The sequence below is a fragment of the Ruegeria sp. YTSC003 genome (genome assembly GCF_059609785.1).
In genome coordinates this window covers 1-42,567 of record NZ_JBXWMK010000019.1, presented here as the reverse complement: position 1 = coordinate 42,567, position 42,567 = coordinate 1, and the positions used below count along the sequence as shown (strand labels likewise).

41 protein-coding genes are annotated in these 42,567 nt (G+C 53.1%); 22 read left to right on the top strand and 19 right to left on the bottom strand.

Annotation, left to right across the window (positions count from 1 at the left end; all coding sequences use genetic code 11):
* Window positions 1-186 precede the first annotated feature (186 nt).
* The 6 genes from AC2FFH_RS21975 to AC2FFH_RS21950 all read right to left on the bottom strand — a co-directional run bounded on the left by AC2FFH_RS21975 (window position 187) and on the right by AC2FFH_RS21950 (window position 6,546).
* Window positions 187-582: a rhodanese-like domain-containing protein gene (locus tag AC2FFH_RS21975; RefSeq protein WP_496770968.1), complete on the bottom strand. Its 396-nt coding sequence runs from the start codon at window positions 580-582 to the stop codon at window positions 187-189.
* 186 nt (window positions 583-768) lie between these two features.
* Window positions 769-2,415: a hypothetical protein gene (locus tag AC2FFH_RS21970; RefSeq protein WP_496770966.1), complete on the bottom strand. Its 1,647-nt coding sequence runs from the start codon at window positions 2,413-2,415 to the stop codon at window positions 769-771.
* Between the two features lie 560 nt (window positions 2,416-2,975).
* Window positions 2,976-3,497, bottom strand: coding sequence for a hypothetical protein (locus tag AC2FFH_RS21965; protein WP_496845323.1), 522 nt, complete (start codon window positions 3,495-3,497; stop codon window positions 2,976-2,978).
* Between the two features lie 10 nt (window positions 3,498-3,507).
* Complete coding sequence (locus AC2FFH_RS21960; protein ID WP_496845322.1) at window positions 3,508-4,947, bottom strand: alpha/beta fold hydrolase; 1,440 nt, start codon at window positions 4,945-4,947, stop codon at window positions 3,508-3,510.
* A gap of 403 nt (window positions 4,948-5,350) precedes the next feature.
* Window positions 5,351-5,890, bottom strand: coding sequence for a luciferase domain-containing protein (locus tag AC2FFH_RS21955; RefSeq protein WP_029622210.1), 540 nt, complete (start codon window positions 5,888-5,890; stop codon window positions 5,351-5,353).
* Window positions 5,891-5,955: 65 nt separating this feature from the next.
* Window positions 5,956-6,546, bottom strand: coding sequence for a YceI family protein (locus AC2FFH_RS21950; protein WP_496726648.1), 591 nt, complete (start codon window positions 6,544-6,546; stop codon window positions 5,956-5,958).
* 124 nt (window positions 6,547-6,670) lie between these two features.
* On the opposite strand from AC2FFH_RS21950, the gene AC2FFH_RS21945 reads away from it, so the two are divergent.
* Complete coding sequence (locus AC2FFH_RS21945) at window positions 6,671-7,252, top strand: TetR/AcrR family transcriptional regulator (protein ID WP_496726649.1); 582 nt, start codon at window positions 6,671-6,673, stop codon at window positions 7,250-7,252.
* A gap of 521 nt (window positions 7,253-7,773) precedes the next feature.
* On the opposite strand, the gene AC2FFH_RS21940 is transcribed toward AC2FFH_RS21945, so the two are convergent.
* Window positions 7,774-8,646 (bottom strand): bile acid:sodium symporter family protein, encoded by an 873-nt coding sequence (locus AC2FFH_RS21940; RefSeq protein ID WP_496845321.1) that lies wholly within the window; start codon window positions 8,644-8,646, stop codon window positions 7,774-7,776.
* A 194-nt stretch (window positions 8,647-8,840) separates the two neighbouring features.
* On the opposite strand from AC2FFH_RS21940, the gene AC2FFH_RS21935 reads away from it, so the two are divergent.
* The 4 genes from AC2FFH_RS21935 (at window position 8,841) to AC2FFH_RS21920 (ending at window position 12,120) form a co-directional block, all read left to right on the top strand.
* Entirely contained in the window at window positions 8,841-9,851 is a 1,011-nt protein-coding gene (locus tag AC2FFH_RS21935) for an AraC family transcriptional regulator (RefSeq protein ID WP_170686482.1), read from the top strand.
* 161 nt (window positions 9,852-10,012) lie between these two features.
* On the top strand, window positions 10,013-10,879 hold the full coding sequence (locus AC2FFH_RS21930; protein ID WP_496845320.1) for a cysteine hydrolase family protein: 867 nt from the start codon (window positions 10,013-10,015) through the stop codon (window positions 10,877-10,879).
* Between the two features lie 48 nt (window positions 10,880-10,927).
* The gene (locus AC2FFH_RS21925) at window positions 10,928-11,413 is read left to right on the top strand and encodes a YHS domain-containing (seleno)protein (RefSeq protein ID WP_010443192.1); all 486 of its coding nucleotides are present in this window, start codon (window positions 10,928-10,930) and stop codon (window positions 11,411-11,413) included.
* Window positions 11,414-11,550: 137 nt separating this feature from the next.
* Window positions 11,551-12,120 carry a carboxymuconolactone decarboxylase family protein gene (locus tag AC2FFH_RS21920; protein ID WP_142639617.1) on the top strand — a complete coding sequence of 190 codons (570 nt, stop codon included), beginning with the start codon at window positions 11,551-11,553 and terminating at the stop codon, window positions 12,118-12,120.
* 19 nt (window positions 12,121-12,139) lie between these two features.
* Here the strand turns inward: AC2FFH_RS21920 and AC2FFH_RS21915 are convergent, their stop codons facing one another.
* On the bottom strand, window positions 12,140-13,105 hold the full coding sequence (locus tag AC2FFH_RS21915) for a LysR family transcriptional regulator (RefSeq protein ID WP_496769836.1): 966 nt from the start codon (window positions 13,103-13,105) through the stop codon (window positions 12,140-12,142).
* 82 nt (window positions 13,106-13,187) lie between these two features.
* Here AC2FFH_RS21915 and AC2FFH_RS21910 point away from each other — a divergent pair, with 82 nt between their 5' ends.
* The 3 genes from AC2FFH_RS21910 to AC2FFH_RS21900 are packed head-to-tail and all read left to right on the top strand — an operon-like array spanning window position 13,188 to window position 15,821.
* Window positions 13,188-13,814, top strand: coding sequence for a pyridoxamine 5'-phosphate oxidase family protein (locus AC2FFH_RS21910; RefSeq protein ID WP_496780729.1), 627 nt, complete (start codon window positions 13,188-13,190; stop codon window positions 13,812-13,814).
* A gap of 60 nt (window positions 13,815-13,874) precedes the next feature.
* Window positions 13,875-14,855: an alpha/beta fold hydrolase gene (locus AC2FFH_RS21905; RefSeq protein ID WP_281995597.1), complete on the top strand. Its 981-nt coding sequence runs from the start codon at window positions 13,875-13,877 to the stop codon at window positions 14,853-14,855.
* 18 nt (window positions 14,856-14,873) lie between these two features.
* Window positions 14,874-15,821, top strand: coding sequence for a PhzF family phenazine biosynthesis protein (locus AC2FFH_RS21900; protein WP_496845319.1), 948 nt, complete (start codon window positions 14,874-14,876; stop codon window positions 15,819-15,821).
* A gap of 989 nt (window positions 15,822-16,810) precedes the next feature.
* Here the strand turns inward: AC2FFH_RS21900 and AC2FFH_RS21895 are convergent.
* A complete protein-coding gene (locus AC2FFH_RS21895; protein ID WP_496705767.1) occupies window positions 16,811-17,506 on the bottom strand; it encodes an alpha/beta fold hydrolase in 696 nt (231 codons plus the stop codon).
* A 228-nt stretch (window positions 17,507-17,734) separates the two neighbouring features.
* Between AC2FFH_RS21895 and AC2FFH_RS21890 the strand changes: the two genes are divergently transcribed.
* Both AC2FFH_RS21890 and AC2FFH_RS21885 read left to right on the top strand, forming a co-directional pair.
* Window positions 17,735-19,360 carry a L,D-transpeptidase family protein gene (locus tag AC2FFH_RS21890; RefSeq protein ID WP_496769831.1) on the top strand — a complete coding sequence of 542 codons (1,626 nt, stop codon included), beginning with the start codon at window positions 17,735-17,737 and terminating at the stop codon, window positions 19,358-19,360.
* A 112-nt stretch (window positions 19,361-19,472) separates the two neighbouring features.
* A complete protein-coding gene (locus tag AC2FFH_RS21885; protein WP_496845318.1) occupies window positions 19,473-22,217 on the top strand; it encodes an AsmA family protein in 2,745 nt (914 codons plus the stop codon).
* Window positions 22,218-22,228: 11 nt separating this feature from the next.
* Here AC2FFH_RS21885 and AC2FFH_RS21880 read toward each other — a convergent pair whose 3' ends face one another.
* The 7 genes from AC2FFH_RS21880 to AC2FFH_RS21850 form a co-directional block, all read right to left on the bottom strand.
* Entirely contained in the window at window positions 22,229-22,729 is a 501-nt protein-coding gene (locus AC2FFH_RS21880) for a hypothetical protein (protein WP_282171046.1), read from the bottom strand.
* A gap of 124 nt (window positions 22,730-22,853) precedes the next feature.
* Window positions 22,854-24,467: a mechanosensitive ion channel family protein gene (locus AC2FFH_RS21875; protein ID WP_496845317.1), complete on the bottom strand. Its 1,614-nt coding sequence runs from the start codon at window positions 24,465-24,467 to the stop codon at window positions 22,854-22,856.
* The gene (locus AC2FFH_RS21870) at window positions 24,464-25,786 is read right to left on the bottom strand and encodes a mechanosensitive ion channel family protein (protein WP_496769825.1); all 1,323 of its coding nucleotides are present in this window, start codon (window positions 25,784-25,786) and stop codon (window positions 24,464-24,466) included. The genes AC2FFH_RS21875 and AC2FFH_RS21870 overlap by 4 nt, the downstream gene beginning before the upstream one ends.
* Before the next feature lie 150 nt (window positions 25,787-25,936).
* Window positions 25,937-27,160: a carbohydrate porin gene (locus AC2FFH_RS21865; RefSeq protein ID WP_496845316.1), complete on the bottom strand. Its 1,224-nt coding sequence runs from the start codon at window positions 27,158-27,160 to the stop codon at window positions 25,937-25,939.
* A 62-nt stretch (window positions 27,161-27,222) separates the two neighbouring features.
* On the bottom strand, window positions 27,223-27,624 hold the full coding sequence (locus AC2FFH_RS21860) for a hypothetical protein (protein WP_496845315.1): 402 nt from the start codon (window positions 27,622-27,624) through the stop codon (window positions 27,223-27,225).
* 72 nt (window positions 27,625-27,696) lie between these two features.
* The gene (locus tag AC2FFH_RS21855; RefSeq protein WP_496769819.1) at window positions 27,697-29,088 is read right to left on the bottom strand and encodes a metal-dependent hydrolase family protein; all 1,392 of its coding nucleotides are present in this window, start codon (window positions 29,086-29,088) and stop codon (window positions 27,697-27,699) included.
* A gap of 62 nt (window positions 29,089-29,150) precedes the next feature.
* Window positions 29,151-30,542: a metal-dependent hydrolase family protein gene (locus AC2FFH_RS21850; protein WP_496845314.1), complete on the bottom strand. Its 1,392-nt coding sequence runs from the start codon at window positions 30,540-30,542 to the stop codon at window positions 29,151-29,153.
* Between the two features lie 180 nt (window positions 30,543-30,722).
* On the opposite strand from AC2FFH_RS21850, the gene AC2FFH_RS21845 reads away from it, so the two are divergent.
* From AC2FFH_RS21845 to AC2FFH_RS21830, 4 genes are all read left to right on the top strand, one after another.
* Entirely contained in the window at window positions 30,723-31,748 is a 1,026-nt protein-coding gene (locus AC2FFH_RS21845) for a helix-turn-helix domain-containing protein (RefSeq protein WP_496845313.1), read from the top strand.
* Entirely contained in the window at window positions 31,697-32,116 is a 420-nt protein-coding gene (locus AC2FFH_RS21840; RefSeq protein ID WP_496845312.1) for a DoxX family protein, read from the top strand. Before AC2FFH_RS21845 ends, AC2FFH_RS21840 begins: the two co-directional genes overlap by 52 nt.
* Before the next feature lie 240 nt (window positions 32,117-32,356).
* Window positions 32,357-32,989, top strand: coding sequence for a tyrosine-type recombinase/integrase (locus tag AC2FFH_RS21835; RefSeq protein ID WP_496845311.1), 633 nt, complete (start codon window positions 32,357-32,359; stop codon window positions 32,987-32,989).
* Between the two features lie 245 nt (window positions 32,990-33,234).
* On the top strand, window positions 33,235-33,630 hold the full coding sequence (locus AC2FFH_RS21830; RefSeq protein ID WP_170689468.1) for a nuclear transport factor 2 family protein: 396 nt from the start codon (window positions 33,235-33,237) through the stop codon (window positions 33,628-33,630).
* Window positions 33,631-33,718: 88 nt separating this feature from the next.
* Here the strand turns inward: AC2FFH_RS21830 and AC2FFH_RS21825 are convergent, their stop codons facing one another.
* Window positions 33,719-34,636 (bottom strand): LysR family transcriptional regulator, encoded by a 918-nt coding sequence (locus AC2FFH_RS21825; protein ID WP_170689467.1) that lies wholly within the window; start codon window positions 34,634-34,636, stop codon window positions 33,719-33,721.
* Window positions 34,637-34,687: 51 nt separating this feature from the next.
* Here AC2FFH_RS21825 and AC2FFH_RS21820 point away from each other — a divergent pair, with 51 nt between their 5' ends.
* On the top strand, window positions 34,688-35,602 hold the full coding sequence (locus AC2FFH_RS21820; RefSeq protein ID WP_496845310.1) for an NAD(P)-dependent oxidoreductase: 915 nt from the start codon (window positions 34,688-34,690) through the stop codon (window positions 35,600-35,602).
* A gap of 107 nt (window positions 35,603-35,709) precedes the next feature.
* On the opposite strand, the gene AC2FFH_RS21815 is transcribed toward AC2FFH_RS21820, so the two are convergent.
* A complete protein-coding gene (locus tag AC2FFH_RS21815) occupies window positions 35,710-36,600 on the bottom strand; it encodes an AraC family transcriptional regulator (RefSeq protein WP_496723427.1) in 891 nt (296 codons plus the stop codon).
* Between the two features lie 160 nt (window positions 36,601-36,760).
* Between AC2FFH_RS21815 and AC2FFH_RS21810 the strand changes: the two genes are divergently transcribed.
* On the top strand, window positions 36,761-37,714 hold the full coding sequence (locus AC2FFH_RS21810) for an SDR family oxidoreductase (protein WP_496845309.1): 954 nt from the start codon (window positions 36,761-36,763) through the stop codon (window positions 37,712-37,714).
* Window positions 37,715-37,911: 197 nt separating this feature from the next.
* Here the strand turns inward: AC2FFH_RS21810 and AC2FFH_RS21805 are convergent, their stop codons facing one another.
* A complete protein-coding gene (locus tag AC2FFH_RS21805) occupies window positions 37,912-38,679 on the bottom strand; it encodes a DUF3658 domain-containing protein (protein ID WP_282169978.1) in 768 nt (255 codons plus the stop codon).
* Window positions 38,680-38,906: 227 nt separating this feature from the next.
* On the opposite strand from AC2FFH_RS21805, the gene AC2FFH_RS21800 reads away from it, so the two are divergent.
* The 6 genes from AC2FFH_RS21800 to AC2FFH_RS21775 all read left to right on the top strand — a co-directional run.
* Window positions 38,907-39,398 (top strand): DUF805 domain-containing protein, encoded by a 492-nt coding sequence (locus tag AC2FFH_RS21800; RefSeq protein ID WP_496723428.1) that lies wholly within the window; start codon window positions 38,907-38,909, stop codon window positions 39,396-39,398.
* An 80-nt stretch (window positions 39,399-39,478) separates the two neighbouring features.
* Window positions 39,479-40,249 carry a hypothetical protein gene (locus AC2FFH_RS21795; RefSeq protein ID WP_496704868.1) on the top strand — a complete coding sequence of 257 codons (771 nt, stop codon included), beginning with the start codon at window positions 39,479-39,481 and terminating at the stop codon, window positions 40,247-40,249.
* Window positions 40,249-40,770, top strand: a complete 522-nt coding sequence (locus AC2FFH_RS21790; RefSeq protein ID WP_496704870.1) for a hypothetical protein — start codon at window positions 40,249-40,251, stop codon at window positions 40,768-40,770. Before AC2FFH_RS21795 ends, AC2FFH_RS21790 begins: the two co-directional genes overlap by 1 nt.
* A 1-nt stretch (window position 40,771) precedes the next feature.
* A complete protein-coding gene (locus AC2FFH_RS21785; protein ID WP_282169982.1) occupies window positions 40,772-41,104 on the top strand; it encodes a hypothetical protein in 333 nt (110 codons plus the stop codon).
* Window positions 41,105-41,352: 248 nt separating this feature from the next.
* Window positions 41,353-41,949: a DUF6088 family protein gene (locus tag AC2FFH_RS21780; RefSeq protein ID WP_496704123.1), complete on the top strand. Its 597-nt coding sequence runs from the start codon at window positions 41,353-41,355 to the stop codon at window positions 41,947-41,949.
* A 2-nt stretch (window positions 41,950-41,951) separates the two neighbouring features.
* Window positions 41,952-42,567, top strand: a 616-nt coding sequence (locus AC2FFH_RS21775) for a nucleotidyl transferase AbiEii/AbiGii toxin family protein (RefSeq protein WP_496845308.1), incomplete at its 3' end; no start/stop codon positions are given.

The following is a 42,567-nucleotide window of genomic DNA, read 5'->3' as shown; positions in this document are numbered from 1 at the left end:
TCTGAGCCTCTCTTCGGCGTCTACTACATCCAGACTCAAGCAGAATTTCAGCGCCCAGAGGCTAAGGTGTTCGTCAATTGGCTTAAAGCGCAATCACAAGCCGTATCGAGACACAACTCTGGAAGCTGAGAAGTATCTATTTACTCACCTGCTCTGTTTGCTCAAGACCGTTGGTTTCGCCGTTTTTTAAGGCTGCTTTGTGGAGGAGCCAGCTGCGATCAGAGCCCCCATCCCTCCATCGATGAACTGCACGTTTTGAAAACCCATTGCTGTTAATACATTTGCCGCTGCCGCGCCTCGGTAGCTCGGAGCTCCGCCACAAGTGGTGAAAATTCGCCTTCCACGATCCTGTAACTCTTGAGATCTGTATTCATTTTCAAGGTCTGCCATCCAAGCGACGGCGCGACCAGGAGCCGGAATTGCTCTAGGGCTGATACCTGTAGCCGCCATTTCAGCGCTATCCCTCACGTCCACTACAAGTGCGTTGGGGTCTTCGATCAGTACTGCCAGCGTGTCAGTTGCTGAAATCGGATTTGCTTTGGATATTTCCTGAGCTTCCATTTGTGCGAATGTTAAGACCATATTGCCCCCCGACTGCAAATCCTGCGCTATGCTAGCATGCGGCTGATTTACCGCAAATCGGCACCGAAGCGATGCTTGGCAGTCTTGTCGTCGTCCAGACTGTTGCCATCAACGAAGTTAAATAAGTCCCGGTCAACGGCAGAAGCGGGCCTCGCAAATACCCCGGCCATTGCTGTTGATCAGTGATTACTGGGCGGCCAAAGCCTTCTGCCTGCAATAACACGATGCCTTGATCGGCACCTCGGCGCGAGCAGTGGCCTTGTCCAGTTGTGGCTTAATGTGGGCGGCTTCGACCGTTTCACCGCGCCGGGTGAGACATTCGTGCAAGCCATGCAGGCTCCAGACGTTGCCCGGATGCTGACAGGCCCGGCTAAGCGTTGCATCCAGGCCAAGGTCTGCACGGTAAACAGCTTCGGCCTCCTCCATCTGGCCCTGCTCAAGAAGAAGAGCACCCAGCGCATGACGGGTGGGTTGCATCCAGCCCCAGGGCTCGTCGTATGGCAAGTTGTCGTCGATCTCGACTGACTTTCGCAGGTGGTCAAAGGCCGTTTCGTGCTCTCCTGCGTGATAGTCCAACTCACCCAGCATCATTTGCTCAGCGACCTTCAGAATGTCCCGGCATGTGTTGTTGAACAGCATTCGGGTCTCAGGAACTCTGGCCAGAGCATCATAGAACTTGGCTTTTTCACTCTCGGCTTCGGCGACCCTGTGTAGGTTGGCCAAGGCAACCGTCCTTGCATACCGCATCATGGCAATGGTCACGCTGTAAAGCTCTTCATCCTCTGGCAGATCCTGATCGAGAATATCCTGCCAGAGACCAAACCTGATCAGCACATGTTGCTTCATTGGAATGAAGCCTTCAAACCAGTCCGCCATAGGCCGAAGAGTGTCTGACGGCAAGGTGTCGATCAGCTCATCGGCGGCTTCGATTGCTGCCGATGGTTGCCCCAAGAACATCGCACCGTATATTTTAAAGTGATAGTTGTGGCACCGATAGACGGAATAGAAATTGTCAGGGCCTTCGCGCTTCAGAAACTTGCGATCTGCCAATATGGCTTTGTGATTGCGCAGTACCACGTTCATGTAGTCTCCGCACAACACGTCGATATGGGTCGGCATGTGCAACAAATGCCCGGCCTCGGGCACCAGCGTGCTGAGCACATCGCCGTGACGCAGTGCCCGTTCGGGGTGGGGCGACATTTCCATCAGGTGAATGTACATGTGCAATAGTCCTGCGTGCTCCCATGCTCCGGAAAGTGTATCGAACGCATTTTCGAGCACGGATATTGCCTCGAGCGTATCGGCCCCTTCGGCGGGCTTTCCGGTCGGCAAATCCCAAAGCTGCCAAGGTGTCCGGTTCATGAGCGACTCGGCCAGAATCGCAGACACGTCCAGGTCCGGATCGAATTCGGTGTGAACCTTTCGCATCGCATCAGCGAAGGCATCATTCCACGGGCTGAAATCCTCAATATCCGATGAAGATGGATAACGCGCTGGAATGGCATCGATTAGCGCGCGTTCAACATGCGTCAGCCGCTCCTTTAACGACGCAGCAGCCTCGATTGACGCTTTCGCCAAGGCGATACAGTCAGGCTTTTCGTCTTCTTCGAATGTTTCCCAGGGCTTGTTGTAGTTCGGCCCAATACAATACGCGATGCCCCAGTGCGCCATTGCGCAATTTGGATCCGCAGCTACAGCATTCTGAAAGCATACAATCGCTTCTTCGTGGTTGTAGGCGTAAGTCCAAGCCAAACCACGATCAAACCAAAGCTGGGCTTCGTCCGACGAGGTTGTGATCTTTCGGCTGTAGCTACCGAGATCATAGTATTCCATCACAATAACCCCCTAATTAGAGGTAGGAGGTTACCACAATGGGCTGTTTCTCGATACTGGCGACATCAAAGCCGACCCAAGGCATAGACCCGTCTTATATGAACTCCATTGATCGAAGCACTCTTCTTGGCGACTGATCAACTTGTCGGCCGCGTGAGTGACGCGCCGTCCAATCCCTCCACTGTAGCCCACCGACAAGACCACAAACACCGCTCGCACACACCTAAGACGGGCTTTTGAGAAAGCTGATGTCAGCAGTCAGATTGGTCTTTTCCGCCATCTAACACTTTTGGGGCTTGGTAGCGTCGTGCGACAGCTTCCGTTCTAAGTGGTGTTGAAAACGTGTAATTTGGGCTCATTGCGGGCGTCAAAAATTCAGGCACCCTATCCTTCTAGCGTGGCAACTGCATGGTCATGAGAGGTATGCGGTCGATGCATGTTGAGAATGCGTCGAGCTTCATTCGATTGTCCCGGAATTGCCAGCGCATGCGCCAATGAAAACTCAATTAAGTCGCGTTGCGCCCGGCTGCCGCCTAGGCGTTCGTGCTCAGACATGACACCTACAAATTTCTCAATCGCTTCATCCGCATTTCCATCCGCCAACGCACGGAATGCGCCTGCGACCGAAGCAACGGTGGGGCCGCGGGGCCCTTTGCGCCGTCAATGGTTGTTTCCAGACGCTCTCTGTTTCCAGCCATCGCATGCGCAAGAGCAGCGTGAACATCCGCAAAAGCCAAGCCAGGTGAAGGAAAGAACTGAACAGCATAGTCGCTGGGTTGTTGCCAACGCTCCTGAGGAATTTGCTCACCAGCCAAAAAGGCGCGGTGAACAATTGCCACACTATCAGTCAGAACGTTCAGTGGTGGCGCAGGAGGTCGGTCGGGGGAATACGTTCTCTGCGGCTTATTCGTTTGTCGAGTAGCAGCCCAAACCGGACATTCGCAACAAGACTTTGCAATTTCCGAGATCAGGACAAAGCGGTCGATGACGAGAAGCCTAGAGTTTTTTAATTCCAGTATCGAAAATCGAAGGGCGCACGGCATCCTCTTACCTTCGAACAATAAAGTTTTGGCGAAGAACAACGTACACTGCTCAAATTGAATTCAAAAAACGCTCTATTTCCACTAGGGCTTTAGGCCAGGCAGGATCATACTCTGGCATCGTATTGTTTGCTGTCTCAAGGCCAATAAAGCGCGCCTTCTGGATACCGGAGGCGAAAATCCTACCTTGTTCAACACTGTGCATCCTGTCTCGATTAGCGTGCATAACCAGAGCCGGACAGGTGATCCGCAGAAGTAGATCGGTTACGTCGACCCCTGCGACCAGTGGTCCAATCTTGAGCCAATCCTGATGGTCCATTGCCACTTTCATAAATTCTGCATAAGTGCGCTGGTCATGCGGACTTGCGGTTGGAGCAAATGATTGCGCCATCAAGTCTCTTGCAGAAGGGTATTCATCGTACCAGCCTTCAAGACTCATATCCATCATTGCTTGCCCAAGCGCGGCAATTCCGGGCTGTGAACGCACCGCGAGTCCTTGTGCAAATCCACCGAGTAGAACCAACCCCGAAACACGGTCAGGATTATTTGCGGCAAAAGCCGCGGCAATGGTTGCCCCAAAAGAAATGCCAAACAATGGAACTTTTTCGATCCCGGCTGCGTCCAGTACGGCCTCAACATCTTCGACGATCCGATTCAAAGACACATCCTGCACGCCCCTCTGGGACAAGCCATTGTTTCTACCATCAAACCGATAAAGGCAGTGATTTTCAGAAAGCAGCGGCAACCACCCGGCGATGGTGTTCATCGTCCAATCGTATTCCAGATGCCTAAGCCAGTTTGGTGTGACCAGTAACTTTCTACCACTTCCAGTGGATGTCCAGGCAAGCGTTGTACCGTCTTTTGATTTTGCAAAGCGGACGTCTTGAGAGCTAGCCAGCAGCTTGTTCTTTGCGCGTCTTTTGTCACCATCTAAATCAATAGAGTAGGCTTCAACTGGATTTGGAATTCCCTTCAACCGTATCGAGCTTTCTGGTCGCAAAGCAACCGCCAGCGAAGTTCCCGCAACTTCAGCAGCTGTCTTGCTGACGAGACAACTTCCAATATGCGCGCTGGACTGAAGGCGCGACGCAACATTCACGGCCTCTCCGAACAAGTCTGTGCCATTTGGCATTACGTCGCCAACGTGGAGACCTCCTCGAAGTGTTACGTCTTCATCTCTCATCTGATTGAAAATCTGGCTGGCAGCATTAATTGCGTCTGTGGCTGCAACAAACTCAACCAAAGCACCATCTCCCATCAGCTTGAATATTCGTCCTTTGTTTTCATGGACCAACGGTCTGATCACATCGTCCAAAATGCGTTGTAGAGTGTTCAGCGTGGTCTCAGCATCCTCTGACATGCGCTTGGTATAATCGACGACATCGAGGCTTAGGATCGCAGCAATTTTCCGCTTCATCAGTCGATGTGGTCCTTTTAGCCAAACCAATTCCTCTGAACCAAAATTAACAGACGAATAGATTTTTGTGACCAAAACTTGTGCCTGGGCATTTTGCTAAGCCTGCAAGTTCCCAAACTTGCGCTGAAACACACAGCCGAGCAAAACGTCTTATTGGCTGGCGAAACCTAGAATTAAGGTGAATGATTAACGCATTTCACGTCGCTAACGAAGGTTCACTTCGAAATATCCAATCTAATGGTATCAGTCCGTAGTTCTTCTCATCTGTGACCGATGGCAGCCCGAAGCGGAACTTCCACTCCGAGCTTTGCAAAATCTAACAAGCGGACGGCAGCTACCATTAGTGTGAATGGCTTGAAGGTATCGAGCATTCGCCACGGCGACAATTTAAGAAAAAAATGACTGCGAGAAACAAGGTGGCTGAAACTGCTCTCTGACAGAAAACAGGCGTCCCCGCACACTTTCGCGCAATTCGAGCTTAGCCCAAGGTGTTTCCGGTGATGAAGGTGTACGAGCTTTCAACCAGTTCGATGACGACATCCAGCTCTTCGGGTGTGGTTGGAGTATAGATCATGACAAAGCCGCTCCACCCAGGACGTTGCTTGGCCCAAGGGTGAGCTACGGCCCAGCCAGCCTCAATTGCCCTTCGCGCCATTTCTGGGTCGAGCGAGGCGTGCAAGCTGCCATCAGGATGCATGTGCGCAAACTCAAACCCACCGACGATAGAGTTCGGTTGGGACAACAACATATCGGGATCAAGCTGAAAGCCAATCGCGCCAGGTAATGATATGCGTGTGGGGCCAAGTATGACCCCCGGGAATTGCGCAACTCGCTCCAGCAATAGCTGGGCCAAATCGGCATTAATTTCGACACCAATCTGAGTGTGCGGCACGCCGCTTGTCGTTTCAGGACGGGGCGAGATGCGCTCCGGCAAGGAGCGCTCTTGCGCGGACGCCATCGAGCACATCAATGTCACTACCGTCACAGCAACCGCCAATGTTCTCAGGTGTACATTCATCGTGTTGACCATCCGCCAAAATCAAAGATTGAGTGCTCAGCGCCGTATCGGTGCCCCTGCACGCATCATTCAGCTTTTAACGCTTCGATATTGATCAAGAGCTCTATCTCGTCGCTCACCGCAGGTGCAAAGGCCCCAAGTCCGAATTCAGACCGCACGATAGTCGCCGTGGCAGCCAGCCCCAAGGTCGGCGTGCCCTCTTTTGGGCCAAACGGGTATGGCGCTGACTTGTTAAGCGTTGTTTCCAGAACAACAGGCTTGGTGACGCCGTTCATGGTCAAGTCGCCAGAAATATCCGCGGAATTGTCCCCGGTTACTTCAATGCTGGTTGAGGCAAATGTGACCACGTCACCGTCGCTCGCGCTGAAAAAGTCATCGGACATGAAGTGTTGCAAACGGGCATCCCAGCCCGTGATCATGGATTTTACAGGCATAGACACTGTGACAGACGACGCAGACGGATCATCTTCGTTGAACTCTATCTCGCCGCTAAAACCTGAGAACATTCCAAATGTTTCTGAGAACCCGATGTGGTCGTAGCTGAACAATACCTGGCTGTGTCCAGGATCCAGCTCGTAGGTGCCACTCTCGGACAATGCGGTTGTCGCACCCATCGATAAGAGTACCGCCAGCGGGGTTGCTGCCACTTTGAACATTGATACGCTCCCATTTTGACAAGACTTGTTTGCGGAATTGAGTATTTAGCTTTTGTTTTTAGCTGATCACACTTATAGAACAAAATGTTCTATAGCGCAACAAAGTGTTCTACAGGAGGGGCGATTGAAAGAAGATCCTAGGCTGATCGCCACACGACAGACTGCGATTGATGCGGCGCAAAGGATACTGAGGGATGAGGGCGTGTTGCACGTAACTCATGGCGCAGTTTCGAAGGCAACTGGCATTTCGCGCAGTACACTTTACAGGCACTGGCCAGATGCGCGCAGTCTGCGTGATGCAGCGTTCAGGCGCATCGCAACACCGCCGAACATACCACCCAAAACCGATGGCCCGCTGCGATCTGACCTGCGCTGGTTACTCGGCGTACTGATGGGAGCCTTGAATGACACACCATGGGGCCAAATCGCGCCTCAGGTGGTCGCTGCTGCGTCCACCGACGAAGAAGCGCGGTTGGTGATCACTGAATTCATGAAAGACAGGTTCGCAAGTGTTGAAGCAGTATTTGCAGCCGCAATAGACCGCGGTGAGATCGCCACGAATGTTCCGGTTGAACAGCTTATAGAACTAGCAGTCGCGGCACCTTATTTCCGCAAGCTCATACGTCACGAAGCACTGGACGAGGATTGGTTGGATCGACATGTTGATCTGCTTTGCAGTATCGCGAAAACCAATTCGGGACAGTGACCATCGCCTGACTTTGCAATCAAAGCGACCTGCAACAGGCGCGAGATTTCGGCAGAGCAGCAGATTAGATCAAAAGCATATCCAGCTAGTTCCCAATAGCGGTTGCTCCAAAAGGTCTCGGCAAAGACTCGCAATGATCGTTCTTCGAATTTTGCAAAGTCCGCGTTCTGCGCATTTCTGTAATTCGGACAACGCGCGGCATCGGCCAAAGTGGGCTCTATGCGGCCATTCTCCGCGGCTTGCATGTTTGGCAGGTCCAGCCCAATCCGGACACTTAATCCAAGACTTTGCAATTCCGACTTGCGGACAAAACTGACCTTGGCGTCTACACCTTCGCTGACGCAGGATCCACCGCACTGGCAGCAACAGCTCTTCCCTTCAACAGGGAAAATCGCCAAAGCGGCCGTTCCACAACGGGCTTTGGAGCTCCTTGATCGCTCTTTGACCAGACGGCGCTCTGGCATGGAAACAAAGGGGCTTGGCTCAGCGCCATAACCAAAGCTAGCGAATAGGCGTCAGGATCATGAAATTGGGCTTCTTCGCGCAAGCAGGGCGAAGACAGGCAACATTGTTACGATCCAGACCACGCTATAAATTGCGGATGGTATGGCATATTCGCTTAACCCATTGGTGTTAGGCAACAGCAAAGTGGCAATTGCGATTCCCAAAGCTCCGTTTTGAACGCCGGTCTCAATTGAAATCGTCTTCGCCTCGATGTCTGTGCATCCGAGCATCCCTGAACTCATGATGCCAATAAACGTGAGTGACGCACCTACAACAAAAAGTGCGGGTCCAAGCCTAAGGTAGTTATCCGCGACCACCACCCAGTTTGAAATGATAGCGCCTCCGATGACCATCGCAAAAAGTAGCATAGAGACCTTGCTAAAGATTGGTTCGACCGCAGCTACAATTCGCGGCGCCAAGGATCGCGCGATCACCCCGGCTAGGATCGGTGAAGCTGTTAAAAAAAACATTGCTAAAGCCGTCGAAGAAATGTCGATAGCGGGCGCAGTTGCCCCCATGAACATCTGCATCGAAAACCCCAGGATGAGCGGTAAGGTAACGACACAAGTCAGACTGAAGACTGCTGTAAGAGTAACGGACAAAGCGACATCCCAATTCGAAAGCTTGGTCACGATGTTACTGATCGCCCCGCCCGGACAGGCCGCTAAAATCATGATGCCAACGGCTGCCTCAGCGGAAATCCCAAAGATAAAAGTCACCATCAAAGCGATGCAAGGCAGCAAAATGATCTGGTTGAGAGCGCCGACGCAAAAGGCCCGTGGACGTCGTCCGATACGTTGAAAGTCAGCCGCTGTGAGTCCGAGGCCAAGGCAGAACATGATGACAACAACTGCGAGCGGCAGCAGCACAGATATGAAAATTTCGCCCATCTACCATGACCTCTATGGCTGCATGCTTCCGCACGCTTTCGGACGATACCGTTCAGAAAACCTGATGACGAGTGTTATCAGTTTGGCGCATTTATCCTCAAGCGCCCGAAGATCGAAGCTGTCTCTATTTATTATACCTATCACAGGGTTGGACGATCTGGCGTGAAAGAGCTTTCCAGTGCTAATCTCACTGTATGGCAAGTGTAACTTACGCATTCGCCCGCGCGATGGCCAACGCCGCCGGGATGACGCTAAACGACGATGGCGCCCTGATTTCGAATGGCGCTGTCGTGCTGCGTCTACCAGAAGCTCAAGACGGCCAATTGGCGGATGATGCGTATTTCGATCTGATCGATTGGATTCGTGCGCAACAAGCGGACGAGGCCGCGTTGGTTGAGGCCTATGCGAACGCGATTGCAACCGATGATCTCGGCGTCCTTGGCCTAGCCGTAAAGACAGCTCCGACCTTGCGGCAATCTTTGCAACGGATCGAGCGTTATTTTCGTCTCGTAACGGACACCGCAGTTTACAGACTTGATGAAACCGGCGATCCGGTCCTTTGGATTTTTGAGGGACAAACATCACATCGCGCTGCCTTGGAGCTGCGCAACGAATGCGCGCTTGCGGCCTTTGCGAGGAACATGCATCGGTTTGTGGGTGATGGGTTGTCGCTTGCATATGTCACGTTTCAGCATCCATGCAGACAAGAACCAGAGCGTTACGCCGAATATTTCGGGTGCCCGGTTCGATTTGGGAGCGCCCACAACGCCATTGCTATGCGCCCTGCTATGCTGGAAAGCGAAAATCGTCTTGGCGATCCGGGCTTGTCAGATTTCATGACGAAGCACCTGGATGAGGAGTTCAACTCTCGCGATGACGACACCTCACTGAGCCAAGCAATTGTCCACCGGCTTACACCGGCCTTGAGTAACGGCGCGCCGCAAGCAGCGCATGTCGCACAAGAGATGGGAATGAGCGAGCGCACGCTTTACCGCAGGTTGGCCGAAGAAGGGCTGACCTATCGCGACGTTCTTGGTCAGGCGCAAGTTGCACTTGCTCGTGACCTGCTCCGTGACGGTAAGGCTTCCATAGCCGAGATCGCCTTTATGACCGGGTTTTCGGAACAGAGCACGTTCAGCCGCGCCTTCAAGCGCTGGGTTGGCCAGGCTCCGGCACGATTCAGGCAGCAAGCGACCTCCGACTAGGCACACACCTCAAGACCACATGGCAGGTTCGGCCAAAACCTTGGCAGGGCGGGCCGATACCTCAATCGATGTGGTGCATAACTTCTTCTTTGTCAGATCCACCTGGGGCGCTGCCGAGTAAAGCAAACCCATTTGCCCCTCTCAGACAAAGGAAATTTGCAATGAGCAATCATGACCACAAACATGGAGCAAGCTGCGCTTGCGACGTCACGCCCGAACACGTTGATATGGCGCGCCGGCGACTCTTGCAACAAGCCGCCGGTGCGGCCGCGGCAGGTACAACAATAGTGGCTGGCGGGCAGGCCCATGCCGCGACCGACGAAGCACGCGCCTACTATGCTGACCCGGAAAATCCAGGCCTTCCCCAAATCGACATGACCATCGAGCCGGGGCGTACTGCGCTTGTGGTGACCGACCCCCAGATTGATTTTTTGTCAGAGGACGGTGTGACGTGGGGTGTCGTTGGCGAAAGCGTGACCGAACAGGGCACGGTCGACAATATCGAACGGCTTTTCATTGCCGCCAAGGCTGCGGGGATGCCGGTCTTCATCTCGCCCCACTATTACTACCCACATGACCACAAGTGGGAGTTCGAGGGCACTCTGGAAGCCACGATGCACAGCATCGGCATGTTTGACCGCCTGGGACCGCTCAATTTGGACAACTTCGAGGGCTCAGGTGCCGACTGGATGCCGCAATACAAGAAGTACATCGAGGATGGCGAAACCATCATTTGCTCGCCACACAAGGTTTACAGCCCTGCTCAGAATGACCTGAACCTGCAATTGCGTAAACGCAAGATCGACAAGGTTATCCTCGCGGGGATGTCGGCGAACCTTTGTACGCAGGCGCATCTCTACGAGCTGCTGGAGCTAGGCTACGAAGTCGCTGTCGTTCGCGATGCCACAGCCGGGGCTAAGGTGCCTGAAGGTGACGGGTATCTCGCCGCCATCATCAACTTCCGTATGGTCGCCAACGGCGTCTGGTGGACCGACGACGCGGTTGAGCGCATTGGCCAATCGGCCTGACACAATTCGATCTTCAAATTTGATCCTGACATCCTGAAAGGACATATCATGACACGCATCTTTACATTTCCCGCGCTTACAACAGCGTTGACTCTCGCCCTGGCGGCGGCGGCATTGGCTGACGATGAATACAACGTTTCGAACAGTCTTACCTTGACCGGGCAGCCCCTCGGCATGCATGGCGTCGATCCTGTATCGATGTTTGAAGCCGAAAAACCCGAAATGGGCAACGCCACTTTTACATCGGCCCATGATGGAGTGGACTACTATTTTGCGTCGCAGGCAGCGAAAGCCACATTCGAGGCGGATCCGACGGCACATCTGCCTCAATTCGGCGGATTCTGCGCCTTTGGCGTCTATGTAGGCAAGAAGCTTGATGGCGATGTTCGGTATGCCGATATCGTGGACGACAAGCTCTATCTCTTTGTGAATGAGGAAATCTTCAAGAAGTACCTTGAGGACAAAGAGACCGTGATCCAAGGCGCCCATGCCAAGTGGGCAGACATCCACCACACGCCTGTCGGCAGCCTTTGATCGAGGAATTTGGTGGCTTTTGCCGGTCGGAGCCACCGCTGCCTCTCCCCTCCCCAAAAGGCCGGCATTTCTCCAAGACACCCTGTCCGCAATGACAATTCGCGTGTGTCGAAAACTCTTCCCAAAGGAAACCAGACATGACTGATTTTGAGACATATACAATCGCCTCAGCCCCTGATGCCGCGAAACCAATTCTGGAAGCATCGCTGAAAGGATATGGTTTTGTACCCAACCTTTATGCGGCCATGGCCGAAGCGCCCGCAATTTTGGAAGGCTATACGACACTTTCCAGCATCTTTGGAAAGACCAGCCTGTCAGAGACTGAGCGCCAGATCATCCTTATGACTAACAACCGGTTGAACGGGTGCAAGTACTGCATGGCCGCCCATACCACTCTTTCACAGATGGCCGGTGTCCCCGAAGACGTGATCGCAGCGTTACGCGATGGCAGCCCTATCGCCGACCCCAAATTGGAAGCACTGCGCAAATTCGCCATCGTGATCAACGAAAGCCGAGGCTGGCCCAGCGACGCACAGGTCGAAGCGTTTCTGACGGCTGGTTACACACGCCGATCTATGCTGGAAGTCATCCTCGGCACAGCGTTGAAAACCCTGTCGAACTATACGAACCATGTGGCGGAAACCGCGTTGGATGATGCCTTTGTGCCAAATGCATGGATCGCCTCGGTCGCGGCAGTGGCTGAATAGCGCGACGCCCGCCCATTTGTTAATCTTGCTTTTGGACCTGTGTTTGATTCCCGACAAGAAGGGGATCTGATTTTAGACGTCCGACAGCAAAGTCAACAAAGGTGCGCACCTTCGCAGACACGGTTCGTCCCTCTTGATGCACAAGATGGATGGGGACTTCGGGTGGTTCATACGACTTTAGAACAGTCTTGAGCCGCCCATCTGCAATGTAGGGTGCGACTTGATAGGACAGAAGCCGCCCGACACCATGACCTTGCAAGGCCAACTCGATCACAGCGTCATTTGTGTTCATGCTGATGCGTGGGCTCATGCGTTTGGTGACAGTCTTTCTGCCCCGTTGAAAATGCCATTGGGCCGATGCATTCAAGGCAGTTGAATTAATGATTGCATGGCAGGATAAATCATCGGGCGTATCTGGTTCGCCATATTGGTCAAGATATTTACAGGAAGCAAACGCGACCTGCCTCACCGTACCACACCTGACAGCCATCAAACTGGAATCAGCGAGGTTGCCAATTCTGATCCCGACGTCGAGACCCTCATCAATCAGATTGACCACTCGGTCCACATAGAGCGTGCGCGCTGAGAGCTTTGGATACAGATCCAGAAATTCGCCCAAAATTGGAGTGACGAACATACGGCCAAACAGGACTGATGCAGTAACACTAATTTCCCCGGTCGGTTCGGCATAGGAACCGACAGCGGCGCGCTCGGCCTCTTCAAGGTCAGCCAGAATACGTCTGGCATCCTCAAAAAACCTTTGCCCGCTATCAGTCAGCATCACTGAGCGCGTTGTGCGTACAAAAAGACGTAGCCCGAGGCTGTCCTCAAGCATAGAAACCATTCGGGTCACTGTCGGTGGTGACATGTTGAGGTCGCGGGCCGCAGCAGCGAAACCTTTTAGTTCGGCGACCTTCACAAAGACTTTTAACGCGTGAAATCTGTCCAAGATATTATTCCATATTTTTGAATAATATATTGCCAAGTATCCAAATTCCGCAACTTGAAAGCTCCAACTAACTTCACCTCAGTCCCAGGGCATCGCCCAGGCCGAGATGGAGAATTCAATGGCACGACCCTTTGCAGAGATCAGCTTCACGTCCTCCGTTCGCGAAACGCAGGCCAAAAACGGGTCAGCTAACGGCTACGCGAAGTTTCTGGACGGCACGCGTCAGGAGGACTCAATCAGCCCGGTCGAGGCCAGGTTCATCGGGCAAAGAGACGGCTTCTATCAGGCAACAGTCTCGGAAACCGGCTGGCCCTATGTACAATTTCGCGGTGGACCAGCGGGTTTTCTGAAAGTGTTGGATGAACGGACACTTGCCTACGCCGATTTCCGCGGCAACCGGCAATATCTCAGCACTGGGAATCTGCTGGGCAATGACCGAATCTCGCTGATCCTGATGGATTATCCCAATCAGCGGCGCCTCAAGATCTGGGGTCGGGCGAAACTCATTGATGCCAATGCCGATCCGGCGCTGATGCAACGCCTGAGTGAGCCGGGCTATCGCGCTCATCCTGAGCGGGCGATTGTGATCAAGCTTGAGGCGATGGACTGGAACTGCCCGCAGCACATCCCCCAACGCCTGACCCTTGAAGAATTTGAAGATTACCTCGTCCCGCTTCGCACTGAGTTGGAAGCACTGAAAGCTCGAAACGCAAGGCTCGAAGAGGCACTGGGTCAGCAAAACTGACCGATATCAAGCCCCGCGCGTTCAAGCACGCACGCCGTAACCTGAAGAAAGGAAACATCCATGTCGCGCAATCTGAAATCCGTCCTGAGCGCCAGCATTCTCGCACTTTCCATTGCTGCGCCATTTACACCGGCGCCAGCAATCGCCGCAGAGACTGGAATTGAAGCTACGCAGGCTGTCAGCTTCCGCACGGAAGAAATCGGCGACATCGCTATCGCCTATCGTGAAGCAGGAGATCCAAACAGACCTACTGTCCTGCTGCTTCACGGCTTTCCGACCTCATCACATATGTTCCGCAACCTTATCCCTGAACTGGCCAAGCACTACCACGTGATCGCACCCGATTTTCCCGGATTTGGAGCGTCGGAGATGCCAAAGGCCGAAGGCTTCGAGTATTCCTTCGCGAATATCTCCGAAATGATGACATCGCTGCTCGACCGGAAGGGAGTCGAACAGTACTCGGTCTATTTGATGGACTATGGTGCCCCGGTTGGTTTCCGAATGTTTGCGGAACAGCCCGAGCGGGTAACCGGCTTCATCATTCAAAACGGGAATGCTTACGAGGAAGGGCTGCGCGAGTTCTGGGATCCAATCAAAGCCTATTGGGCCGAGCCATCGCAAGAGAACGGCGACCAGCTTCGTGGATTCCTCACTCTGGATGCAACCAAATGGCAGTTCACCCACGGCGTTAAAAAACCGGAACTGATCAGTCCCGACAATTATTGGCATGTCCAATACCTGCTCGACCGCGAAGGTAATCAAGAGGTGCAACTTGAACTCTTCCTAGACTACGGCACCAATGTTGCCGAGTACCCAAAATGGCAAGCGCTGTTTCGGAAGCATCAACCCCCGGCGCTACTGATGTGGGGTAAGAATGATCACATCTTTCCGGTCGAAGGCGCCTATCCCTATGAACGCGATCTGAATGATCTCGAGTTTCATCTGCTCGATACGGGTCACTTCGCGCTGGAAGAATATGGGCCCGAGATTGCGGCGCAAATGACCGCCTTTCTGAACCGCATCACCGCCGCCAGCAACTGACGTAAAACTGGCCGCACCATGCTCAAAGGTGCGGCCGACGCATGGAGAAAACCAATGAATACGCAAGCAAATACTGTCAGACAGGTAACGGTTGAAATCGTACACGGCTTTGTCGACAGTGGCGCCGGTGGAAATCCCGCAGGCGTCGTCCTGGATGCTGATGAATTGGGCGAACAGGATATGCAAACCGTCGCGGCAAGGGTTGGATTGTCCGAAACGGCCTTTGTGTCGCAGTCCAAGACAGAGGGCTTCAAACTGGATTTCTTCACACCGAACAGGCGCATCGCTCATTGCGGTCATGCAACAATTGCCGCCTTCTCTCACCTTGACGCGCTGGGCCGGATTCCCAATCCCAACACCTCGAAGGAGACAGTTGATGGGCCAAGGCGCATACTAATGAAAGAGGGTGCCGCCTATATGGAACAGCTGTCCCCAAAATACGCGATACCAGAGGAATGGGTGGAAAAAGGTGTAAGCATCGACGATGTACTGAACTCCCTTGGGATCAACAGACATCATCTTGATCAGGAAATACCACCGGTTTTAGTCAATACCGGTAACAGTTTCATTGTCATCGGCCTCGCTGATGCCGATGGTCTTGCCAATGTGAAACCAGATTTTGCCAAAATCACGCAAATCAGCGAACGACTGGATTTGATCGGCTACTACGTCTTCACAAGAGACCCATCGGCGACCGACCGAGACGCTACAACCCGCATGTTTGCGCCCCGATACGCGATTGAGGAAGAAGCCGCGACGGGGATGGCTGCGGGGCCCTTAGCATGTGTATTGCACGACTTTGTCGTATCATCTCAACGGTCATTTCAAATCGAACAAGGGGTGTTTATGAACCCGGCGAGTCCGAGCCTGATAAAAGTCGATCTGGAAATCGACAATGGAACAATCTCCGGCCTCTTGGCAGGTGGTTTCGGCAAGGTCATGTGCTCGCGTCGAATTAGTTTCTAGCGTTGCGCTCGCGGCGAATGGCTGGCTTGGCGGGCTGCACCGCAGCAACGACGCCCATCGGGCCACGTCCGAATTGGGCCGTCCGCTAAATTTTGCAAAGTCCGGATTCCTGGGCATCGCTGACCTTAAGCAATAGCACCCGCTTATCTTGTAGCCTACAGCCGCCATCTGAGAAAACTACGGCGGAAGTCCGCATTCCGCTCTTGACGTAGATCATTCTTGTCCACTTTGGGTTGGAAGCGGCAAACTTCAAGCTTCACGGAGGCCACGTCTATGGTATGGGACCAACCAAAATTTGCGCTGTGCGCAATTAGCTTTGAATTCTAAATTCTGTGCGTGGCTTTTGCGCCCAATGTTTTGGGCCAAAGATGCAAATCTTTAGGCGAAATGCAAAGCTTTGGGCGCACCTACAAAAATCTGTAGGCGCGCGCATATCGTTGCGCGCCCAACACTGATTACATTCAGAAAATTACGGATTCTACGCCCATAACCTTGCGCGAGATTTGCGCATAAGTTTGCATTTTTTGCCCATAAGTTTGCGCGGTGCGTAGAATTCGTTCAATTTATAGTAGTCCTCTCTCAGCTCAATCGACTTTAGACGCTCATCCACAATCAAGAGTGCACTCTGGTCGAAAAAATTCAACCCTAGTCAGTGGGAAACAGTTCTAAGGCAATTGTGAGAGACTTGTTGGCCAAGATAACGTCGAGCGCCTTGTCTGAGCCGATCTTATTTTCCTAGCTAGTACCGCATACTCATTATCGAGCATCCGAAAGTGACGGCGCCGAGATCGGTTGCCTGCCATTGAAGCTGAAGCTTCGGTTTGAGATCAATGCCAGCTGATCAGTCGAGACGCGGATTCACTTGCGGAGCTACGGCGCATCTCGCCCGAAGCGCTGATTGAAGTAGGACAATCGGGATAGAAGCAATAACTATTCCTATGCGGGCGATTTCGCTGTCCGCGCGCTCGTGCAGGATCCGGCGGCCAAATTCAAATCGCGGACATTAGCATTCGGGCCAAGTCGTCAGGCCTATCGATCATCACGTAGTGCCCGAATGGCACCGAAACCGCTGTCCACCCCGACTGATGCTGGTATCGCTCAAAAAACGGTTGGCCAAGCCCTGGGACCCAGCCAGTGGCATAGATGTAGGTTCGCTTTAACACCTTGGTTCCGCCGCTCACCAGTTGAATCGGTTGCTCAAATGTCTTGAGTGGTTGCGCGACATTTCGGCGGTCTACCCACGCACAGTCTGCTCCATTCACCGAAAAAGCCTCCGCTGGGCCCGGCGCGACTTTGCCATCGACGGCACTATCACGAAGCCCTGCCGCGATATCCGCAGGCAACACATCCAAGGCGGCCTGCCCATCGCCCGGCACGAGCGCATCGAGGTACACAAGTGAGCGAATGTGGTCGGGCGCTCTATTTGCGACTCCGGTGACAACCATGCCGCCATAGCTATGACCGCACAAAACAATGTCAGAGAGTTCTTCGCACGTGATCACCCCCAGGACATCCTCGATATGCATGGCCAGATCGGTTTCGTCACTCTCGAGATGAGCACGCTCGCCCAGACCTGTCAGTGTAGGGGTAAAAACGTCGTGGCCCTCCCTGCGCAGAAGCGCGGCTACGCGAGCCCAGCACCATCCCCCTTGCCACGCTCCATGGACCAATACAAATGTCGCCATAACCCGCCCAACTCCGTCGATACTGCAATGACAGTAGATTCAACAGGGCCGCCTCGTCCACAGGATCGTTTGGACGTTCAGCGCCGATCCCCTGCATATACACACGGCTCTCGAGCCCTCCAATCAAATGGCCATACTAAAATCATAAATTACGATTTGATTATACATTATGTATGAGTATCCTTCCACATAGAGACAGCATATAGCGCGAAGCCGCAGGAGGTATTGGTGGGTCACGTTAAGTCGTTAGTCGCGATTTCGCTAACTGCATTGGTAACAATATTCCCCAACCCAAGCGTCGCAAACGAGATCTCAGAGCAGATTGCTGCTCTACTCGGTGCCGAGTTGGAAGTGAGTAGCACGCTACCTGACAGCAAGAGCTTGGATGCTGAAATCCTAGTGCCGCGTTTTTACGAAGAGAGGGACTTCACTCCTGCGTGGACACGCGATGAATTGTCAGACGAACTCTTTGATGAGTTGGATAGTGCAATAGAACAGGGCTTCAGACCGGAAGATTTTGACTTAGCGGAGCTTCAAACCGCATTTAAGGCCGCCCAAACTGGCGATGTTTCTAATCAAGCTTTGTTCGATATTCTGGCAACGGACGCTGCGGTGAAACTGGTCCATCATTTGGTGTTTGGAAAAGTAGACCCAAATGCACTGGACGACGATTGGAACTTCTCAAAACCGGTAATTCAACAAGACCCAGCCGTTGCCCTGAATCAGTTTCTTAAAGGTGAAGGTTTTAGCGCGTTAATCGCACGTATTGATATCGACAATGCGCAGTACGTGATGCTTGTCGAAGCACTGAGTAAGTATAGGGCCATTGCTTTACAGGGCGGTTGGACCAATGTTCCGGATGAAACCGTTCTTAAACCAGAGATGGTGGACCCTGCCGTCGCTAAGCTGCGCGAAAGGCTGGCGGCAGAAGGCTACGTTGAAACAAGCGGTTCTTCTGAAGATGGCGAAAACGGCACAAACCCAGCTTGGGTTTACGACGATAGCTTGGTGAAAATAGTCAAATCCTTTCAGAGTCGGCATGGATTAGAAGCCGATGGGGTCATTGGCGGTAAGACGTTCGCATCGCTAAACAAACCGGTGGAAGATCGCATAAACAAGTTGCGTCTCAGCTTGGAACGCGGCCGCTGGCTTATGCGGGAAGTCGACGACGAATTCGTGCTGGTGAACATTGCAGGAGCCCGCACATATTTGGTTACATCGGATGGCACGCTTTGGACCACTAGATCAATCACAGGGTCAGCCTATCGAAAGACCCCGGTGTTTCGAGATGAAATTGAGTACATGGAATTCAATCCCACCTGGACCGTTCCCGCCTCGATTTTTCGTAAGGACAAACTTTCGCGCATCCGCAAGGATCCAGCCTATCTGACACGCAACAATTATGTCGTTCGGAACAAGGATGGCCAGACAATCCCCGCAAACGCTGTAAACTGGGGGGCGAAGAACCCCGGCGTGACCCTGGTTCAGCAACCGGGCCCAGACAATGCGCTGGGTTTGGTTAAGTTCATGTTTCCAAACAAATACGCTGTATACTTGCACGACACAAACGACAAAACCCTTTTTGACCGAAACGAGAGAAATCTCAGTTCCGGCTGCGTTCGCCTTGAGTATCCGTTCGAGTTCGCGAGCCTTCTGATGGAGGGAGAGCCAGATTGGAGCCGACAGAAGATGCAGTCCATTTTGGATAGCGGAAAGACAACGCGCGTTGATCTACCTGAGCCAATGCCGGTTCTTTTAACATACTGGACAGCGTGGGTCGAAGACGGGGTCGTTCATTTCCGCGAGGACCCATACGAGCGGGATGCTCGTATCCTGGCGGCTTTGGACCGATGAGCACTAAATGCGCGGCGCGCGCGAACCGAATTATGTGCCCATCTAGTCCAGCAGATTGGCGAACGCCGAATTGCAGATAGACCAAACGGCGTAGGCGACGACAGGGGGATGCATGAGGACTTGGCTTCTTAGATCAATTGGGATTGTCGTACTACTTGTGTTTGCAACAATCGGATTTGTTTGGTTGCTACTTGCTGCGCCGCTATTCTCGGAGATGCGACGTGACCTGGTCGAAAAAGTCCTTTCTGAACAAATCGGACAGCCGATTGTGGTTAATGACGATGTAAGTGTCGCGCTTGGACGCATTACCCACATTTACGTCGGTGGTGTGGTTATCCCGAGCCAAACTATGCCGGAAACATCTCTTGCAGAATTGAACCTTCTGGAACTGGAAGTGGATGTTGCTGCTTTGGCCAATCGACGTCTGCACTTTGACAACCTCGTCGTTGACGGTCTCCAGGCGAATTTCCTTACAGCTGCTGACGGCACTACAAGTTGGCGAAAAGGCCGACCGACGCCAAAACCTGAACCCGAAAACGCCACGGAAGAGGACAATCAAGAGGCTATAGCTGAGACCGGCGGATCCAATGAGGGCGACCCAGAAGGTAGTGGAATCCTCTCATTCCTGAGCGACAAGAATGTAACTTTCACATCCATTGGGTTGAACATTGATGATCAATCCTCTGGCTTTTCGTTCGTGTTTGACCTCCAGTCTCTCGCTCTGGAACAGGTAGACAAAGGGCAAAGAACAAAGGTCTCGGGGACAGGCTCCGTCAACGGCCAAAGTTTCGAAATCGAGGGTGACTATCCTCATAGTGCGCCGTTTGCGACGCGCGCCAATTTTGGCGAAATGACGGTAAGCTACGACGGCGAACCTTTTTCGGAAAGCGAGGGAGGTGGCTATCGTGCTGTCTTGCAGATGGACACTGGTGAATTCGGTGACTTTCTTGAAGTCATTGGGCTGGAGCGAGTTCTGGAAGGGAATGGCCAGTTGCAAGCAGAGCTTGTTTCTCAGGATGCTCTGAAAATCGAGACCTTTACGACCACCGTAAACCTTGAGGACGGACAGCAACTTACAGCAGAAGGATCGATAGAAGACCTCTACACAGCTCGGGGCGTTGATCTGCTATTCGACGCGCGGCTTTATCCTGAGGGGCAGCCGCCGAACGCAGCAAAGAGTTTCCAGGAGCTGAAGTTCACAGCCTTTGAAATGCACATGGTAGGATCACTTGCGTCTTTCGAGTTCGAGAAACTTCTGTTCCAAACTAACGCATTTGATCAAGGCCTGGACGTGATCGGGCCAGCCTCTATCGAACGCATTCGCCGCATGCCCGATGGTCGGCTTGCGATGCTGGGCATCGCCTTACAGGCTGGACCCATTGAGGACCCAATTCTAAAGGCCGACGGCGAAATTCTCGACCTGCTTCAGCTTCAGGACGTGACTTTCGAAGGCATACTCAACGGGCCGGCCAAATTGATTTTGCCAAATATGGATGAAGATTTTGTCGATCAGCTCGGTGGCATAAATGCCGACTTCAGCTTGTCCAATGAAGGAGGGCCTGTTTCGCTCAACAGGTTTAATGCAACCACCTATGGCACAGATATTTGGGCGCTTGACCTCGCGCTATCGGTCAGCGAATTGAAAGGGCTGTCAGGCCTTGATTTTGACGTGGAACTGGATGTCAGCGACGAAGCTAGTTTTCTGACTGCGCTTAAATTGCAACCTGTCGAGATTGGCGCACTTGCCGTCGATGCAGTGACGTCGAAGCAGGGCGAGGACTTCACTGCCTCAATCGAGTTTGAAGCCGGTTCGTCACACCTTCTGGCCGCTTTGGATGCAAAATTTCCCGAGGGCGCTTCTGTAATTCGCGGAAACGTTGCGAGTAAAAGGCTCGATTTAAACGATCTAAAAAACCTGACCGCTACGCTGGACCAGCTTAAAAGCTTGGTAGGCGACGCTTCAAAAGATCCTGAAACCGACGTACAGCCCTTGGTTCTACCGAAGGAAACCAACGTACAGCCCCTGGTTTTACCAAAGGAGAAAGGAAAGCCAGCCGATCTTCTGGATGTGCAGCGCGTACTGAGAGAGGCTGACGTTCAGGTACAGATCGACTTTAAGGAGATTGTTGGCCAACAAGGCGTAACTTCTGTTTCCAGCCAATTGTCTGCAAAAGAAGGGACCGTAGATTTTGGCCCGCTCCAGATGGCTTATGGCGGTGGAAACTTCAGCCTACGGGCAGTGATGGATCTGATTGACTCACCTGATTGGCTCTCCTTGTCGGGGTCAACCTCAGGATGGGAATTCGGAGAGATTCTCGATGAACTGGGTATCGGGATAGATGCATATGGGCGATTGAGTGGTGAGTTCAACGTTTCAGGCAGTACCGCGTCTGGCAATGCGTTTGTGAATTCCATGCGCGGCACTGCTTCTTTATCGATGTCACAAGGCTATGTCAGCACCAGCCTTCTGGAGTTGGCAGGGCTTGGTATTTTCCCATGGCTGTTTTCAGAGGAACTCCGTCAAGGTTACACGGACATAACATGCGTTGTGGCACCAATTAAAATCGAAGCCGGCCGGGTAAGCTCAGACTCCATCGTGGTTGAAACGGGTTCTGTTCAATTGGTGGCCAAGGGCCAAGTGGATTGGGTCAAAGATATTATTGCGATCAGGGCAGAACCTCGTCGAGTTGGCAAACCGTTATCCCGTAGCGCGTGGCCGTTTGATGTGACCGGTCAACTTTCGTCACCGAAGTTCAAGTTGGATGTCGGTGGATCCAGAAACAAGGCTCCGGAAGGTGCTGATGCGATGCCAGCAGACAGGCAACCGTGCGTGCCAGACATGAATCAGCTTCAATAGTCGGTCACGACCTAGTTCTTGAGTGGTTCAGGCTGTTCTGCCTGACATGCCAAAACGGCCTCGATGGCTTTCGAAGACCCACTCAGATCAAGTTCTACTTCGGTTCCACTTTCACCAATTATCGTGACGCTTTGGCGCTTGCCGAATTCGGTTACAAACGCGGGGTTGTCGAAAAAGGCGTAACCCCCGGGGACGCCATTTTTAAAAACACCTACGGCTTCGCCTTCAAACTTTGCGTCACCGAAATCGAAGTTCACGATACCGGTTGATCCGTCCTCAATCTGAACCCAGGCCGGATTGTAGGCGGCAAAGAAACCGCCAGCCTGATTGGGTGCGACACCAATTTCAACTGTCATGTCGTCTTCGAAGGGCTTCCACGCGAGGCAGCCGTTTCCTTTCTCGAGGTCGATCAAAATTGTCCAGTCGCCAGACTCACCCCACCGCTCCATACCAGCGGCAAGAGCGCCACTCGCGAGAAGCGTTACTATTGCGGTAAATGTCCAATTGATCATCTGGAACCCCAAAACGTTCTGAAAACTATTGCATTAATCCTACCCATTGCTCTGGATCAATCAAACTAATCCGACAACCTGCAAGGGCGGGGTTTAGTAGACCCAGAGTGGACTTGGTATTCTTTTACTCCGCTATATGAGCAAGCTTTCCATCCCATTCCTCAGTGGGAATCTTAGGACTTGGCGGGTCGGCCATGTAGGACGGTGTCATAATTTGCGTACCGTTCTCGTTGAACACTTCCACGATGTTTTGGTGTAGATCAGACAGAATCTTAGGCAAACTCGATCCTCGAGATGTGTATGCGTTAATTTCGTAATTGATGGCATAGTCAGCCAACTGTGTCCAAAGTACAAAGGGCTCCGGGTTTTTCTTCAAACTCTGTGTGCGATGAGCCGCCTCTATCAACATTGCCGTGATTTTTTTTGGCGGCTCCTCGTACCCGATCCCGACCGTCGTGTGCACGAGAAGGCCTCGACCATCGACTTTGCGCGAATAATTCACGACCTCTGAGTTCAACAACTGAGCGTTTGGAATACTGATCATTTCGTTTTTGATGGATTTGATAAGTGTTTCCATAAGCTTGATTTCGGTTACGTCCCCTATCTTGTCTCCGACCATTATTCGATCACCAACATTCGTGCTGCGCCGATAGATGACAAACAGACCTGCCATCATGTTTGATACAACTGTATTGGATCCTAACGAGACCATGATACCGGCAAGAATTGTCAGGCCCTGAAACGCCCGGGAACCTGAGCCCGGAATGTATGGGTAAGCGAACACCAGTGCGATTACGATGACTAAAGCCCTGAACAGCATGTTCGTCGGCGCGATCCAGTGAGCCTCAAAATCTTTGATTTCGAACGCACCGTTCTCCAGGTTGTCAAAGAACAGATCGAGGCCGCGGATCGCAAATCGACATAAGGCTGCAATAATTACCAGCATGATCAGATTTGGGATGTAACCAACGACAGCCAGCACAACATTTATCAATGGCTCACTGACGTACTTTAGAAGAACTTGAGCGATGGCCTGGGTTTCCGCGAAAGACAGCAAAACCAAGGACAGGTAGTAATAGAGAAAAAACAGAAACAGCACCCACATCAAAGCATGAATTGAATAAACGATGATAGACGCGATTGCCCTGCTTCGTAGGATTGACTTTGTAGCTTCCTCGACGCTTTCCGCTCTCTTTTCCAAGTTGTTTCTGACGTAGCCCAGAAACTTCTTCCGTTTGGCAAAGAAGAAGTATGACACCAGTGCAAACAACGCCGTCCAAGCAACAGCGGCCAAGGCGCTGTCAACGCGGCCTTCGCTGGATCGCGCTTCCCGGTACTTTAAAATGGCATTTTCGATGGCCTCTGCTTGCAGCCCGGCCAGAACTTCAATGTCCATCTGTTCGTGGTCGGCATCAGCCTGAGTGGTAATAGTGACCATATGGCCGTCGACGCGTACGAGTTGTCCAAATTCAGCCCGGGAGATTTGGATGTCGACCGTTTTGCTCTCTGATCTATCAGCAACTTGAGCAATTCTTTCTTCAATCTTTGCGGCCCTGTCCGTTGCGGGCAATGCGCTGGATCCGCGGACGACAAAAAGCTCATCCCCGTCGACAATGACCGGTGCTATGAATTCGGGATCTTCTCGCTCCTGCTGTGGCAGCAAAACTTCTTCTGACTGAGCCGAGGCTACACTGCAAAGAAGCAGAAAGGACATCATCAATATTACTAATGCTCTCATGTCTTTACTCCTTCCACTGGGATCAGGTGAACATCGCGCTGCGGGAACGGTATTGATATTCCCTCTTGGTCAAACCGCTCCTTGGCTTGTCCTGTGAGGTCCCAATAGACAGTCCAATAGTCGTCAGACTTGGACCACGGTCGACAAAAGATATTGACTGAATTGTCGCCAAGTTCACCAACAAATATTTCTGGATCAGGCGACTTCAGGCATAGTTCATGTCTTGCGACCAATTCCTTCAGAACATCGATTGCGTGAGCAGCGTTGTCTGAATACGCGATCCCAAAAACCAGATCGACGCGACGCTCATCAGATGCGCTGACATTTGTGATTACGTCACCCCAGATCTTACTATTCGGCACAATGATGATCTGGTTGTCGAAGGTTCGGATTTTTGTCGAAACGACCGACATGTCGTCAACAAAACCAGATGACCCGCCAACCTGAATATAGTCTCCGGTATCGAATGGCTTCAAAACCATGATCATCAGACCGCTGGCGAGATTGCCTAGCGTTTCCTGAAGCGCAAAGCCAAGAATGAAAGACAAACCACCAAATATTGCAAACAAAGGAGTGACGTTCACACCGAACAAGGCAAGTACAACCAGAATGCCGAGAATAAAGACCGCCCAAAACACTGCGGTCGCAATGAATTTCTTAAGCATCCGCGATATTGTTGGTATTTTTTCAAGACCGCGCTCAGTTAAACGACGCACCATTTTGGCTACAAACATCATAACCCAAACAGCAGCCAAAACACCCAACCCAGCCAATAGAAGACCAGCGCCTCCCTCCCAGGAAACCAACCATTGGAGAGCGTTGTGAAATAACGTCTGTAAATCCGTTGTTTTAAGCACGCCAGTTTTGAGCGCTAAAAGATAATCGGTGTGCGGTTTCAGGTCTTCTTCGGCGGCACCCTTTAGGGCCCATTCGTTCAAGACCAGTGTGTAATTATCCAAAATTACAGTGCCAGTGTCGTTTATCAAAGAAAGCTGTGATCTCAGGTCATCTTCTTGCGCTTCGTTTCCGTCCTGAAGGCTAAGATTGATACGGGCAATTTCTTCAAGTTGGTTGCGAACATGGTCTTGCCAGGCAACAGCAATTTCTGAAAGCTCATCAGTCGTCAGCGGAACAAGCAGTATCTCCAGGTCACCGGCAGAAATTGATTTGTCGGCAACCTGAGTTAAGAGATCTTCTTGCTGTACCTCGGCAGGTTCCTGTTCACTCGCCGCGTTCTGTGCGTACGCTGGAACAGCGTTTGACGTCGAAACCGCCGCAGCAAAGAGCAAAATAACCAAACCGTAGATGTATCGCGTCATGACACTAAAGCTCCCACATAAAGACTGAAGAGATCATAAGGAGACCGAAAAGGTCTGCCATCCAAATAGTTGGGGGCGACCCACTCACTTGCCGCCCCCGCCCGTTCCGGCCAAAAGGAAGCCCGAACGGAAACTGCTACCCGGCATTCATCAAAGATTGACCCTCAGTCTCAGTCCCAAGACCAGCGGGTCGTTCGAGTTTGATCCGGGATTTTTCAGGTATTGCACGTCTGCCGTCAGTGCCAGATTGTCGGCCAAGTCCAAACGGTAGAAAGCTTCAAGTGTCGTTTGATTGGGCAATCCTGGTGTCGTCAGGTCGGCAACAGTGGCCGCTATGCCAAGGAGATCATCATAGGTGCCAGGTCGCCACATCAAGCCTGCGTTGACTGCACGCCTGGCCAACGCACCGCCGCCATTGGACCATCCCAGCCGTCCGAAGATCATCAGTTGGTTGTCGAATGTATGGTTGGCAGAAAGTGTGGCTCCATATGTTTCCGGTACGCCAACTTGTTGGCGCGCATCCGTGTGAAACATCCCCAGATGAACGTTTGTCAGAAATCGTTTTGATTTTTCGGGCGTCCAGCCGATCTCGGCGTATTTGTAGAATTCGCTACCCCCGGAAAACCACTCAATGTCTGTGAGAGACCCATTGGCATCGCTGACCACCCCTAACGCGTAAATCTGATCCGTCAGGTAGCCGCCGACCGTGACACCAAAACCAGGATCGGGGATAGGCAGCACCGGGCTAAACAGGATTGAATAGTTCGAAAAGGTCGTTCGTGGGTTCACGTAGCCCAGAATGTCGGAGTAGTCGCCCGGATCGATCCGACCCGCCACCACTCCTCCGCGGCCGTTTGCGAAGGCTTGTTGCCAGTATGCTACCGACAAGGTCGTGTTTGTGTCCCCAAACGTGACCGCGGTTGCCCCTTGATACCCAATTTGCGCAGGCAGCGCTGAAGGTGCAATGGACTGGCCCAACCGGTGTCGGTTCTCCAGAATAAAGACAAGGCTACCAGGGTTTTCGCCACCCCGGTTTGCCAATTCCCACGTCCCGATCATCCTGAGCTGACCGGATGCAGATTCGTCCTGCCCGGTCAGGCCGTGAGAACTGCGTTGGTATAGCGCTTGGTAATCAAAGCTGAGCGCCAATCCGGTGTTTTCCCTAAATCGACCCAAAGCGGTTTCGGTTGGATCAATGGCACGGTCCAAACCGGGCCATCGAGAGTCTTCAAGTCTGCGCAGCCTATCTTGCTCCTGTTGCGCACTGGCTGATCCCGGGCCGCCCAACGAAACCTGGGCTGCGGCCTCCAGTTTCGCCTGAGCAGCATTTTCCTGGGCATCAGCAGCACTACTAAAAAGTGCAAAGGCGCTCAATAACGCGGCGGCAAGGGTCGGTCGTGGTGGAAGATACGACCTCTGGTGCGACAAACCTCCAATCACTTTACGTCATCCACTGCTTTGATTTCGGGAACACGTTCCAGCGCCGCAGCCATGTCGGCGCTGCTCATCAACTCGATCATCTGGTAATCATCAAGCAGGCCATCGCCGAGGCGGCTGACATAGAAGGCCTGGATAAAGGTTGGATCGTCTGGCAGGGAAACGGTGATGTAGTTCTTCCCGTTTCCAAGCCCCCAGTAATAGCTCAAAAGCTCTCCACCGAGCGCTTCGATCCCGCCCTTCACCGAGGCTGCGCGATCCCCCGGATTGGCGATCTGCATTTCCCAAGCGGTGCTATTGGACGTGCCAATGAACAAAAACGTACGCATGCTTTCGGCGTCTTCAGCTGCGGCAATTGAACCACAGATCGCCATAAAGACGCCAAGGCTGAGATGTTTCACAGTCTTTCCTTTCAGGGAAGGTTTCTTGGCTGAAGTGTGGGGTTATCAAAGATAGACCACCCCACTTTCCTTTTATTCCAGCGTATTCTTGTAGAATTTGCCGTCCTTCATGATGACACGAATGGTGTCGAAACCTTCTTCACGCGGTTCCGCGTCAAACCATTTCGGTTGGGCCCCCAAGACAGAAAGATCTTCCAGCGGGTTGCCATCGACGATCAGGATATCGGCGTAGGCTCCTTCTTGGATCACCCCCAACTGCTCCGGATAAGGATTACGTTGGCCAGTCAGCTGCGCCAGTTCGCCCGCGGTCGACGTAGCGGAGACCAGCATCGCATGATTGCCGAACCAATCGGCAAACTGGTACTTTTCGAAATCGCGATGGGCACGGCCCTGATCGAGCGTTGACAGTACTGTATCAACGTTGTGCACGACCTTGGGTTTGTATTTCTTGACAAGCGCGATGAGATCCTTGCTTTGGTCATGTGCAACCGCAAGCTTGATGCCTGCTGGCGTACCCGGTGCAAAGTTGGGGTGCTCAAACAGAATCGGTGAGAACCCGGCGGTGTTGAGGGACCAGAATATTCCTTCATCAGCCATGCGCTTCACGGTTTCTTCTGTGACCATCTGGCCGTGTTCAATGACCTTGACGCCCGCATCCAGTGCCATTTGGACAGTTTCGTCCGTGTATGCATGCGTAAAGGCGTAAGTATCGAAAAAGGCTGCGACCTCTACGGCCGCCCTGATCTCTTCCACGCCGTATCCCACAGACCAAAGCGGGTCTAATTCCGAGGAAACACCGCCGCCGACGGTTAGCTTGATTTGTGTAGCCCCATAGCTGAGGTTCCGGCGCGCGGCCGTTCTGATTTCGTCTACGCCGTCTGCAACGACCGCGAGATTGAGTTCTTCCACCTGTGCGACGGGGCCACCTTCAGCCCGGGCACGAGGGCTGCGCCAGTCCGTGTGACCAGATTGTGGGCCGATGCACGCGCCGCTCGGGTAAATCCGTGGCCCGACAAGGATATCCTGATCGATCAGCTTTTTCATCGCATCGCCTTGGCCACAGGCATCGCGAACCGTTGTGTACCCATCCATAAGGTAATCACGCGCGTTTGCGACTGCCATCGCGCCGACGCCGTCCCAATTCGCATATTCCGCGCCGCCAAAGCTTGTGAACAGACCGGTTAGGTTCAGGTGGACGTGGCTGTCGATCAGCCCCGGCATCAATGTGCGACCACCTCCATCCACAACCGTCGCGCCAGGTGCGTCGATGGCCTCGGTGGACACTTCTTTGATCAAGTTGCCTTCAACCAAAACGCTGGCGTTCTCGATCCGCGCCTCATTTACTCCGTCAAAGACATGGACGTTGGTGAACAGGGTTTGTGGCAGGGTGTCCTGCGCAAACGCGGCAGTGGCCGTGAAAAAAACCAGGCTCGCGACGGCACCCGTCTTTGTCGAAATATTCATGTCCTTCTCTCCCTTAAAATTTAGTGCGCGGGGTGCCGAGGTAAGTTCACCCCACGCGACACTCAGTCGAGTGTGTTCTTGTAGATCACGCCATCCTTCATGATGATCTTCAGATTGGTGTCGGGATCGGACAGCAGCAGGATGTCCTCCAGCGGGTTCCCGTCGACCAATAGAAGATCGGCGTATGCACCCACTTCGACCACACCCAGCGGGCCGTCCTGATAAGGATTGTTCAAACCAGTAAGACGGTTCATGCGCGCGCCGTTTGAAGTTGCGATGCGCAATATGTCGAAGGGTGTGAAATTCGCTTCAAGCAGGTATTTGAACTCGTCGCTCATCTTCTTGTCCTGCTCTAGTGTTTGGTCCCAGTTGTTGATGAGGTCAGTGCCCAGGGTATAGAGGTCGATCATGCCTGGCGTGGTTTGAATTACTTCAATCATGTTGGCCGCGGCATCCCGCACCGTCTTCCACTTCGCAAACGACGCTGGTGTGTAAAATGCTTCGGCCTGCTCGGTGGAGACCGAGTAGACCGGAGCCACGGCGGTCGCAAACATGATCTGTTTTTGAACCATGACCTCGGCCACTTCCGGAGTCAGAAACGGGATGTGTTCGACGGTCTTCGCGCCATTGTCGATACAGTTTCGGATCGCCTGTTCAGTGAACACATGGCAGGTCACATATGTGCCCCACTGTTCGGCGGTTTTGACTGCCATCTGGATTTCATCGGCTTGGTACTGAAGCGAATGCAGGGGGTCGAACTCGGACGTAACACCGCCGCTGACCATAATTTTGATCTGGGTTGCCCCGCGGCGCAGGTTCTCGCGTACGGCCATCCGGATCTGATCCGGCCCATCGGCTATAAAGCTCATTTCACTTTCGACCCAATGTGATGGTCCTTGCCCAGACAGTGTGGGATGCCGGTCGTTCAGTTTACGGAAGTCCGCGTGCCCGGATGTCTGGGTGATGAAGGCTTCAGAGGAGTAAATGCGCGGCCCGGGAAACATGCCGGAATCTATAATGCGAGCGATGGATTTTGCTGGTCCGCCCAGGTCCCGGACAGTGGTGAACCCATTCATCAGGATGCGTTCAGACCGAATTGTCGCGACGCCGCCAAGATGAAAGGGTGTGATATTCTGGCGCAACCCATCGCTGAGAGGGTTGAACACCGTAAGATGCACGTGTTGATCATGCATTCCGGGCATCAGTGTGCGCCCACCACCGTCGATGATTTGCGCATTGGCGACGGCAAGCGGCTCAGTCGAGACCTCGGCGATCAGGTTATCAACGACCAAAACATTTGCGTTCTCGATCCGCGCTTCGTTCACCCCATCAAAGACATGAACATTTGTGAAAAGGATCGGGAAACTTTCTTCCTGTGCAGCGGCATGAGTTGGAAACAGATGGCTCGCAGCTAGTACTGCGGGCACAAGTATGCGCATCAGACATCCGTTCATCAGGGCTCCTATCAACAAGAATCGCAAAAGGCGCATTTAGGAGTCATTATAGAATTCGAATAACTTGATGCCTGACAATTTGCCGGTTCGTGAAAAATAGTTTTGGAAAACTGCAAGATTTCATAATTTTATTGTGGGAATTTCCTACACTCGGGCATATCGCGAATTTCTGGAGAAGAGATGACAAGAAGACTTGGTAATAACACGGATCAGTCGCTGCCACTCGTCAGGGCTTCAGTTGCGGGTCCGGTTGTCGCAGCGCTTCGCAGCGTAGGGGTCGAACCCGCGTTTGTTCTTGATCCTCTGGGGTTGAACGAAGCGCAGGTAATGGACCCGAAGAATTTCCTGCGCCACGATACCGTCTACCAGATCTATCAGGCCGTGGCAGAAGCCACTTCACCGGATTTTTGCGCACGGGTCGGGCAATCCGTCGATCTTGTCAAATTTCTCCCGCTTGGCGATATGCTGGCAGAAGCCCTTACATTGGGAGACTTCTTTACCAGATTCACACAAGCGGTTTCCAAGGAATCCAATGCCGTTACGCAATCCCTCTTTGTCGAAGGAGAGCACGCGTATTTCAGTGCCAAAAGGAACTTCCAGATTTCGGTTTCGCCCAGCCAAACCGATGCGTTTCTGACAAGTATATGGATATCCCTGTTGCACCGTGTCCTGGATTTCAGGTGGGACCCCAACCAGGTCATTCTTCGCGTCAGTGACCCGGATGCGCTGCCCGGTCAGTTTCACGGCGTTCGGGCAATCAAGTGCAATCCTCAAGGTTTTTCGATCAGGTTTCCCTCCAGCTGGTTAAGTTACAGACTACGACCAGAGGCACTGGAAAACCCCCCAGACTACAGGGTTATGGATGAAGATCTGGCCGCCCCGCAGGATTTCCTTGCGGGACTGAAAGGCCTAATCAGGGTCCATCTTGCGGATTCAGGATTTGGTGTGGATGAGCTTGCGGACCTTTGCGGCTTTCATCAGGAAACACTGAACAACCGGCTGGAACCTTACGGTCAAACGGCGTCCCAAGTGATCGCGCGCATTAAGCAGGAAGAAGCCGAACGCCTGCTGGCAAAAGACAATAAATCCGTCGGCGAGACAGCGCAAAGGCTTGGCTATGCCGACCCAACCGCCTTCTCCAGAGCATTTCGTAAATGGACGGGCGTATCTCCAGCAGCCTACAAGAAATCAAACCGGAAGGACTAGCATTGCTCCTGAACATCGCCATCGGTCTTCTATCTGCATTTTTTCTCTTTGCTTCATCCATTAAGATTTTTGGGTGGCAAAAGAAGGTCTTTGAAATCCAGTTGGGCATGTTCGAAAGCTACGGCCTCAACAGGCAGATCATGTTCCTCGTCGGATGCGGGGAACTTTTCGGGGCAATTGCCATCTGGTTTCAATCGTCGTGGATCGGGCCGCTAGGAGCACTTGCGTTGCTCTGCACATCTGTCGGAGCGATATTCTGCCATCTAGTGTTCGATACCTGGAAGCAGAGTATACCGGCGACGATAACAGGGACACTTGCGGCTCTTGTTTTGAACGCTGGGTATTCAAAGCTTCTAAACATACTGTAACAACGGCCACCCGACCGATACCAGGAAATCCCAGGACAGCGATGGAACGTCCATAACGGACCTTTATTCTCGACTTTGCAAAGTCCGCTTTCTGCGCATCGCTGACCTTAAAGCGCGTTGAAGCATTTTGTATTTTGGGCTCCTTCCGGACCTCAGAGGCTGCGCAGCAATCCGTGATATGGTGCCTCGTCAACGTCGGGTTGTCGTTTTGGGAGGGCATGGCGGATCGGAGGATCAGTCATGGAAACACCAAACCTACCAGCCATTCGCGCACTTCGCCCCGCATGGAACAAGGGCCGCATCGTGGGTCAGAAACGACCGCTGAAGCCAAAGCATGTCTGGGCGATCCGTGTTCGACTTGAATTGGCCGAGAACCACCGCGACCTAGCGCTGTTCAATATGGCGATCGACAGCAAGCTGCGGGGGTGCGATCTCGTGAAGATGAAAGTCGTCGATGTGATGGCATCTGGTCAAATCAAGGAACGTGCCTCGGTACTGCAAAGCAAAACGCAGAAACCTGTTCGCTTTGAGGTTTCCGAAGGTACGCGAGCTTCCGTTGAGAAATGGATGGAGGATGAGCTAATGGTCGGGTCAGAATATTTGTGGCCAGGTCGCTTCCATGAGCGACTGCACATCTCAACCCGCCAATATGCGCGGATCGTCCGCGAGTGGGTCACTTCGATCGGTCTCGAAGCGAGTGCTTACGGTACTCATTCAATGCGAAGAACAAAGGTCACCCAGATCTACAAAAAGACGGGCAACCTTCGGGCAGTGCAACTACTTCACGGACACACAAAGATGGACAGTACAGTCCGGTACCTAGGTGTTGAACTAGAGGATGCTCTGGCCATCGCTGAAGCCATTGAAATTTAACTTCGCAGGGCCGTCTTCGTCGACGGCCCACAGCCGACATTAGATATCTCTAAGAGTTCACCCATCGGCTTTCCGAGAACTGTCGTTCGTATAAAACGCCGCAATTTCAACAAGCGGATGGCCGTGAGGCGAACAAGCCTGCCGTCGTTGAGAAGCGATGTTAAGCAAACTTGATTGCTTTGAGAGGTCCGATTAACGTTTCTGCAACCATATATTTTCGCGACTTTTAGGACATGCAGATATAGATGACACCTGATGTGCAAACCGCCCGCCGCATGGCACAAGATCACTGCGCTGCTTGGACAAACCGGGCGTCAGGCGATGTCGCGGGAAGATATGCTGAACATACATTAATGATAATGAACGGTGGCGAGCCAATGAAGAGCCGGACCGAGATTGGCGACATGGCGGCGGGATTTATGGCTGACTTCCCAGACCTCGTTCTTAACCTAGACACGGTTCTCGTCGCCGATCACCACATGGTCTATGCGTGGACTTTCGAAGGCCATCATAAAGAAACCGGTAACCACGTTCGTTTCTCGGGCTGGGAAGAATGGGACCTAGACGACAACCTGAAGGTCACCAAATCGCTCGGTTGGTATGATGGCGCGGATTATGAACGCCAAGTTGCGGGAACATGACCATATCCGGCACCAATTTACGCACTGTTCGCACAGTCATGTACGGCAAGTCAGACCTAATTTGACTCTAGTCGGTGCTCTTAATTGCCTACAGCAAGTGAGAAGGCGTCCATCGGAAAAGGCTTTTCTCATATTCGGTAATTGATTTCGAGAGCCACTGCATGAACAGCTTTGCCGCCGGTCGAACCGGGCCGGGCAAAGTGACAAGGTAGTAGCCGATCTGAGGTATTGGATCGTCGAACAGCGCCACAAGTTGTCCCGACTTCAACTCGTCAGAAACAAAAGCCGGGACCGTCGCCCCGATACCATCACCGCGACGGATGCCATCCAGCAGCATATTGCCCGGCACGCGGACAACTCTCCGGTCGGCGTCAGTCGCAACTCCGACCTTTTCTAACCACAGGTCAAACTCGACTGACGCTTGCTCCTGAAGAAGCGTGAAATCTAGCAATTCTAAGGGATTCGTGAGCACCCGGTTTCCGATTAGTTCGCGGGACGCGACGACCGTTAGACAGCCTGGCAGCAGTATCTGCGAGACAAGCCCTTGCCAGCGACCCGTTCCGTATCGGATGGCCATATCAACCCCGCCCGGCTTGAGATCGACAGCCTGGATCGTTGAATCGATCCTCAATTCGATATTGGGGAATTCGTTAATAAATGTCGACAGACGCGGCATGAGGAACGCGCTTGAAAACATCGGAGTCGCACTGACCACCAACGGTCGAACCGACTCTGCACTCGACATGCTCTCGGTCAAGGAGGCCATTTCAGCGAAGGCTTTAAGCAGGCCAGCCGACAGGAATTCGCCTTGCGATGTCAGAGAAATGCCGTGTCGGGTACGTGTGATAAGCCGAGTGCCGAGATGTTGTTCGAGCCCGCGGATTTGCTGGCTGACTGCGGAATGGGTCACGTTCAGCGCCTCTGCCGCCCGGGTCAGATTTCGAAACTCGGCAGCAGCGGCGAAGGCTCTGAGAGATGTCAAAGAGGGAAGCGCGCGCCAATCCATAAGTAAGATCATCTAACAATATATAAAAATTTACAACTATGTGATCCTCCGGTGCCGCCGCATGCTGGTGCATTAATTCATTGGCGACCACACGAGGCAAACATTATGGAAATTGCTGTTTTGGGACTGGGCAATATGGGCTCAGCACTAGCGCATTGCTTGCACAAGGCAGGCCACGATGTCAGCGTTTGGAACCGCACGTCGGCAAAGGCAGTGGTTTTTGCCGAGGCTGGAGCCACGATCTGCTCTTCACCGAATGATGCCATTGCGGTGTCTGATTTTGTCATCATCTGTGTCAAGAGCCACAGAGAGACTATTGAACTGGTCAACGGGCTAAGCGTCTCGCTCGAGGGAAAGACCATCTGTGACATGAGCACGGGCGATACCTCGGATGCCGATAGACTGGTCGCTATCCTTCAGGGAAAAGGGGCTGGCTACATGCTGGGCATGATCAATGCCTACCCTTCCGGCATTGGTGGTGACGAAACCACAATCCTTACGGTGGGCAGTGCCGGAACTTGGGGCCGCTATGGCAATATCATCAGAGAATTGGGTGGAAAGTCCGCCCATGTTGGAGAGAAACCAGCGGCACTTGCCGCGCTCTTTGCCGGCCTCTTCACGGTTCGGCAGGGGTTCATGTTCGGAATGATCTACGGTGCACTTGTCTGCCAGAAAGCGGGCATCCCGATGCAGGTTTATGTCGACCAACTCCCTGCTACAATCAAATTGGTCAATGACTACCATGACCTCTTTACCAGAACTGTTCCGGTTGAGGATTACGACAGTGCGGAAGCCTCCCTGAAGGTTTACGCGATGGCGCAAGAGGACGCGTTGAAGACCTATCACTCACTTAAGGCGCCCGCTGAATTCATCCAGTTGATGCACGACCGCACCAAAACGGCTTGGGACGATGGCTACGGCGACAGACAGCTGACCGCACTGGTCCAGCATATGACGGATGCCTGATGCAAAAATGCTCCGGCCCAAACCGGTCGCTCAACTATGGACTAGATTGCTGTAGTCGCAGCCCGCTTTCCGGACATTCGCTGCAAGCCTGCAGTGACAGGCGCCCCTCAGTTCAATCGTTGAGGCACCTGCGTCGCGTTGCTCCATTGCCGGGGCGACTGGCCGTACATCCGCTTAAATTCGCGGCTGAATTGAGAGGAGCTTTGATACCCCACATCCCATGCCGCCTCCGACACGGTCTTTCCTTCCGCAATCTTCATCGCAGCGTTGTTCAGCCGCATCGATTTGACAAACTGGATCGGAGACATTGTCGTGGCTTCCTTGAAGCGCCGATGGAAGACCGCGCGGCTCATACCAACGTGGTCGGCCATGTCGTCAATGGTGACCTGTTCGTTCAAGTGGGTTGAAAGGTAGTCGATTGTTCGCGCGATTTCGTTGCCGACGCCATAGGCCCGTCTTGCCGCCGCCCCAGCTTCGCCCATGAGAACCGCGTAATACAACTCGCGCAGTCGCCCATGTCCGAGCACCTCCAGGTCAACCGGATTGTCGAGCAACTCGAGAAGCCGCCACAGTGCCTGCGTGAAACCGACATCCCAGGACGCTAGTTCCAAAGCCGAAGGCGCATTCCCTTGCGGCTGTCTACGTCCTCCAGTGGCGGCCTCGATCTCCATCGTAAGCTCTCGCATCATGCGTCGATCTAATGTGATCATGACTCCCAGTAGCGGGTCCCTTTCAGAAGCTCGTGGTGCGCCTGCTTCGACCGGCAAAGTCATGGGGCAAAGCAGGTATTTGTCGCTTCCGTACACGTAATGCTGTCCGTCCAGTACGGCTTCCTTGGCGCCACTGAGAATGGCCACGACCGTGGGCTCATAGACGGCAGGAACACAAGGCACCGCCTCGGTCACCCGGAAAAGCTGGACGCCCCTTAGTGCGGTATCAACAAGGCCTGCATCTGGCAGACGGCGCTCGACAAGGTTTTTGATCTGGTCTTTGCTCATGCACTAAAGCTGGCAGGGAACTTTCTTCTTTGCAACGGGGTTGAGACGATTGGGCAAATAATCGAGAGGATATCGCCTGTATCTGTACCCAGTCAGATTCTATCTGTGCGTTCAAGCAATAACACCACAACCGCCGGCCAAGGCTGGAAGGAGATAGAATATGGCAGATACGACATTCGGACCTAAAGGTTGGACACCCGAGCGCCTCGGCGACCAGTCGGGCAGAACCTACATCATCACCGGTGCAAACGCTGGCGCAGGCTTTCAGGCCGCGCGCATCCTTCTCAAGAAAAACGCCAAGGTGGTCATGCTGAACCGCTCTACCGAGAAATCAGAGGCGGCAATCGCGGACCTGAAACAGGAATTCGGCGCGAAAGCAGATGTGAGCTTCATCCGCATGGACCTGTCCGTTTTGGATAACGTGCGCGAGGCTTCCGAAGAAGTTCTGAAGACGGTGCCTCGGATCGACGCGCTGATCAACAATGCGGCCATCGCTCAGGTGCCGACGCGCAAGCTGACCGTCGACGGGTTCGAAAGCCAGCTTGGCACCAACCACTACGGACATTTTCTGCTCAATGGTCTGCTCTTTGACCGCATCGCGGAATGCAAGGGCCGGATCGTGGTCGTTGCGAGCCTCGGCTACAACATGGGTCTCAAAACAATCAAGTTCGATGACATGAACTGGGGTGAGGGCTACGGCGCAAACGCCGCATATTCGCAGAGCAAGCTGGCGCAGATGATGTTCGCCTACGAACTGCAGGACCGTCTGGTCGCGGCGCGGCGCACCTATGTTGAGGTCTACGTTTGCCATCCCGGCTCATCGGCGACGTCTCTGATCACAACAAGCGGCAGCCGCACAATGCGTTTCATCTGGTGGCTGATGACCAAGACGCCGATGGTCCAGACCGCAGAACAAGGCTCATACCCTGAGGTCATGTGTGCCACCGAAGAGGCTCTGAGCGCGCAGCGCGCCCTTTATGGACCGACGGGCCGTCTGGAAGCGGTCGGCCCGGTCGGCAAAGGCACACTGAACGCGCATGCCCATGACAAGGCTGTTATGTCGCGTCTCTGGGAGGTGTCCGAAAAAGCAGTTGGGTTCGAGTGGAACCTCTGATCCCATTGCCACCGGAACCGGCAAAGCAAATGCAGATCGGTTCAGCCTAAAGGACGCGGAAATATGATCGCAGCGCGCAGTAAGGGTCGCTTTTTGAAAGACGGCCCTAGGCTCCAAAGAATGCTCAATTCCCCCTAACTCCAGTCAATTAGCCTCCGCCTCTTTGAACGTAAGTATTGCTGTAACGTTCGGCAACGTTATCTACGTCGCACGTCAAAGTCTCGCAGGCTTGTTTGAGGGCCAGATGCCTCAATCATACCTTGCATGATCAGATGCTGAAGCCTCCCAGATAAGAACACATCACCCAACAAGTTGTGTTCGTCGCATCGCCCCATGGCCGTACCGACAACGCGCGCAGCAGGTGTCCAGTTTGTTGCACAGCATGATAAAAGTAGACTGTCATAGAGATTGTCGGAAACATCGACGATCTTGCCTGCTTCCCATATACGCAGTGTAGCACCACTGTCTCGCAGGCGCAGAAAATCAGAAGAAAGCGTTGCTCTTGTGACCGGGTCTACCGCTTCGCGTTGATCAAAAAGGCTCGCCAGTAAAGCCGGAGTTTGCGGACCTATATACGGCAGTGACTTTAAGCCAGTCGTTCCAACTCGGGTCACCGAACCTTTGAAAAGGCGCAGGCCATGACATGCCATCTCCAAAAACGTCCGCTCTGATGCATTCTCACCCGCCCATATGCAAACTTCCGGCGTGAGATCCTGCGTCAAATGGGCCGAGATCCGGTCGAAATCGACTAGTGACGGAAAGGGATCGTCAGGTAACTGGCCATAGTTTTGGAAAAGCTCTCTGAAATATGCCGCCCGCGATTGTTTGTCGTTCAAAGGCCCGTGGCTCAGATCATCATCGAACACATCCACGTGCCCTGTCAGGCCGTAAGTTGCAACTGCCGCGCGTAGACAACCTCCGGCACTTCCTCCCAAAACCAGATGTAGATATGCGGGCTGTGACATTGGTTACCTTTGGCTTAAGAGCGCGATTTGGGTTGTCAGGGGACACGTCCCGGCTTGGGGGCACGCAGCTTGAAGTAAATCATTTTCCGCGCAGTTTCCCAGTCTGAATTTTTCCACTTGCACATGAAACTTGCACTGCCGCTGTTTTTCGTAAGCCTTTCAAGATGTAAATATAGGACTGCCAGAGCAAAACGAGGGGTTTTACAATGGGTTTCACGCAATCGGTCATGACCTGCCTGTCCAAATATGTCGTGTTTTCGGGCCGCGCGCAGAGATCAGAATATTGGTGGTTTGTTCTGTTCGTCGTCCTGGTCAGCGTTGGGTTGGCGGTACTCAGTTCGGTCCTTTTTGGCACTGATCCGGAAACAGAAGAGGGATCGAACTTGTTGAACTCCGTTTTCCAACTGGCGATGTTGCTTCCGATGCTCGCCGCGGGGTGGCGTCGATTACATGATACAGGTCGTCCTGGATGGTATCTTCTCCTTCCAATGGCCTTCAGTATCGCAACGATGTTCATGCTGCTGACCGGGGTTGCAGTTTTTTCAGCGCTCGAAACTGGCGTTGAAGACCCTGAGACTTTGAGAGAACCAGCAGCCTTTCTCGGTGCAACCGGTTTGATGGTCATGTACGCGATTCAACTTGTCCTTTCTCTCTTGATGATCTGGTGGCTTTCGCGACCCTCACAGGAAGGAACGAATGAATATGGCGCACCGTCATAGCATTACATGACCACTCACTGGCACCTCAATGCTGGAGAACCATTATTGCCTCCTCGTACGAGGAACTTTGGGAGTTAAAAATGAAAAACACTTTCTGGTCTGCGTGTCTGATGTGTTGTCTGTCGGCGGCCCCTGCACTGGCCGAATGGGGCTTCAGCGGCAGCCCGTTGCCAAATGCATTTATTCAGACAAACAACATGACGCTGGAGTTGCAGTGCGACAGGATCAGGTTCGCCCCGGCCGGGTATGAGGATTCGCAGGATATCGTACGAAAGAACGGCCTTTCTTTTCGTTTTCTGATAAACGGATCGCAAGAAGTTGCTGCTTTTCAGATGGGACGCGAAAACTCGTTCGTCCAGATCGTCGACAACTATCCTGTCGAGATCCAGTTCAGCGACGAGGCGGATTATGCGTTCGTCCTCGACCAGATTGCCGCAAACGCCACCCTGAACCTGTCGATGGTAGATCAAGACGTCAGCTACGGCATTTTTGATCTTAAGGGATCAGGTACAGCCATCCAGTCACTCCGGGCCGAATGTCGGGCATTGGACCAAACCTCCGCGCCTATGGAGGCACCAGAAGGCGTGGTCTATTGCGGCGGCGGTGGGGTCAAACGGCAAATCGAGTTCGTGATCCTCGATGATGCCAATGATGAGTGGGACGCGCGCGTCACCGTGAACGGCGAAACCCAGCGGGCAATGACCTCATACAGCTATTTCGGCAACTCCGAATTGGTCAAGGACTTCGTTGTTGCCCTACTGGCGGAGGATCGGGCCGAATTTCTGATCTTCCGGAACCAGAGGAAAAACTGGCTGGAGTTCGGCGATTATCGGTACGACCAATGCAACTGATGCCGAGATCGAGCGCCGAATCCAGCCTTGTTTCGATTGTCAGGATGCATTTCTGCGCGTTGCTTGCGACGGCTTTAACATTGCCGCAGCCTGCCAGTGCTTCAGAGATATCTGAGCTCCCGGCGCAGCTTCAAGAAAAGATCAATCAGGCGCAACAAGCCTGCTCTGACTTTGAGAACGGTGAATTTGCATTGGAATGGGGCGCTATTGTGCGCGTGGATCTGGACGGAGATCTGAAAACTGACTGGGTGTTGAACGAGGTGTTCTTTGCCTGCTCGTCGGCCGCGTCCCTGTATTGCGGAACTGGCGGATGCATGTCGCACTTCCTTGTGGGTGATGTCATTAGCTCTATCCTCAACCAAGGTTGGGATGTCGTAGATCTTGGTCCCAACCGTGTTCTTCTCACCGATGTTCACGGGTCGCAATGCGGCGGGATCAATCCAACCCCATGTGTCACTGCAAGCGCCTGGGACGCAGAAGATGGCATTTGGCGTAGCACAGCCGCGGAATGGGAGAAGTAGAATGGCAACAACTATTCACTTGAAGCAGCTATTGGCATCCTTCTTTATCTTGCCAGCGACGCTTTTACTCACTGGATGTATTGAGGCGCCGGTTGAGGTTGCGGTCAGCGAACCGGACCCCGATCTCGTCTTTGTTCGCGGCTACCGCAGCCCGTCGGATGAATGCCAACTTGTCGGCGAAAGCGCATTCACCGTAGACTTTCTTGATGATGCCGCCGATCTTGTAGCGTGTCCGACGGGCAGCTCAGCAATGCAAACGCTTATGGCTGAGACGGGATCACGCATAGTCACCCAGACGAACAGCTTCTCGTTCTTCAGCTTGCCCTACCGCTGAACCTGTAAATTCAGGACGGACTCCCAATTCTGGAAAGTGGGCCTGTCACACGTCAGGTAGAGTGAAGACCTGTCTTTGCCACGATGCTGGCGTCAGCCAAGTGATCCAGCCTACGGCATCCGCAGAGCGGACCTTGGTGCAAACCGCAGCGAATGGCCGCAATCCGCCCATACTTACAAAATCACCTCGGTTTTCGCATAACTTGAAAGTCAGAAAAAAGTGCTATATTTTCTGACAAGGAGAAAGTTATGATTACTTCATCGATCAGACAACGCATCATCGGAAAAGGCCGGGGGGCAATCTTTGCGCCACTGGACTTTCTGGATATCGGTTCCCGCGCAAGCGTGGATCAGGCATTGTCGCGTTTGGCGGATCAAGGGGTGATCCGGCGGTTGACGCGTGGGCTTTACGACTATCCGAGAAAGAGCGCCCATTTAGGGTTGTTGTCTCCGTCTGCCGATGACATTGCCAAAGCGATTGCACGTAAGGATAATCAGGTTCTACAGCCCTCCCCTGCCATGGCAGCTAACCAGTTGGGGCTGTCAACCCAGGTGCCATCCAAGCCTATTTATATGACCGACGGCCCGACCCGCACCAAGACAGTTGGTCGACAAGTCATCCAGTTCCGGAACGCATCATCCAAAACGCTAGTTGGTGCGGGTCAGAAAACCGGCACCGTATTTCAAGCGTTGCGCTATGTCGGCAAAAACCGGGTGGATAGCCGGGTTGTCGACACGCTGGCGCGCAATCTGGATAGCAAGGACCGGGCATTGCTCGTAAAACAAAGCAGGTATGTGCCGGCCTGGATGCACCCTGTAGTGCGGCAAATTGTGGCGCGGAACTGATCGTGGACCAGTTTGCCAACGATACTCCAAAGAACCGAGAAGAAGCGTTTCAGGAAACGGCCGCCCAGCTTGGCCTGTCCAAAGCAATCGTCGAGAAGGATTTCTGGGTCTGCTGGTCACTGAAACATCTATTCGCCCTGCCCTCTTATGGCGCTCACTTGATCTTCAAAGGCGGGACATCGTTATCCAAGGTCTATGACATCATCCATCGGTTCTCGGAAGACGTGGATCTGTCCCTCGACCGGGCGCAACTTGGGTTCGAGGGCGAACGTGACCCCGAGCACCCTGCCCTTTCCGGCAAAAAACAAAAGCAATTGTTGCAGGAGCTTCAGGATACGGCCACCAAAGTAGTTGCTGGTCCGCTTCTGAAAGAAACCAAAATCAAGTTTGGCGCCGCGCTGGACCAGGACTTTTCCCTGTCGGTCGATCCTGATGATCAACAAACCCTGCTCTTCGCCTACCCATCCAAGACAAATGCGACCAGTGGCTACATCCAACCGGCGGTGCGGTTCGAATTTGGCGCCCGTGGAGTTCACCTTCCGGTTGTGTTGCGAAGTTTTGGTTGGATTACAATATCGCGCTGCGGCAGTGGGTTTAAGAGGCGAGCTCAGCGAACTG

What these genes read in the sequence shown, in the direction of transcription:
- AC2FFH_RS21975 (WP_496770968.1), bottom strand. Translation starts at nt 582, where the DNA reads ATGGTCTTAACATTCGCACAAATGGAAGCTCAGGAAATATCCAAAGCA.
- AC2FFH_RS21970 (WP_496770966.1), bottom strand. Translation starts at nt 2,415, where the DNA reads ATGGAATACTATGATCTCGGTAGCTACAGCCGAAAGATCACAACCTCG.
- AC2FFH_RS21955 (WP_029622210.1), bottom strand. Translation starts at nt 5,890, where the DNA reads ATGAATGTACACCTGAGAACATTGGCGGTTGCTGTGACGGTAGTGACA.
- AC2FFH_RS21950 (WP_496726648.1), bottom strand. Translation starts at nt 6,546, where the DNA reads ATGTTCAAAGTGGCAGCAACCCCGCTGGCGGTACTCTTATCGATGGGT.
- AC2FFH_RS21940 (WP_496845321.1), bottom strand. Translation starts at nt 8,646, where the DNA reads ATGGGCGAAATTTTCATATCTGTGCTGCTGCCGCTCGCAGTTGTTGTC.
- AC2FFH_RS21935 (WP_170686482.1), top strand. Translation starts at nt 8,841, where the DNA reads ATGGCAAGTGTAACTTACGCATTCGCCCGCGCGATGGCCAACGCCGCC.
- AC2FFH_RS21930 (WP_496845320.1), top strand. Translation starts at nt 10,013, where the DNA reads ATGAGCAATCATGACCACAAACATGGAGCAAGCTGCGCTTGCGACGTC.
- AC2FFH_RS21925 (WP_010443192.1), top strand. Translation starts at nt 10,928, where the DNA reads ATGACACGCATCTTTACATTTCCCGCGCTTACAACAGCGTTGACTCTC.
- AC2FFH_RS21920 (WP_142639617.1), top strand. Translation starts at nt 11,551, where the DNA reads ATGACTGATTTTGAGACATATACAATCGCCTCAGCCCCTGATGCCGCG.
- AC2FFH_RS21910 (WP_496780729.1), top strand. Translation starts at nt 13,188, where the DNA reads ATGGCACGACCCTTTGCAGAGATCAGCTTCACGTCCTCCGTTCGCGAA.
- AC2FFH_RS21905 (WP_281995597.1), top strand. Translation starts at nt 13,875, where the DNA reads ATGTCGCGCAATCTGAAATCCGTCCTGAGCGCCAGCATTCTCGCACTT.
- AC2FFH_RS21900 (WP_496845319.1), top strand. Translation starts at nt 14,874, where the DNA reads ATGCTCAAAGGTGCGGCCGACGCATGGAGAAAACCAATGAATACGCAA.
- AC2FFH_RS21895 (WP_496705767.1), bottom strand. Translation starts at nt 17,506, where the DNA reads ATGGCGACATTTGTATTGGTCCATGGAGCGTGGCAAGGGGGATGGTGC.
- AC2FFH_RS21885 (WP_496845318.1), top strand. Translation starts at nt 19,473, where the DNA reads ATGAGGACTTGGCTTCTTAGATCAATTGGGATTGTCGTACTACTTGTG.
- AC2FFH_RS21880 (WP_282171046.1), bottom strand. Translation starts at nt 22,729, where the DNA reads ATGATCAATTGGACATTTACCGCAATAGTAACGCTTCTCGCGAGTGGC.
- AC2FFH_RS21875 (WP_496845317.1), bottom strand. Translation starts at nt 24,467, where the DNA reads ATGAGAGCATTAGTAATATTGATGATGTCCTTTCTGCTTCTTTGCAGT.
- AC2FFH_RS21870 (WP_496769825.1), bottom strand. Translation starts at nt 25,786, where the DNA reads ATGACGCGATACATCTACGGTTTGGTTATTTTGCTCTTTGCTGCGGCG.
- AC2FFH_RS21855 (WP_496769819.1), bottom strand. Translation starts at nt 29,088, where the DNA reads ATGAATATTTCGACAAAGACGGGTGCCGTCGCGAGCCTGGTTTTTTTC.
- AC2FFH_RS21850 (WP_496845314.1), bottom strand. Translation starts at nt 30,542, where the DNA reads ATGAACGGATGTCTGATGCGCATACTTGTGCCCGCAGTACTAGCTGCG.
- AC2FFH_RS21845 (WP_496845313.1), top strand. Translation starts at nt 30,723, where the DNA reads ATGACAAGAAGACTTGGTAATAACACGGATCAGTCGCTGCCACTCGTC.
- AC2FFH_RS21840 (WP_496845312.1), top strand. Translation starts at nt 31,697, where the DNA reads ATGGACGGGCGTATCTCCAGCAGCCTACAAGAAATCAAACCGGAAGGA.
- AC2FFH_RS21835 (WP_496845311.1), top strand. Translation starts at nt 32,357, where the DNA reads ATGGAAACACCAAACCTACCAGCCATTCGCGCACTTCGCCCCGCATGG.
- AC2FFH_RS21830 (WP_170689468.1), top strand. Translation starts at nt 33,235, where the DNA reads ATGACACCTGATGTGCAAACCGCCCGCCGCATGGCACAAGATCACTGC.
- AC2FFH_RS21825 (WP_170689467.1), bottom strand. Translation starts at nt 34,636, where the DNA reads ATGGATTGGCGCGCGCTTCCCTCTTTGACATCTCTCAGAGCCTTCGCC.
- AC2FFH_RS21815 (WP_496723427.1), bottom strand. Translation starts at nt 36,600, where the DNA reads ATGAGCAAAGACCAGATCAAAAACCTTGTCGAGCGCCGTCTGCCAGAT.
- AC2FFH_RS21810 (WP_496845309.1), top strand. Translation starts at nt 36,761, where the DNA reads ATGGCAGATACGACATTCGGACCTAAAGGTTGGACACCCGAGCGCCTC.
- AC2FFH_RS21805 (WP_282169978.1), bottom strand. Translation starts at nt 38,679, where the DNA reads ATGTCACAGCCCGCATATCTACATCTGGTTTTGGGAGGAAGTGCCGGA.
- AC2FFH_RS21800 (WP_496723428.1), top strand. Translation starts at nt 38,907, where the DNA reads ATGACCTGCCTGTCCAAATATGTCGTGTTTTCGGGCCGCGCGCAGAGA.
- AC2FFH_RS21795 (WP_496704868.1), top strand. Translation starts at nt 39,479, where the DNA reads ATGAAAAACACTTTCTGGTCTGCGTGTCTGATGTGTTGTCTGTCGGCG.
- AC2FFH_RS21790 (WP_496704870.1), top strand. Translation starts at nt 40,249, where the DNA reads ATGCCGAGATCGAGCGCCGAATCCAGCCTTGTTTCGATTGTCAGGATG.
- AC2FFH_RS21785 (WP_282169982.1), top strand. Translation starts at nt 40,772, where the DNA reads ATGGCAACAACTATTCACTTGAAGCAGCTATTGGCATCCTTCTTTATC.
- AC2FFH_RS21780 (WP_496704123.1), top strand. Translation starts at nt 41,353, where the DNA reads ATGATTACTTCATCGATCAGACAACGCATCATCGGAAAAGGCCGGGGG.